This window comes from Flavobacterium sp. AK-301 (genome assembly GCF_058310215.1).
Genome location: NZ_JBZEES010000001.1, coordinates 461371 through 519041, shown reverse-complemented (window position 1 = coordinate 519041; position 57671 = coordinate 461371). Strand labels below are relative to the sequence as shown.

59 protein-coding genes (2 of these 59 only partly in view) are annotated in these 57671 nt (G+C 34.5%); 44 read left to right on the top strand and 15 right to left on the bottom strand.

Annotated features, from left to right (window positions below):
• From AC4FQX_RS02360 to AC4FQX_RS02345, 4 genes are all read left to right on the top strand, one after another.
• Positions 1–31, top strand: the 3' end of a protein-coding gene (locus AC4FQX_RS02360) for a sigma-54-dependent transcriptional regulator (protein ID WP_491166058.1). The gene continues 1133 nt to the left of window position 1, outside the view; only the last 31 of its 1164 coding nucleotides appear in the window; the start codon falls outside the window, past its left edge; the stop codon is at positions 29–31.
• 41 nt (positions 32–72) lie between these two features.
• Complete coding sequence (locus tag AC4FQX_RS02355; protein WP_491166057.1) at positions 73–726, top strand: DEAD/DEAH box helicase; 654 nt, start codon at positions 73–75, stop codon at positions 724–726.
• A gap of 19 nt (positions 727–745) precedes the next feature.
• Positions 746–949, top strand: a complete 204-nt coding sequence (locus AC4FQX_RS02350) for a DUF2007 domain-containing protein (protein ID WP_491166056.1) — start codon at positions 746–748, stop codon at positions 947–949.
• Positions 950–1208: 259 nt separating this feature from the next.
• Complete coding sequence (locus tag AC4FQX_RS02345; protein ID WP_491166055.1) at positions 1209–2846, top strand: ABC-F family ATP-binding cassette domain-containing protein; 1638 nt, start codon at positions 1209–1211, stop codon at positions 2844–2846.
• Between the two features lie 93 nt (positions 2847–2939).
• Here AC4FQX_RS02345 and AC4FQX_RS02340 read toward each other — a convergent pair whose 3' ends face one another.
• Positions 2940–3680 (bottom strand): hypothetical protein, encoded by a 741-nt coding sequence (locus AC4FQX_RS02340; protein ID WP_491166054.1) that lies wholly within the window; start codon positions 3678–3680, stop codon positions 2940–2942.
• 392 nt (positions 3681–4072) lie between these two features.
• Here AC4FQX_RS02340 and AC4FQX_RS02335 point away from each other — a divergent pair, with 392 nt between their 5' ends.
• Positions 4073–5041, top strand: coding sequence for a PorP/SprF family type IX secretion system membrane protein (locus tag AC4FQX_RS02335; RefSeq protein ID WP_491166053.1), 969 nt, complete (start codon positions 4073–4075; stop codon positions 5039–5041).
• Between the two features lie 91 nt (positions 5042–5132).
• On the opposite strand, the gene AC4FQX_RS02330 is transcribed toward AC4FQX_RS02335, so the two are convergent.
• A complete protein-coding gene (locus AC4FQX_RS02330; RefSeq protein WP_491166052.1) occupies positions 5133–5978 on the bottom strand; it encodes a DUF6929 family protein in 846 nt (281 codons plus the stop codon).
• Positions 5979–6103: 125 nt separating this feature from the next.
• Between AC4FQX_RS02330 and AC4FQX_RS02325 the strand changes: the two genes are divergently transcribed.
• The 4 genes from AC4FQX_RS02325 to AC4FQX_RS02310 all read left to right on the top strand — a co-directional run bounded on the left by AC4FQX_RS02325 (position 6104) and on the right by AC4FQX_RS02310 (position 8280).
• Positions 6104–6994: a PPK2 family polyphosphate kinase gene (locus AC4FQX_RS02325; protein ID WP_491166051.1), complete on the top strand. Its 891-nt coding sequence runs from the start codon at positions 6104–6106 to the stop codon at positions 6992–6994.
• A 100-nt stretch (positions 6995–7094) separates the two neighbouring features.
• Positions 7095–7424 (top strand): ArsR/SmtB family transcription factor, encoded by a 330-nt coding sequence (locus AC4FQX_RS02320; RefSeq protein ID WP_491166050.1) that lies wholly within the window; start codon positions 7095–7097, stop codon positions 7422–7424.
• Between the two features lie 8 nt (positions 7425–7432).
• Positions 7433–7897: a DUF6428 family protein gene (locus AC4FQX_RS02315; protein ID WP_491166049.1), complete on the top strand. Its 465-nt coding sequence runs from the start codon at positions 7433–7435 to the stop codon at positions 7895–7897.
• A 155-nt stretch (positions 7898–8052) separates the two neighbouring features.
• Positions 8053–8280, top strand: a complete 228-nt coding sequence (locus tag AC4FQX_RS02310; RefSeq protein ID WP_491166048.1) for a DUF8828 family protein — start codon at positions 8053–8055, stop codon at positions 8278–8280.
• A 73-nt stretch (positions 8281–8353) separates the two neighbouring features.
• Here AC4FQX_RS02310 and meaB read toward each other — a convergent pair whose 3' ends face one another.
• From meaB to AC4FQX_RS02290, 4 genes are all read right to left on the bottom strand, one after another.
• Positions 8354–9439 carry a methylmalonyl Co-A mutase-associated GTPase MeaB gene (meaB, locus tag AC4FQX_RS02305; protein ID WP_491166047.1) on the bottom strand — a complete coding sequence of 362 codons (1086 nt, stop codon included), beginning with the start codon at positions 9437–9439 and terminating at the stop codon, positions 8354–8356.
• Between the two features lie 234 nt (positions 9440–9673).
• Positions 9674–10324: an NAD(P)-dependent oxidoreductase gene (locus AC4FQX_RS02300; RefSeq protein ID WP_491166046.1), complete on the bottom strand. Its 651-nt coding sequence runs from the start codon at positions 10322–10324 to the stop codon at positions 9674–9676.
• A gap of 55 nt (positions 10325–10379) precedes the next feature.
• Positions 10380–10787: an Rrf2 family transcriptional regulator gene (locus tag AC4FQX_RS02295; protein ID WP_491166045.1), complete on the bottom strand. Its 408-nt coding sequence runs from the start codon at positions 10785–10787 to the stop codon at positions 10380–10382.
• A 153-nt stretch (positions 10788–10940) separates the two neighbouring features.
• Entirely contained in the window at positions 10941–11084 is a 144-nt protein-coding gene (locus AC4FQX_RS02290; protein WP_491166044.1) for a hypothetical protein, read from the bottom strand.
• A gap of 12 nt (positions 11085–11096) precedes the next feature.
• Between AC4FQX_RS02290 and AC4FQX_RS02285 the strand changes: the two genes are divergently transcribed.
• The 6 genes from AC4FQX_RS02285 (at position 11097) to AC4FQX_RS02260 (ending at position 17264) form a co-directional block, all read left to right on the top strand.
• Positions 11097–12302: a multidrug effflux MFS transporter gene (locus AC4FQX_RS02285; protein WP_491166043.1), complete on the top strand. Its 1206-nt coding sequence runs from the start codon at positions 11097–11099 to the stop codon at positions 12300–12302.
• 18 nt (positions 12303–12320) lie between these two features.
• Entirely contained in the window at positions 12321–13232 is a 912-nt protein-coding gene (locus tag AC4FQX_RS02280) for an AEC family transporter (RefSeq protein WP_491166042.1), read from the top strand.
• Positions 13233–13363: 131 nt separating this feature from the next.
• The gene (locus AC4FQX_RS02275; protein ID WP_491166041.1) at positions 13364–14575 is read left to right on the top strand and encodes an MFS transporter; all 1212 of its coding nucleotides are present in this window, start codon (positions 13364–13366) and stop codon (positions 14573–14575) included.
• Between the two features lie 135 nt (positions 14576–14710).
• The gene (locus tag AC4FQX_RS02270) at positions 14711–15244 is read left to right on the top strand and encodes a YceI family protein (RefSeq protein ID WP_491166040.1); all 534 of its coding nucleotides are present in this window, start codon (positions 14711–14713) and stop codon (positions 15242–15244) included.
• 11 nt (positions 15245–15255) lie between these two features.
• The gene (locus AC4FQX_RS02265; protein ID WP_491166039.1) at positions 15256–15699 is read left to right on the top strand and encodes a DoxX family protein; all 444 of its coding nucleotides are present in this window, start codon (positions 15256–15258) and stop codon (positions 15697–15699) included.
• A gap of 143 nt (positions 15700–15842) precedes the next feature.
• The gene (locus tag AC4FQX_RS02260; RefSeq protein ID WP_491166038.1) at positions 15843–17264 is read left to right on the top strand and encodes an FAD-binding oxidoreductase; all 1422 of its coding nucleotides are present in this window, start codon (positions 15843–15845) and stop codon (positions 17262–17264) included.
• Between the two features lie 312 nt (positions 17265–17576).
• Here AC4FQX_RS02260 and AC4FQX_RS02255 read toward each other — a convergent pair whose 3' ends face one another.
• The 5 genes from AC4FQX_RS02255 to AC4FQX_RS02235 form a co-directional block, all read right to left on the bottom strand.
• The gene (locus AC4FQX_RS02255; protein WP_491166037.1) at positions 17577–18830 is read right to left on the bottom strand and encodes a cation:proton antiporter; all 1254 of its coding nucleotides are present in this window, start codon (positions 18828–18830) and stop codon (positions 17577–17579) included.
• Positions 18831–19004: 174 nt separating this feature from the next.
• Positions 19005–22358, bottom strand: coding sequence for a preprotein translocase subunit SecA (secA, locus tag AC4FQX_RS02250; protein WP_491166036.1), 3354 nt, complete (start codon positions 22356–22358; stop codon positions 19005–19007).
• A gap of 92 nt (positions 22359–22450) precedes the next feature.
• Entirely contained in the window at positions 22451–22672 is a 222-nt protein-coding gene (locus AC4FQX_RS02245; RefSeq protein ID WP_002986941.1) for a DUF2795 domain-containing protein, read from the bottom strand.
• Between the two features lie 145 nt (positions 22673–22817).
• Positions 22818–23396: a cob(I)yrinic acid a,c-diamide adenosyltransferase gene (locus AC4FQX_RS02240; RefSeq protein ID WP_491166035.1), complete on the bottom strand. Its 579-nt coding sequence runs from the start codon at positions 23394–23396 to the stop codon at positions 22818–22820.
• A 27-nt stretch (positions 23397–23423) separates the two neighbouring features.
• Positions 23424–24128, bottom strand: a complete 705-nt coding sequence (locus AC4FQX_RS02235; protein WP_491166034.1) for an ABC transporter ATP-binding protein — start codon at positions 24126–24128, stop codon at positions 23424–23426.
• 306 nt (positions 24129–24434) lie between these two features.
• On the opposite strand from AC4FQX_RS02235, the gene AC4FQX_RS02230 reads away from it, so the two are divergent.
• Entirely contained in the window at positions 24435–25103 is a 669-nt protein-coding gene (locus AC4FQX_RS02230; protein ID WP_491166033.1) for a hypothetical protein, read from the top strand.
• 566 nt (positions 25104–25669) lie between these two features.
• Complete coding sequence (locus AC4FQX_RS02225) at positions 25670–29089, top strand: M43 family zinc metalloprotease (protein WP_491166032.1); 3420 nt, start codon at positions 25670–25672, stop codon at positions 29087–29089.
• A 107-nt stretch (positions 29090–29196) separates the two neighbouring features.
• Here the strand turns inward: AC4FQX_RS02225 and AC4FQX_RS02220 are convergent, their stop codons facing one another.
• Positions 29197–29808 (bottom strand): hypothetical protein, encoded by a 612-nt coding sequence (locus AC4FQX_RS02220; RefSeq protein ID WP_491166031.1) that lies wholly within the window; start codon positions 29806–29808, stop codon positions 29197–29199.
• Positions 29809–29832: 24 nt separating this feature from the next.
• Complete coding sequence (locus AC4FQX_RS02215) at positions 29833–31698, bottom strand: ABC-F family ATP-binding cassette domain-containing protein (RefSeq protein ID WP_491166030.1); 1866 nt, start codon at positions 31696–31698, stop codon at positions 29833–29835.
• A 395-nt stretch (positions 31699–32093) separates the two neighbouring features.
• Here AC4FQX_RS02215 and AC4FQX_RS02210 point away from each other — a divergent pair, with 395 nt between their 5' ends.
• The 27 genes from AC4FQX_RS02210 (at position 32094) to AC4FQX_RS02080 (ending at position 54486) form a co-directional block, all read left to right on the top strand.
• Positions 32094–33404 carry a DcaP family trimeric outer membrane transporter gene (locus AC4FQX_RS02210; protein ID WP_491166029.1) on the top strand — a complete coding sequence of 437 codons (1311 nt, stop codon included), beginning with the start codon at positions 32094–32096 and terminating at the stop codon, positions 33402–33404.
• A 345-nt stretch (positions 33405–33749) separates the two neighbouring features.
• Complete coding sequence (locus AC4FQX_RS02205; protein ID WP_491166028.1) at positions 33750–35096, top strand: phenylacetate--CoA ligase family protein; 1347 nt, start codon at positions 33750–33752, stop codon at positions 35094–35096.
• A gap of 93 nt (positions 35097–35189) precedes the next feature.
• A complete protein-coding gene (locus AC4FQX_RS02200) occupies positions 35190–35774 on the top strand; it encodes a TetR/AcrR family transcriptional regulator (RefSeq protein ID WP_491166027.1) in 585 nt (194 codons plus the stop codon).
• Between the two features lie 7 nt (positions 35775–35781).
• Positions 35782–36864, top strand: coding sequence for a 1,2-phenylacetyl-CoA epoxidase subunit PaaE (gene paaE / locus AC4FQX_RS02195; RefSeq protein WP_491166026.1), 1083 nt, complete (start codon positions 35782–35784; stop codon positions 36862–36864).
• A gap of 35 nt (positions 36865–36899) precedes the next feature.
• The gene (gene paaA / locus AC4FQX_RS02190; RefSeq protein ID WP_491166025.1) at positions 36900–37862 is read left to right on the top strand and encodes a 1,2-phenylacetyl-CoA epoxidase subunit PaaA; all 963 of its coding nucleotides are present in this window, start codon (positions 36900–36902) and stop codon (positions 37860–37862) included.
• A gap of 1 nt (position 37863) precedes the next feature.
• Entirely contained in the window at positions 37864–38151 is a 288-nt protein-coding gene (gene paaB / locus AC4FQX_RS02185) for a 1,2-phenylacetyl-CoA epoxidase subunit PaaB (protein WP_491166024.1), read from the top strand.
• A 2-nt stretch (positions 38152–38153) separates the two neighbouring features.
• Positions 38154–38930: a 1,2-phenylacetyl-CoA epoxidase subunit PaaC gene (paaC, locus tag AC4FQX_RS02180; RefSeq protein WP_491166023.1), complete on the top strand. Its 777-nt coding sequence runs from the start codon at positions 38154–38156 to the stop codon at positions 38928–38930.
• Positions 38924–39418, top strand: coding sequence for a 1,2-phenylacetyl-CoA epoxidase subunit PaaD (gene paaD, locus AC4FQX_RS02175; RefSeq protein WP_491166022.1), 495 nt, complete (start codon positions 38924–38926; stop codon positions 39416–39418). The genes paaC and paaD overlap by 7 nt, the downstream gene beginning before the upstream one ends.
• A 7-nt stretch (positions 39419–39425) precedes the next feature.
• Positions 39426–40211: an enoyl-CoA hydratase-related protein gene (locus AC4FQX_RS02170; protein ID WP_491166021.1), complete on the top strand. Its 786-nt coding sequence runs from the start codon at positions 39426–39428 to the stop codon at positions 40209–40211.
• Between the two features lie 238 nt (positions 40212–40449).
• Positions 40450–41604, top strand: coding sequence for a 3-hydroxyacyl-CoA dehydrogenase NAD-binding domain-containing protein (locus tag AC4FQX_RS02165; RefSeq protein WP_491166020.1), 1155 nt, complete (start codon positions 40450–40452; stop codon positions 41602–41604).
• 3 nt (positions 41605–41607) lie between these two features.
• Positions 41608–42021 (top strand): hydroxyphenylacetyl-CoA thioesterase PaaI, encoded by a 414-nt coding sequence (gene paaI / locus AC4FQX_RS02160; protein WP_491166019.1) that lies wholly within the window; start codon positions 41608–41610, stop codon positions 42019–42021.
• A 17-nt stretch (positions 42022–42038) separates the two neighbouring features.
• A complete protein-coding gene (pcaF, locus tag AC4FQX_RS02155; RefSeq protein ID WP_491166018.1) occupies positions 42039–43244 on the top strand; it encodes a 3-oxoadipyl-CoA thiolase in 1206 nt (401 codons plus the stop codon).
• Between the two features lie 10 nt (positions 43245–43254).
• Positions 43255–43854: an acyltransferase gene (locus AC4FQX_RS02150; protein ID WP_491166017.1), complete on the top strand. Its 600-nt coding sequence runs from the start codon at positions 43255–43257 to the stop codon at positions 43852–43854.
• A 27-nt stretch (positions 43855–43881) separates the two neighbouring features.
• Positions 43882–45933 carry a phenylacetic acid degradation bifunctional protein PaaZ gene (gene paaZ, locus AC4FQX_RS02145; protein ID WP_491166016.1) on the top strand — a complete coding sequence of 684 codons (2052 nt, stop codon included), beginning with the start codon at positions 43882–43884 and terminating at the stop codon, positions 45931–45933.
• 3 nt (positions 45934–45936) lie between these two features.
• Positions 45937–46719: an enoyl-CoA hydratase/isomerase family protein gene (locus tag AC4FQX_RS02140; protein WP_491166015.1), complete on the top strand. Its 783-nt coding sequence runs from the start codon at positions 45937–45939 to the stop codon at positions 46717–46719.
• A 303-nt stretch (positions 46720–47022) separates the two neighbouring features.
• On the top strand, positions 47023–48486 hold the full coding sequence (locus AC4FQX_RS02135; RefSeq protein ID WP_491166014.1) for a dihydrolipoamide acetyltransferase family protein: 1464 nt from the start codon (positions 47023–47025) through the stop codon (positions 48484–48486).
• A 107-nt stretch (positions 48487–48593) separates the two neighbouring features.
• The gene (locus AC4FQX_RS02130; protein ID WP_491166013.1) at positions 48594–49370 is read left to right on the top strand and encodes an exonuclease domain-containing protein; all 777 of its coding nucleotides are present in this window, start codon (positions 48594–48596) and stop codon (positions 49368–49370) included.
• An 80-nt stretch (positions 49371–49450) separates the two neighbouring features.
• A complete protein-coding gene (locus tag AC4FQX_RS02125) occupies positions 49451–50062 on the top strand; it encodes a fumarylacetoacetate hydrolase family protein (RefSeq protein WP_491166012.1) in 612 nt (203 codons plus the stop codon).
• A 3-nt stretch (positions 50063–50065) separates the two neighbouring features.
• Positions 50066–50410 (top strand): Hpt domain-containing protein, encoded by a 345-nt coding sequence (locus tag AC4FQX_RS02120; RefSeq protein ID WP_491166011.1) that lies wholly within the window; start codon positions 50066–50068, stop codon positions 50408–50410.
• 21 nt (positions 50411–50431) lie between these two features.
• Positions 50432–51679 carry a competence/damage-inducible protein A gene (locus AC4FQX_RS02115; RefSeq protein ID WP_491166010.1) on the top strand — a complete coding sequence of 416 codons (1248 nt, stop codon included), beginning with the start codon at positions 50432–50434 and terminating at the stop codon, positions 51677–51679.
• Positions 51680–51755: 76 nt separating this feature from the next.
• Positions 51756–51992 (top strand): 50S ribosomal protein L28, encoded by a 237-nt coding sequence (gene rpmB / locus AC4FQX_RS02110; RefSeq protein ID WP_056069897.1) that lies wholly within the window; start codon positions 51756–51758, stop codon positions 51990–51992.
• 26 nt (positions 51993–52018) lie between these two features.
• On the top strand, positions 52019–52201 hold the full coding sequence (gene rpmG, locus AC4FQX_RS02105) for a 50S ribosomal protein L33 (protein ID WP_491166009.1): 183 nt from the start codon (positions 52019–52021) through the stop codon (positions 52199–52201).
• A gap of 9 nt (positions 52202–52210) precedes the next feature.
• The gene (locus AC4FQX_RS02100; RefSeq protein ID WP_491166008.1) at positions 52211–52363 is read left to right on the top strand and encodes a DUF4295 domain-containing protein; all 153 of its coding nucleotides are present in this window, start codon (positions 52211–52213) and stop codon (positions 52361–52363) included.
• Between the two features lie 111 nt (positions 52364–52474).
• Positions 52475–53428: a signal recognition particle-docking protein FtsY gene (gene ftsY, locus AC4FQX_RS02095; protein ID WP_491166007.1), complete on the top strand. Its 954-nt coding sequence runs from the start codon at positions 52475–52477 to the stop codon at positions 53426–53428.
• Positions 53428–53757, top strand: coding sequence for a hypothetical protein (locus AC4FQX_RS02090; protein ID WP_491166006.1), 330 nt, complete (start codon positions 53428–53430; stop codon positions 53755–53757). The genes ftsY and AC4FQX_RS02090 overlap by 1 nt, the downstream gene beginning before the upstream one ends.
• Positions 53758–53763: 6 nt before the next feature.
• On the top strand, positions 53764–54183 hold the full coding sequence (locus tag AC4FQX_RS02085; protein ID WP_491166005.1) for a hypothetical protein: 420 nt from the start codon (positions 53764–53766) through the stop codon (positions 54181–54183).
• Between the two features lie 6 nt (positions 54184–54189).
• Positions 54190–54486 carry a DciA family protein gene (locus tag AC4FQX_RS02080; protein WP_491166004.1) on the top strand — a complete coding sequence of 99 codons (297 nt, stop codon included), beginning with the start codon at positions 54190–54192 and terminating at the stop codon, positions 54484–54486.
• A gap of 382 nt (positions 54487–54868) precedes the next feature.
• Here the strand turns inward: AC4FQX_RS02080 and AC4FQX_RS02075 are convergent, their stop codons facing one another.
• Entirely contained in the window at positions 54869–55288 is a 420-nt protein-coding gene (locus AC4FQX_RS02075) for a nucleoside-diphosphate kinase (RefSeq protein ID WP_491166003.1), read from the bottom strand.
• 991 nt (positions 55289–56279) lie between these two features.
• Positions 56280–57671 carry the 3' portion of a bacillithiol biosynthesis cysteine-adding enzyme BshC gene (bshC, locus tag AC4FQX_RS02070; RefSeq protein WP_491166002.1) on the bottom strand. The gene runs 198 nt beyond the window's last position, so the window shows 1392 of its 1590 coding nt (coding positions 199–1590); the start codon falls outside the window, past its right edge; its stop codon occupies positions 56280–56282.

Sequence of the window (57671 nt, the reverse complement as noted above, 5' to 3'; positions counted from 1 at the left end):
AAAAGACGTAAAACTTTTTGCCAGTAAATAAATGCAATCAATAATTAAAAAAGACCAATCAGAATTAGTTTTATGTTTATAAAAAAGATAAATGAAAAGCTTTCATTAGCTTTAAAAGAAGAAGGATTAGACAAAGCGAATGCTTTGCAGAAAGAAACTTTTGGGGCATTAAAAAGCGGTGCTGACTGTGTAATCATTTCACCCGAAGGAAGCGGAAAGACCACAACTATAGTACTATCTGTTATTCAGCAGCTCGGACATGCCGTTGAAGAATCACCACGTGCCCTGATAATGGTTCAGAACAGAGATAAGATGGTTGAAATGAAACAATTGTTTGATAAATTCGGTAATTATACCGATCTGAGAGTATACGGAGTACACGATCAAGGAGATATAGATTATGATAAGAACCATGTTTCTTTAGGTATTGATGTGCTTATCGGAACTCCTAATAAACTGGATAGTATGTTTTCCGGAGCAGGATATAATGTCAACAAGCTGAGAATGTTTATTATAGATGACATAGAGTTAATTTTAAAGAATCGATTTGAAACTAAAATAGCCCGTCTTTCTAATAGTATTGCCAAAACACAACGAGTTTTCTTCTCAGATGTTCTGACAGAGAAAGTCGAGATTTTAGCAGCAAAAATAATGACAGAACCCTTTCTGTTTGAGATAGAAGAAGAACCCGATATTGAAAATGAAAGCGAAAGAACAGAACAATAAAGTATTAAAACACTACTAAATGGGATTGATAAAAATATTTTCAGGAAAAGAAGATTTAGCCGTAGCCTTACAGACTAAAATAGAAACAGCAGGAGTAAAAACAACATTAAAAAACAATAATCAGGCAAGCTCCGGAAAGTTAGCAGCAACAGAATTATTTATAGAAGAAGTTGATTTTGCAAAAGCAAACCCGATAATCGAAGAATTCAGAATGAGTTTATAGAATTCCGCTCTGCAAAGTCTCTGACTTTGCAGCTGTATGAATCGGTCTCTGACCGAAATAATCAAATATTAAAGTTCTCTGCTCTGCAAAGCCTCTGTCTTTGCAGGTGCAAGAATCGGTCTCTGACCGAATTGATTTCTCCTTTTACAAAAACTATCAATCATCAACTACGAACTAATAACTACAAATATCCTGTAATAAAAATAATTTCCAAATAGACGAATTATTCTATCTTTGCCGCTTCAAAAACAGAGAATCAATGATTTCGATAGATGCAATTTCAGTACAGTTTGGAGGCACAACACTTTTCAGTGACGTATCCTTTTCAATAAATGACACAGACAAGATCGCTTTAATGGGTAAAAACGGAGCAGGAAAATCCACTTTACTTAAAATTATAGCAGGAGTCAGTAAACCGTCAACAGGAAGTATTTCTGCCCCAAAAGAAGCTGTAATAGCTTACTTACCACAACATTTATTAACAGAAGACAACAGTACTGTTTTTGAAGAAGCATCAAAAGCATTTGGTGTTATTTTCAAAATGAAAGCAGAAATCGATGAAATCAATGAACAGTTAACCATTCGTACCGATTATGAAAGCGATGAGTATATGAAACTGATCGAACGGGTTTCAGAATTAAGTGAAAAATACTATTCCATTGAAGAAGTGAACTATGAAGCAGAAGTAGAAAAAATATTAATAGGCTTGGGGTTTGTCCGTGAAGATTTTACACGTTCAACATCAGAGTTCAGTGGAGGATGGAGAATGCGTATAGAACTGGCCAAGATTCTTTTACAAAAGCCCGATCTGATTCTTTTAGATGAGCCGACCAACCATATGGATATTGAAAGTATTCAGTGGCTTGAAGATTTTCTTATCAATAATGCCAAAGCCGTTGTAGTGATTTCGCATGATAGAGCTTTTGTAGATACTATCACAAATCGTACAATAGAAGTAACTATGGGACGTATTTATGATTATAAAGCCAACTATTCCCATTATCTGGAATTGCGAAAAGACCGACGTATGCACCAGCAGAAAGCCTATGACGAACAACAGAAAATGATTGCAGACAATATGCAGTTCATTGAACGTTTCAAAGGAACCTATTCAAAAACCTTACAAGTACAATCCAGAGTAAAAATGCTTGAAAAACTGGAATTAGTAGAAGTAGACGAAGTAGATTCATCAGCATTACGATTAAAATTTCCTCCCGCAGCCCGTTCCGGACAGTATCCCGTTGTAGTAAAAGATCTTTCGAAATCCTACGGAGATCATGTAGTTTTCAAAGACGCTAATATTGTGATTGAAAGAGGAGATAAAGTAGCTTTTGTCGGGAAGAATGGAGAAGGAAAATCGACAATGATCAAAGCAATCATGAGTGAAATTGATTTTGGTGGAAGCCTGGAGATCGGACATAATGCCCAGATCGGTTATTTCGCACAAAATCAAGCAGCTTTATTAGATGAAGATAAAACCATATTTGAAACAATCGACCATATTGCAGTAGGAGATATCCGTACAAAAATAAAAGATATTCTGGGCGCCTTTATGTTTGGAGGAGACGATACGACCAAGAAAGTAAAAGTGCTTTCAGGCGGAGAAAAAACACGTCTGGCAATGATTAAATTACTACTGGAACCAGTAAACCTGCTGATTCTCGATGAACCTTCCAATCATCTAGATATGAAAACAAAAGATATTATTAAAGAAGCCCTAAAAGATTTTGACGGAACACTGATTCTCGTATCTCATGACAGAGATTTCTTAGACGGGTTGGCGACTAAGGTCTTTGAGTTTGGTAATAAACGAGTAAAAGAACATTTTGAAGATATTAATGGTTTCTTAGCCCATAAAAAAATTGAGAATCTAAGAGAGATAGAACGTAAAGTATAATCATTTTGTTTTACGTTCAAAATTTCAGCCATTTTGAATTTTATATCTGAAAATTGCTAATCTATAATCGAAGAGTAGCAATATACATTAAGGTCAGTTATTTATGGTAGTAATATAATATTTTTGTTTTCCTTGTATCGAATCCATTTTGGTATTGATCCAGATTTCTCCACTTCCCAGCATGGCTCCCTGATAATTATTGAATAAATTACAAGCACAAGCAGCTTTTATTTTTTCCTTAAATTTTGTGTAAAATATTTTATCAAAGTTTTCAATAAGTTGTTTTTCGTTTTTAATAATAATCGTTTTTTTATTAATTGTGACATTTACAGGATAATGTACATAATTGGCAATCCATTTTTTATCATTAGTAAGAATAGAAGATTTAACCGATCTCATGAAGTTTTCTACTTCATCATTAGTACCGTCAAATTCTGAATACCTGTTTTCATAAGTTCCGTAACAAATAGAAGAGAGTGCCAGTTTTAATTCCAGTGTTTTTGTTCTGTCAGAATTGGTCCATTCCCCTTCAATTCTGTCTCGATCATCAGTAAAGATTTTAGCAGTAAAATAACCATTTTCTATAGAGTTAATTAACTCCGTCAGTTTTATCTTGTTTCCTTTCAGTTGTCCTATAATAGGAATTTTTATCTCATATTTTTTATAACAGTAATTTCCTTTAATATCTCCATTTTCAAAGAGATAAATAGAAAGCTGAATATCTGATTTTCCAAGTTTTCCTTCAAAATCATTCCATTTATTTACTTCCAGAGTAAAGGCATGACAAAAATAAGAGCAGATAATAAATGATAGTGTCAGGATCAATTTATTCATATTGTTATAGGTTTTTTTAATTTGAGACAATAAAATTACAATAAACGATTGATTTGTTAAATAAGACGTTAATAAAGAGAGTGAATTTTAACATTAATGAACAAGAAATAAGCTGAAATAGCACTATTTAGTAAAATCAGGAGACTTTAAATATAAATTATATAATTCAGGAATGTTTTTACTAAGAAATCAAAAAGTAGAATAGATATCAGTTAATTCATACGGAAGACGCATTTTTAAAATAAATTATGTTTTAATAATAGGTTTTTATTTCATTTATATAATTAGTTTAATTGTTGTTTTATTGCCGTTTGTTTATTATTTATTGCGTAATTTTGTTCGGTTATTTTGTTTTTTTTAAGATTATATAGTATATAGTTAAATATTATTTCATGAGAATCATTAGAGGTTGTTACAGTGTCAAATTAAAAAGAATAAACCGATTTATACTAAAGAAGAATTTAGGAATACTGTTCGTTATTTTAAATGTTTCAGGATTATATGCACAACAAGAAGCACAATATACTCAGTATATGCATAATACAATGACTCTTAATCCCGGTTATACAGGAACAAGAGGAGTGATTAGTATATTGGGTTTATACAGAACCCAGTGGATAGGACTGGATGGTGCGCCAAAAACAGCTTCTTTCTCTGCCCATACTCCGATAAATTCCAGAGGAGACGGGTTAGGTATTACAGTAGAAAATGATCAGATTGGTCCCTCAGATGAAACTAGATTTAATGTCAGCTATGCGTACGCATTACCGATCTCTTATAATACAACACTATCTTTAGGAGTAAGAGCAGGAGGAAACGCTATGCGGGTAGATTATAACAAACTTAATCTTGCCGAACCGGATCCGAATCTGGAAGGAGTTTTAAGTAAATTTTCTCCTAATATCGGAGCAGGAGTATATCTTCATTCTGATAAATGGTATACAGGGATTTCCGTACCCAATATTTTGGAAACTAAATTCTACGATGATGTTAAACAGTCAGTAGCTTCCAAAGAAATGCATTTTTATGCAATGGGTGGCTATGTTTTTGATCTGAATGATGATATTAAATTTAAACCGGCAACCCTTATCGGAGTAGTTAGTGGCGCTCCGGTAACAGTAGATTTATCCGCTAATTTTTTATTTAGTGAAAAATTTACGATTGGAGCAGCTTACAGATGGGATGCCGCTGTAAGTGCATTAGCAGGATTTCAGATTACAGAAGGGCTGTATATTGGGTACGGGTATGATTATGACACCCATAATTTAGGGAGATATAATTCAGGATCTCACGAGATATTTCTACGATTTGAACTAATTTCCTCTTCCAAAAGCAGAATGCTGACACCTAGATTTTTCTAAAAATAAGTTTTGCTGTATTCTTTTGAGATTATATTCATAAAGTTGATAATATTCGATTCTTTCAGTAATTAGAATTATGGAAATAATCCATTTATTCTTTTAAAGTCAGTTTGTATATAGTTGATTTCAGCTCCTCATTATCAGCATCCTCACAAAGTAGAAAATCAATAGTTCCATTTTCCTTTTTATATATCGTTAGTCCTTCGAATTTATGAGTATCCGATATTTTTTTAGTATAATCGATTTTCATTTTTTCTATATCAATACGACCAATTATACTTCCCAGAACCTCTCCGTCCTTATACGTCGAATCTGAATTTTCTGCTGCCGCCAGAAAATAGATTTTATCATCTACCTTGACAGCATCCGTAAAGCTTGTGCGAACCCCTTTTATTTTTGGAAGCTTATATTCATTGAACAGAATAGTAAAATCATCCGTAAGATTTGCTCCCTGAATAGTGAATATTGCATTTTTTCCGGACTTTCCGTTTCCACGATTGAACAAGAACCAGATATCTCCCGTATATACAGCTCCTTCAATATTGAAGTCTTCCGGTTTTATTTCACCAAAACTCTGCATAGATTCATACAAATAGCTCAGATCAGTTGTAGCAAGAACCGTATTAGTTTTACTGTCCAGCTCAATCATTGTATTTCTTTTTACCGTAGAACCGGAGCCAAATATATAAAGAGTGTCTTTATAGTGAGTAATAGCCTCAAAATCGAATTTTATATTTTTTGGAATATTTTCAAGAACCATGTGGGTGGTGTTTTCAATAAGCAGTGTTTTATTTAGTGTTTCATTTACCATATTATACTCATACAAATAAGCGCTACTGTCTGAAACAATAAAAAGAGAATGATCCTTGTAGAACAATCCCGAAGCAGAACCGATTCCGACAATCTGCAATATAACATCTAGATAAAATTTACTCATGATCCGAATAGCTTGATTAATTTTTTATTTATGCCTATAAAAATATTATATTTATAGATGCAATCTTTAACGAAGTAAAGATATAAAATTGTCACTAACCATTAAAAAACAATAAATATCTATATATGAAATCGATAAACCCGGAAGATTTTAAAGTAATAAATCCTATAAAACTCCAAGAAATCGCCACTAATCTCGAAATTGAAGCTTCTGAGAAAAAGAAGCAGAAAGCTTTAAATAAGGTTTGTGATAAGTTAAGTTCCCTTCAGGATGTTATGTATGCCCATAACAAATACAGTGTTTTGGTTTGTTTACAAGGAATGGATACCGCCGGAAAGGACAGTCTGATTCGGGAGGTTTTTAAAGAATTCAATGCAAGAGGAGTTGTAGTGTATAGTTTTAAAACACCTACTTCATCAGAATTAGAACATGATTATCTGTGGCGGCACTATATTGCTTTACCTGAGCGGGGAAAGTTTGCGGTATTCAATCGAACCCATTATGAAAATGTTTTGGTAACGAGAGTACATCCGGAATATATACTGAAAGAAAATCTTCCCGGAATTACCACTGTAGAAGATATTCCTGAAAACTTATGGGAAATGCGTTATGAAGAGATTAATAATTTTGAAAAACATATTACCCAAAATGGGATTATTATATTAAAATTTTTTCTGCATTTAAGTAAAGAGGAGCAGAGACAACGACTGATTCGACGATTAGAAGAAGAAAAGCATAACTGGAAATTTTCTCCCGGAGATCTGACAGAACGACAACAGTGGAATACCTATCAGAAATATTACGAAGAGACCATTAATAAAACATCCTCTTCCAAAGCTCCCTGGTATATCGTACCGGCAGATAATAAAGAAACAGCACGATATATCGTTGCAAAAACGATCTATGATGAATTGTCAAAATACACCGATATAAAAAATCCTGAACTTCCCGAAGATATTAAAGAGAACCTAGCTTTTTATAAAGAAGAACTGAAGAAAGAAAAGAATAGTTTTTAATTCTGTTCCACACTTATAGTATTATATTTTTGAAAATAAATTATAAATTATTTTTATTTATAAAAACTATATTGTAATATTGCTATATAAATATATAGCTATGGGAGTTACAAAAACAGAAGGTTTTACAGAAAAACAGAATGAATTAGCTATTTTAGCAAAAGCAATGGGGCATCCTGCCAGAATAGCTATTATTGAGTATTTACTTAAAGTAAATCGTTGTATATGTGGAGATATTGTTAGTGAATTACCATTAGCACAACCAACAATATCACAGCATTTAAAAGAGCTTAAAAACGCAGGTTTAATTAAAGGAGATATTAAAGGGAATACAATTTGCTATTGTATTAATGAAATAGGGTTTGAAAAAATAAAACTTTTTTTTCAGATAATCGCAGATCATATAGATAAAAGAAACGAATGTTATTAAAAAAAAATATGAAACTTTCAGAAATCAAAAACATTTTAAAAACAGTTGAGGTAATAAATTTTATCTTACCAGATGGTACTTATGTGCCAGAGCATTTTCACGTAACAGAAGTAGGCTTAATCTCTAAAAACTTTATTGATTGCGGAGGAACAGTACGCGAAGAAATCGTTGTTAATTTCCAGTTATGGGATGCTAACGATTTTGAGCATCGTTTAAAACCTAAAAAACTGAATCATATAATTGAACTGTCTGAAAGAATACTAGGTATTGAAGATTATGAAATAGAAGTAGAGTATCAGGCTGAAACAATAGGTAAATACAATCTGGATTTTGATGGGAATAATTTTGTTTTAGTCAATAAACAAACCGCTTGTTTAGCGCCAGATCAATGTGGAGTTCCAAAAGAACAACAAAAAATATCCGATACTTTAGATCAGGCTAATAGTTGTACTCCGGGTGGAGGATGTTGTTAATAGTATAGATACAATAATCAGGATTTTATAGAGGGTGAATAAGGAAGAGAGTCTACAACGTAATAAAAACAGCAACCATTAATTTTGTATATTCGCACACTATTTTATCTAAGGATAAAATTCAAACAGCAAATATATAAACGAAAAATAATTATATGGAATTACCGAAATTTTTATTGGGTGATAATACTGATTTTCCCGAAGATATCTTCATTATTCATTTAGACTATCCAAGATTCATTATTAATCTAAAAGACGATGAGGTAGAATTTCTAGAAGAAGCCGATGATCTGGATGAAGGAGAATTAAATGAAGAAATGGAAGGATTAATTGTTCAGGCAAATGAATTCTATGACAGAGAAATAAAACGATATGAGGAATAAAAATATTAATGATGGACGACTGTAGAGATGCACAGCTGTGCATCTCTACAGTCGTCCATCTCTACGGCAACGATTAATATTTAAAATAATTCTTCAATAAAATTTGAGCAGCTGCAAAAGGTGATATTTCATTATTCTGCACTGCTTTTTTATTTTCTTCCAGCAAAGTTTTGATATTTTCGTGATTATAGAAATTCAGTTTTAGTTGTTCATCAATCGTTTCCAGTAACCAGTATTGATTTTGTTCCTTTCTTTTTTCATAAAAAGATTCATTTGATTTTGTCAGAGTAAGAAATTCAGCAATGATTTCCCATATCTCACTGATTCCCTCATGAGTAACAGAGCTACAAGTAGTTGTTTTAGGAATCCAGCCGGATTTTTTGGTAGGAAACAGATGCAGGGTACGATTAAATTCAACTTTGGCAGCTTTAGCTTTCTGAATATTATCCCCGTCCGCTTTATTGATTACGATAGTGTCTGCCATTTCCATAATCCCTCTTTTTATTCCCTGTAATTCATCACCCGCTCCGGTCAGTTTTAATAGCAGGAAAAAATCAACCATACTGTGTACTGCTGTTTCACTCTGACCTACACCTACTGTTTCTATTATGATAGTATCAAAACCACAAGCTTCACAAAGTGTAATTGTTTCCCTTGTTTTCCGGGCTACTCCGCCTAGTGTATCACCCGAAGCAGAAGGACGAATATAAGCATGTTCATCTCTGACCAGTTCCTCCATTCGGGTTTTATCCCCTAGTATACTCCCATGAGAAATACTGCTGCTTGGATCCACTGCCAGTACCGCTACTTTTTTACCCAATCTGGTCAGATATTTTCCGAAAGCCTCAATAAAAGTACTTTTTCCAACTCCCGGAACCCCTGTAATTCCTATTCGGACAGACTGATTTGCATGAGGAAGACAAGCATTAATTACCTGATTTGCTTTTTCAAGATGAGAAGAGTTTGTGCTTTCAATCAATGTAATAGCACGACTCAGAGCGATTTTATCTCCTTTTAATATAGATGCAATCAGTTCCTCTGCCGAAGGCTGTTGACTTCTTCGTTTTTTGATTTGTTCCGCAGATGATAAACTGATAATTTCAGGAGGTGAAATACCATCTTTTTCATTTAAAGTAGAAGGATGCCGTTTTTTATTCATTATTACGGTATAATTTATCCCATAAAAATAGTAATTTATCTGATGATTTGAAAGAAAGACGTATTCAGTTTACAGTACACAGTTCTCAGTAATTATTATGGCTAATAAGTACATAGTTTACAGTACACAGTAATCGTTATGGTTAATAAGTATATATTTTACAGTATTCAGTATCGTTATAGTTATTCAGTATATATTTTACAGTAAACTGTAAAATATATACTGAATACTGAATCAATAAGCCGCTGTAAAACGAACCTGATGATGTTTTGGCTGTTCCGTCTCATCAGCAATTACAACCGCAAGATCCTCCACAGAGATCATACTTTTTTGATTTTCATCAAAAACAGGATTATCCAGACCTAAACGGTATTTCCCGGTTCTTCCCGTTGTGATACCCGGATGCATTTCAAATGCAGGGCTAAAAAAAGCCCAGTCCAGTTCCTTTTCTTTTTTAATTTCATTTAAATAATCTCTTGCAGCCGAAGCTCCAGGATAGTATTCTTTTGGGAAATCAGGAGTATCCACTGCCTGTAAATTCGGAGCCACAAATAAACTACCCCCACCACCGATTACGATAAAACGTTTTACACCGGATTCTTTTACCGCTTCCTGAATTGCTCTTGAACCGGAAATAAAATCATTATACAGATTAGGATTAGTCCATCCTGCATTAAAAGCGCTTATAACAAGATCGTTACCGACTAAAACAGAAGCCAGTTCTTTTACATCTGAAACATCTGCTTTTACCCATTTTACATTCGTTGTATCTGCATCCGTTTTCGGGTTTCTTGAAATAGCAGTAATCTGATGATTACGATTTTTTAATTCCTCTAAAATGTGTGAGCCTACAAAACCTGTAGCTCCGATAATTACGATTTTCATATGATTAAATTTATATGTAATAAAAAATGTTACAGTTTTGGTTAAAAAATAAGGATTAAAATCCGGAACTGAATTTCTCCAGTGTTATTCCCTTTAAATAGTTACTTATATTTTCGTTAATATCCGTGTATATTCTCCCTAGATTAGTGTTAATCTGCTTTCCTACAGTACATTTCGGGTTAGGTTCATTTTTTGAATAACCAAGAGAAGCCTTGTCAAAAGTAATTTTAAAAATAGTATCCAAAGTAATTTTGCTTGCCGATTTCATTAATTTTGTACCGCCATTTTTTCCTTCCTTACTTTCTACCAGATGATATTTTTTCAGGTTAGCAATTTCTTTTCTGACCAATACTGGATGTATGTTCAGGCTTCCGGCGATATAGTCCGAAGCCAAATACTCTTCCGGGTTTAAAGCCAGTAAAGTAAGAATGTGAGTCGATATAGCAAATTTACCTGAAATCATACTGTAATAATATTTATTACAAATGTAAATAAATAAAGTGTTTTAATTCTAAAAATTTAGAATTATTTATGATTTTTTTTAAGAGCAGAAGGATTAATTCCTTCATGCTTTTTAAACTACGTATTAAAATGACTTTTATCCACAAACCCGAATTCATTGTTCAGCATCTGCAAAGAACTTTTGATAACCATAAAGATCATGGAGAATTATGTCAAAAATGAGTAACGGATTATAATAGTCTTTTTGTTTTGCTTTCTTCAGAATCCATTCTAAATTTACACTCTCTAATTTTTTCACCTTATTTATTATATGACGAACAAGCAGAAATATACTATTATTTTTATTCTTGGAGCCTTATCCGCTTTAGGACCTCTTAGTATCGATATGTATTTGCCTGCTTTTCCATCCATCGCAGCAGCATTACATACAGACATATCAAAAGTAGGTCTGTCCCTGACCAGTTATTTTATAGGAATCAGTATCGGACAGCTTTTTTATGGTCCGATAATAGATAAATACGGACGCAAAAAGCCATTATTATTCGGTTTACTGGTCTTTTTAATAGCTTCCATAGGTTGTTCCTTTTCATCTACCATTAATTGGCTCATTATAATGAGAGTTTTTCTTGCATTAGGAGGATGCGTGGGAATGGTTGTAGGAAGAGCAGTAGTAAGAGATTTGTTTCCCGTAACAGAAACAGCCAAGATATTTTCGATGTTAATGTTAATTACCGGAGTAGCCCCGATTCTGGCTCCCTCATTAGGAGGCTGGATACTGGAAGTAGCAACCTGGCAGGCTATTTTTTATGTTCTGACCGGTTTTAGTGCCGTTATGATTATTGCTGTATTTTTCTTTTTACCCGAAAGTAAAGCTCCTGATAAGACCATTTCATTATCAATGGATGTAGTGCTGAAAAATTACAGATCTGTATTTATGGAACCTAGGTTTATTTATTATGCATTAGCAAGTTCTATCGCTCTGGGAGGGTTGTTTGCTTATATTAGTGGAGCTTCCTTTGTATTTATGGAATATTTTGAATTGACCAAAACCCAGTTTGGATGGGTATTCGGAATGAATGCTTTAGGATATATTTCAGGAGGGCAGCTGAATCGGCTTTTACTGAACCGATTTAAAGCCTATCAGGTAATCAATACGATCGTTTATCTTCTTTTAATCGTCTCTTTTATTCTGATAAGTCTTTTTGTAATGGGGTTATTGTATAAAGAAGTTCTGATCGCAATGATCTTTTTATTCCTTTTCTCCTTAGGTCTGTTAGCACCTAATGCAACAGCATTGGCATTATCACCCTTTAAAGAACTGGCAGGGAGTGCTTCCGCTTTAATCGGTTTTATTCAGATGCTTTGCGGAGCAGGTATTTCGATGCTCGTTAGTTTCTTACATAACGGAACGTTATTTCCAATGGTATTCTCAATGTTTCTGTGTGGTATATCCAGTTTCGGTATTATTATGCTGTATAAGATCAAAGTTAAAAGAGAACAGGAGCAGAATGTTTAATTATTTTAAGTAGCAGAAATGGGTAATTTAATATTGGTTTTTTTGTGTTTAGCAGTCGGATTGGCTTTACAGAAAGTAAAATCCTTTCCTGTTAACGGATATCAGGTACTAAATCAGATAGTACTTCGTATCTCGATACCGGCACTTGCCTTATATTATATTCCCGAACTTGAGCTGAACAGCACTCTATTATATCCCTTAGCCGTTGCATGGATTACATTTGCAGTTGCCTTTTTACTATTCAGCATAATCGGTAAAAAACTGGGCTGGTCAAAAAAACTGATCGGCTGTTTAATTCTTACAGCAGGATTGGGAAATACCAGCTTCATCGGTTTTCCTCTTGTAGAAGCAATTTATGGAACAGAAGGATTAAAGACTGCTATTATAATAGATCAACCCGGTACATTCGTTGTACTGTCCACACTGGGGATTTTTGTAGCAGCAATGTATTCAAGAGGAGAAGTTGATTCGAAAACCATAGCAAAAAGAATCTTTACTTTTCCACCCTTCATAGCCTTTGTTGTGGCAATTATACTCAATATACTGAACATTCATTTTTCACAGGATATAAATTTTGTTTTTCAGAGTTTAGGAGCTACCGTAACCCCATTAGCTTTAATTTCTGTAGGACAACAATTAAGATTTGATTTAAAAAGCAGACACTGGCGTTTTTTGCTGTATGGATTAACCTATAAATTAATGATAATCCCCGCCTTTATTTATGTATTATATGTAAAAATAATAGGAGGGCACGGACAAGTAATTCAGATTTCTATTTTTGAAGCCGCAATGGCTCCTATGATCACAGCAGCTATTATTTCAGCCTCTTACGGATTAAAACCCAGGCTGAGTAGTATGATGATTGGTTTTGGTATTCCGGTTTCTTTTATTACTCTGATCTTCTGGTATTTTGTAATACAATATATCTGAATTAGGAATAAAAAATTATAATTTAAGCATAAATTAATAATAAGTAGAATATATTATAAGGTAAGATTAATACCTTTGCCACTTAGTATTAATTTCTTAGAACAAGAGTATATCGTTTCCATTGTTTTATTATGAACTCAACCGCAACCAACCCATCAACAGTAGATTTAGCAAAGAAAACAGCATATCCTATTCTTTTTTCGATTGCCTTTGCTCATTTACTAAATGATTTATTACAATCAATCATTCCTGCTATGTACCCTGTATTTGAGGAAACCTATAAACTGTCGTTTTCAGAAATAGGGATGATTACATTCGCCTATCAAATGGCAGCCTCTCTTTTACAGCCTTTCGTTGGTTTTTATACCGATAAAAAACCACAGCCTTTTTCACAGATTGTAGGAATGTTATTTACCACAGCTGGAATTATTACACTGACGTATGCGACCAGTTATTCCCTGATATTAGTTTCAGTTGTTTTAGTAGGAATAGGCTCCTCTATTTTTCATCCGGAATCGTCAAGAGTTGCTTATTTAGCATCCGGAGGAAAGCGAAGTTTAGCACAGTCTATTTTTCAATTAGGAGGAAATGCCGGTACCGCTATCGGGCCTTTGCTGGTAGCATGGGTAGTTGTGCCTTATGGACAGCGACACATTCTATGGTTTATTATTTTTTCCATATTAGCATTACTAATTTTAAGTAAAGTTGCTTTTTGGTATCAGCACCATTTAAATTTGAAATCTATAAAAAAAGGATTTGAATTGCCCAATCTGTCAAGAAGACAAATTATAGGATCTGTTGTTATACTTCTGGTTTTAATATTTTCAAAATATTTTTACATGGCAAGTATGTCCAGTTATCTTACTTTTTATTTAATAAAAAAATTTAGTTTATCCATACATGAAGCCCAGTATCATTTAGCCTGGTTTTTAGGAGCCGTAGCAGCAGGGACATTAATAGGTGGACCTTTAGGAGATAAATTTGGAAGAAAATATATTATCTGGTTTTCTATTTTAGGAGCTGCACCTTTTACACTGGCGCTTCCTTATGCTAATTTATTCTGGACAGGTGTATTATCTGTTATCATTGGTGTGGTTATAGCCTCTGCTTTTTCAGCTATACTAGTTTATGCCCAAGAATTATTACCGAAAAAAGTAGGAATGGTTTCAGGATTATTTTTTGGATTTGCTTTTGGAATGGGAGGATTAGGTTCCGCCGTATTAGGAGAAATAGCAGATATAAAAGGTATAGAATATGTTTTTTATATATGCTCATTTTTACCTTTAATAGGGATTATTACTGTTTTTCTTCCAAATATACAGTCAAATAAAATTAATCCTTAAAAATAAGACGGAAATTAGAAAAATCTTTTTAATTTTGCCGACTTTCTTTATGATTATATCATTTATTAGCGTAATATTGAGGAGTTGTAGAAGGTAATGCTATATAGAATTAATTAATTATAAGATAAAGAAATTATGATGGATACAAAGTGGATTATTGATCCTGCACATTCAGCTATTCAGTTTAAAGTAAGACATCTGGTTATCTCAACTGTGACAGGTTCCTTCAGGAATTTTAAAGGAACAGCCGAAACAAGAGGAGATAGTTTTGAAAATGCTCAAATAAGTGTTTTTATAGATACGGATAGTATTGATACCAATCAGGGACAGCGTGATGCACATTTAAAGTCATCTGATTTTTTCTATATTGAAAAGTATCCACAGTTAAAATTTGAGTCTGTTTCTGTAAAAAAAGCAGGAGATAATGTTTATGACATTACAGGAAATCTGACAATCAGAGAAACGACAAAATCAGTAGTACTCAAAGCTGAATATGGCGGAATGGCAAAAGACGGAGACAATAGTATTAAAACCGGTTTTGAGATTACCGGAAAGATCAATCGAAAAGATTTTGGATTAACGTGGAATGCGTTAACAGAAACAGGAGGTCTTACAATAGGGGAGGATGTCAAAGTTATCGCTAATATTCAGTTTATTAAACAAATATAATATAGTGCAGAATGAGTAAGTTATTTTATACCACATACAACGAGTTATTTTTCCATATTATTATATTAGTTCTTAGGATCGCAGTAGCGGTATGTATGTTAGTTCACGGACTGGCAAAGCTAAACATTTTACTAACAGAAGGTCCCTCCGTATTTCCGGATCCATTAGGCATTGGTGTTGATAATTCTTTAGCCTTAACTGTTTTCTCAGAAGTAGTCTGTTCTTTCTTTATCTTTTTAGGGCTGGCAACAAGATTAGCAGTAATACCTTTAATAATAACCATGTCTATTGCTGTTTTTGTAATTCATCTTACAGATGGTTTTGCTCAGCAGGAGCTAGGGATATTATATATGGTTATTTATCTTGTACTTTTAGTGACCGGAAGTGGTAAATATTCTATAGATCATCTTATTTCAAAACAGAGCTACCCCGTTTCAAAACAGACTTTCAGATAAATCTGTTTTTATTGTAGAGTTTCCAAAAGAGACAAGTACTTTGCATTATATTATAAAGAATGCTTTTTTATTTATTTTAAGAAAGAATAGGGTTTAGATATATTTTCTTAAATTGGTAGAGTAGTTTATAAAACATATAATAAATGAAGTATTCTGTAATTACCAAAGAGATCATTTCCCAACTTGAAAATATAATAGGAAAATCATTTCTTTTTTTAGATGATGAAACCCGTAAACAATATGGGCACGATGAAACGGAAGATTTTTCCTTTCCACCTTCAGTTGTTTTAAAACCTAATACAGTTGAGCAGATTTCCCGGATATTGATTTTAGCAAATAAATATACTATTCCTGTAACACCTATCGGTGCAAAAACAGGATTGAGTGGAGGAGCATTAAGTCTGTTTGATGGAATTGGTTTATCTATGGAACGTTTTAATTCCATTATTGAAATAGACGAAAAAAATCTACAGGTAACCGTTGAACCCGGAGTGATTACACAAATATTACAAGATACAGTAATCGAGAAAGGACTGTTCTATCCACCAGACCCGAGTAGTAAAGGATCTTGCTTTATCGGTGGAAATGTAGCCGAAAATGCAGGAGGAGCAAGAGCTGTAAAATATGGTGTTACCAAAGATTATGTTTTAAATCTTGAAGTAGTACTGCCCACCGGAGAAGTGATCTGGACAGGAGCCAATACACTTAAAAATTCCACAGGTTATAATCTGACACAGTTAATGGTTGGGAGTGAAGGAACACTCGGTGTTATTACTAAAATCGTAATGAAATTGGAGCCCTATCCAAGACAGAATGTATTAATGTTAGTCCCTTTCTATTCCGCTTATAAAGCTTGTGAGGCTGTTTCTGCTGTATTCAGAGCAGGGCTGATACCTTCCGCTCTAGAATTCATGGAACGAGATGCAATTGACTGGACCCTACGCTTCATTAATGGTATCAGTGTACCGATCAAAGAAGGGATTCAGGCACATTTATTAATAGAAGTTGACGGAAATGATTTAGATCTTCTTTTTTCCGATGCAGAAAAAATAAGTCAGATCATGGAGAAATTTGAATGCGATGAGATTCTGTTTGCCGATACTACTGAACAAAAAGAGGCACTCTGGAAACTACGCAGAAATGTAGCCGAAGCAGTAAAATCAAATTCCGTTTATAAAGAAGAAGACACAGTAGTACCAAGATATGAATTACCTAAACTATTAGAAGGGATAAAATCCATAGGAAATAAATATGGTTTTAAATCCGTTTGCTATGGACATGCAGGAGACGGTAATCTTCATATTAATATTGTAAAAGGAGATATGACAGATGAGCAGTGGAAAACACAAGTACCTTTAGGTATTCGTGAAATATTTAAATTGACCGTTCAGTTAAAAGGCACCCTTTCCGGAGAACACGGAATAGGATATGTACAGAAAAATTATATGGATATTGCTTTCAGTTCAGTTCACTTGCAGTTAATGAAAGGGATTAAAGATTTATTTGATCCGAATTATATATTAAATCCGGGCAAGATTTTCCCCGATGCTATGGAAAGAAAATAGAAATACTACCAGTATTCTTTTAGATAAATATACGTATTCCTGCAAGGTTTTCAAAACCTTGTAGGTTTTGTAATTTTAGCTAGTATTTAGATTATAATTTGATTATTTCCTATAATTATACCTACAAGGTTTTGAAAACCTTGCAGGAAAATAACCTTTTAAATCAGAGGTAAACCTTAAAACATAAAAACACACTATCAATTATTTCTGTGGCAAAAACTAAAAAAAACCTTTTCAAAATTTTGAAAAGGTTTTTTTATAAATATTATATACTGTATACTGTAACTGAGTACTGAAAATGGTATACTAATACTAAGATTCCTCCTCTGCTTTTGAAAGAACTCTGTTTGCTAATTTCCCGATAGACAGCCCTTGAACAACAATAGAAAAGACTACTACAAAATAAGTAATTGCAATAATTAACTGTTTATGCGGACCTTCATCAATAGATAATGCCAAAGCAATGGAGACACCACCTCTCAAACCTCCCCAAACCAGTATTTTTATCGTTCCGGAGTTAAATTTATTTTTAAAAGGAATAAGAATTGTCGGAATTCTGATGGAGAGAAACCGAGAGAATAATACCACAAAAACACAGATTAAACCAATTAACCAATAATCAAGAATATTAGGGATCAACAATAATTCAAATCCTATAAAAAGAAATAATATTGCATTCAGGATTTCGTCTACTAATTCCCAGAATTTTCCCAAATAATCTTTTATAACAGGAGATGCGGTAGATTTTTTCCCGAAATTCCCAATAAATAAACCGGCAGCAACCATGGTTAAAGGACCGGAGATATGCATAGCATGTGCAATCAGATAACCACCCATTACTACAGAAAGCGTGATGAGTACAGATACTTTATAATCGTTAGCTTTATGCATAGCATTAGAAGCTCCGAATCCAATTCCAATACCCAGAATAAAACCACCAATAGCTTCTTTTATAATAAGCCATGTAATATTAGGCAGAGATATATCTGTGCTGCTTCCCTGTGCTAATTGTAATATAACAGCAAATACAACAACAGCCACGCCATCATTAAAAAGTGATTCTCCTGCTATTTTTGTTTCCAGAGATTTAGGGACTTTAGCCTCTTTCAGTATACTTAATACTGCAATAGGATCAGTAGGAGATATTAAAGCTCCAAATAATAAACAATAAATAAAAGGGATTTCCATACCCAGAAAAGGAGTAATATAAAAAAGAATTGTTCCTACGGTAAATGTTGAAATAATAACACTGACACTGGAGAATACAATAATCGGAAACCTTTGTTCTTTCAGATCAGAAAGATTAATATGAATAGCACCTGCAAATAGCAAGAAGTTCAGCATAGCCCCCATTAAAACTTCAGTAAAATCAAAATTAGCAATAAGGTTTGAAAAATGATTTAAAGTACCAGGGAATAAATGACCAAAAATAACAAGTAAAACAGAAACAGTCATTGCGATCAGCATTACACCAATCGTAGAAGGGAGTTTTAAAAAACGAACATTTAAGTAAGCAAAAAAAGATGCTAATACAATTAAAATAGAAAAAGAGTAGTATAACTCCATAAAGTAAATATTAGAAAAAATTATTATTATAATGTTTTAAGTAGAAAAACACTGCGCAAAAATAAATAAAACGCTTTTTAAATACCGATAAAATAAATAAAAGATTATTTTATTTCAAAAAAAAAACCTTAACTATCATTAGTTAAGGTTTTTATAATATACTGAGAATAGAGATTAGTCTATTAATACCCATTCTCCGCTATGAAGAAGAGGCTCTGCTTTTTTAAACTTCATTTCTTCTGTTTTTCCGCTGATCACATGTTTAATAGTAACCGTATCATTACGATTAATTTTCGGAGCATCTCTCGTAACTGTTTCAGTAACCTGTGATTTCTGAGTTTGAGCAGCTTCTCTATTTTTTGCTACAGCTTCATCCGTATTAGGGATTTCGTCTTTACTTGTTTTATAATTTTCTTTTTGACGAATGGTTGTTTTTGCTTCCTGAATGTTATTAGCATTCTGAGCAGGAAGATCCCCTTTGAATAAGAAAGAAATAACTTCTTTATTCACATCATCCAGCATTCCTTTGAATAATTTGAAAGCTTCAAATTTATAAATTAATAAAGGATCCTTTTGTTCGTGTACCGCTAACTGAACAGATTGTTTTAATTCATCCATTCTTCTCAGGTGTTTTTTCCAGGCTTCATCCACAATTGCAAGAGTGATATTTTTTTCAAAATCAGCCACTAATGCTTTTCCGTTAGTAGAATATGCTTTTTCAAGATCAGTTACCACATTCAGTGTCTTGATACCATCTGTAAACGGTACTACAATACGCTCAAACTGACTGCCGTTATTCTCATAAACATTTTTAATGATAGGAAAAGCCTCTTCAGCATTTCTCTCTGTTTTGTCATTGTAATATTCAAGAGCAGCTTTATATATTTTACCTGTAATTTCTAATTCGGAAAATCTAGCAAAATCACTTTCAGAAAAAGGAGAACTTATAGATAAACAACGAATCAGTTCAAATTCAAAGTTCTTAAAGTCATTTGCAGGCTTATTTGCTTCAACAATAACTTCACAAGTGTCATACATCATATTAGCAATATCCACTTTAAGACGTTCTCCAAATAAGGCGTGACGACGACGTTTGTAAACTACTTCACGTTGTGCATTCATAACATCATCATACTCTAATAAACGTTTACGAACACCAAAGTTATTTTCTTCTACTTTTTTCTGAGCACGTTCGATAGATCTGGTCATCATAGAATGTTGAATAACTTCACCTTCTTTCAATCCCATTCTGTCCATTACTTTAGAAACTCTTTCAGAACCAAATAAACGCATTAAGTTATCTTCAAGAGAAACATAGAACTGAGAACTTCCTGGATCTCCCTGACGACCGGCACGACCACGTAACTGTCTGTCAACACGTCTTGAGTCATGTCTTTCCGTACCGATAATTGCTAAACCTCCTGCAGCTTTTACTTCTGCAGATAATTTAATATCCGTACCACGACCCGCCATGTTTGTTGCAATAGTTACAACTCCCGGTTTACCCGCTTCCTCAACGATCTCTGCTTCTTTTTTATGCATTTTAGCATTCAGTACGTTATGAGGAATATTTCTCATTTTCAGCATTCGACTTAGTAATTCAGAGATCTCAACAGATGTTGTACCGATCAGTACTGGTCTTCCTGCTAAAGATAATTGTGTTACATCCTCAATAACAGCATTGAATTTTTCACGAGTTGTTTTATAAATTAAATCTTCTCTGTCATGTCTTAACATAGGTTTATTCGTAGGAATCTCTACAACATCCAGTTTGTAGATTTCCCAAAACTCACCCGCTTCTGTCACAGCAGTACCTGTCATACCTGCCAGTTTGCTGTACATTCTGAAGTAGTTTTGTAATGTGATTGTAGCAAAGGTCTGAGTAGCAGCTTCAATTTTCACATTTTCTTTTGCTTCAATTGCCTGGTGCAATCCGTCAGAATAACGACGACCATCCATAATACGACCAGTTTGCTCATCTACAATCATGATCTTGTTTTCCATGATTACATATTCGATATCTTTTTCGAATAAAGTATAAGCTTTCAGTAATTGTGTCAGTGTATGAATACGCTCACTTTTTATACCAAAATCCTGAAATAACTGATCTTTTAATTCCGCTTCTTCCTCTTTTTGAAGATTTTGTTTTTCAATATTTGCTATTTCAGTTCCGATATCCGGTAATACGAAGAAATCCTCTGTCGTATCCTTAGATAAGTACTGAATACCATTATCAGTTAATTCAACCTGATTGTTTTTTTCTTCAATTACAAAGTACAGAACTTCATCCACTTTAGGCATTTCACGGTTGTTATCCTGCATATAGTGATTTTCCGTTTTTTGGAGTAATTGTCGGTTTCCTTCCTCACTAAGGAATTTAATTAAAGCTTTATTTTTAGGCAAACCTCTGTAAACTCTTAATAATAAGAATCCACCGTCTTTTGTATTTCCTTCTTTAATTAGTTTTTTAGCCTCAGCCAGAACACCATTCAGCATTTGTCTTTGAAGACTTACTAAATTATCGATTTTTGGTTTTAATTCATTGAATTCATGACGATCTCCTTGTGGTACAGGACCAGAGATAATAAGAGGGGTTCTTGCGTCATCGATCAATACTGAATCGACCTCATCCACAATTGCATAATTGTGTTTACGTTGTACTAATTCAGCAGGTGTATGCGCCATATTATCTCTCAGGTAATCAAAACCGAACTCATTGTTTGTTCCGTAAGTGATGTCCGCTTCATAAGCCTGTCTTCTTCCCGGAGAGTTAGGTTGGTGATTATCAATACAGTCTACATTCATTCCGTGAAACTCAAATAAAGGAGCTTTCCAGGTGCTATCTCTTTTTGCAAGATAATCATTCACAGTAACTAAGTGAACGCCATTTCCTGTTAAGGCATTTAAATACAGAGGTAGAGTAGCAACTAATGTTTTTCCTTCCCCCGTTTGCATTTCGGCAATTTTACCTTGATGTAGAACGATACCACCAATTAACTGAACATCATAGTGGATCATATCCCATGTGATTTCCTTACCGGCAGCATTCCATGAGTTAGCCCACACTGCTTTATCTCCGTCCAGAGTTATATATCCTTTAGAACCGGAGAGTTCGCGGTCTTTTGGAGTAGCTGTAACAACAACTTGTGTATTATCTTTAAATCTTCTCGCAGTTTCTTTTATAACAGCAAAAGCTTCCGGAAGGATTTCCATTAAAGTTTTTTCAGATATTTCGTAAGCTTCCTTTTCAAGAGTATCGATTTCAAGATAGATGTCTTCTCTTTTGTCAATATCTTCTGTTTTTTCAACCTCTTCTTTTTTAGAAGCGATGGCAGCGTCTTTTTCAGAACGAGCCTGCTTTATTTTTTCCTTAAATAAGGTCGTTTTTTCTCTCAGCTCATCATTTGATAAAGCTGTAAGGGTGTTTTCAAGAGATTTAATTTTAGCAATAATGGGTTGAGAAGCCTTTACATCTTTTTCAGACTTATTTCCCACAAAAGCTTTAAGTATGCTGTTTATAAAACTCATAACTGGTTTGTGTTTCTATTTTTAAATAAAATGGTTTGCAAAAATAAACAAAAAAAAAGCCTCCATAGAGACTTTTTCCTTGTTTTTATTTTTTAATATTCATCCTCGTTCCAAAGATAGTCTTCGTCTGTGGGATAATCAGGCCATATTTCTTCCATTGATTCGTAAATCTCACCTTCGTCTTCTATAGATTGTAGGTTTTCAACTACTTCTAGAGGAGCTCCAGTTCTGATAGCGTAGTCGATAAGTTCATCTTTGGTAGCAGGCCAAGGTGCATCACTTAAGTAAGACGCCAATTCTAATGTCCAATACATCTTTTATCGATTTAAATTTAATGCAAAAATAAATTTTATACTGAGATAGTCAAGTAAAATTCTGTTTATTTTAGAAAAAGTTAAGAACGTTAATTTATTTTTTCAATAAATAATTTATAATATGCTCGTTTTCAATTAAATAGCTTTATAGGTTGGTTTTTTCCGGAATCCACTTAACCTCTTCCACTTTGAGGTCAAAGCTCAACTTTCGTGCCAACATAAAAAGATAGTCAGAAAGTCGGTTCAGGTATTTCAGAACTATCTCATCTGTAGGTTCAAGTACATTTAAATGTGTAGATAAACGCTCCGCTCTGCGGCAGACACAACGAGCTATGTGACAATATGACACGGTAGTGTGACCTCCCGGAAGTACAAAATGAGTCATTGGCGGAAGTTCTTTGTTCATTTCATCCATTTCGTCTTCCAGTAACTGAATGTCTTCTTCTGTTATTTTGGGAATATTGAGTCGCTCTTTTCCGTTTTTCAAAATTGCTTTTTCCGGATCTGTTGCTAAAATAGCACCCAGAGTAAAAAGCTTATCCTGGATTCTGATTAGTATTTCTTTGTGATTTTGAGCAATGTCCTGATCGCGGATCAGTCCGATATGAGAGTTCAATTCATCTACAGTTCCGTAACTTTCAATACGAATATGATGCTTGGGAACACGAGTACCGCCAAAAAGGGCAGTAGTTCCTTTGTCTCCTGTTTTAGTGTAGATTTTCATTTTTATAAATTAAGATTAAGATTGGGATTATACTTTATGTATAAGTTTGCTTTTCGTATCACTTTCAATGACACCATCTCTGAGGCGCACAATTCGATGTGCATAAGCAGCAATGTCTTCTTCATGTGTTACCAAAATAACAGTATTACCGTTAGCGTGAATTTCATTGAATAAATCCATGATTTCTATAGAGGTTTTGGTATCCAGATTTCCTGTGGGTTCATCAGCCAGAATAATAGCCGGTTTGTTGACTAAAGCTCGGGCAACCGCTACTCTCTGTCTTTGTCCTCCTGATAACTGATTAGGTTCATGATCCATTCTGTCAGCCAGTCCAACCTGTGTCAGTACTTCTTCAGCTCTTTTCGTTCTTTCTGATTTAGAATAACCCGCATAGATCATAGGTAGCGCTACATTATTTAATGCAGTTGTTCTGGGTAAAAGATTAAAAGTCTGAAAAACAAAACCGATCTCTTTGTTTCTTATTTCCGCCAGTTCATCATCTGTCATTTTACTGACATCATTACCATTTAGTATATATTGTCCTGAAGTAGGAGTGTCAAGACAGCCTAATAAGTTCATCAGAGTAGATTTTCCAGAACCGGAAGGTCCCATTAAAGCAACATATTCACCTTTATTAATTTCTATATCTATACCCTTCAGTACTTTTACAATTTCATTTCCCAGAGGGAAATCTCTTTTTATAGCTGTTATTTTAATCAGAGGATTTTCCATAAAATAAATTTGAGTTTAAAAGTAAGGAAAAAAAATGATTGTAGGGTTTTTAGATTATCCGATAGTTAGATTATTCGATAAACACTTTCTCAAAATCTCTGATTTTGAGAAAGTGTTTATCGGCTCTAACTTTGTAGAGCAGCGTAAACGTGTTAATTCTAAATATCAAATAATCCAACCATCGAATAATCGCACTTTAGTTACTTGTATTAAAAAATTGTAATATTTATATTTATTTTAGATTTATATGGTTTAAATATGTATTTTTATGATCTATAAACTATAAATAACCAAATAACTAAAACTATGAGAATTAACAATTTATTATTAGGAGTGGTTCTGCTTGTAGCCGGATTTTCATCCTGCAAAAATGATGCAGAATTAAATGCAAAAGCAACAGTTGCATCTTTTACAAAATATGTAGATTCTGTAAGTAATATAACTGAAGCAGAAGCAAGGGCAGATTGGGCTGTTATTGAGTCTGATTTTAAAAAGAAAACAACAGAAGCAGAAGCTGCTGTTGTAGATATTAAAGAAAAAAATAAAGCCGCTATTGAAGAAAAAATAAATGCCGGTAAAGCAATGTTCGAAATGAACAAAGCCAGACTTATGGAGAAATTAGAAGCTGAAAAGGCTAAGGAGGCAAATAATAAAGATCAGGGTTTAAGAGATTCTTATTTTGGAGTAGGGAAAGTAAAAGAAGATTTGAATTTTAGCTGGGTAAATAAAGAAAATATACTGGCAACTTATAAAGAATTTGTAGAGGTTTTCAAAAAGAATAAACATACCTATTCAGAAGAAGATTTCAAGAAAATAAAAATAATGTACGAAGCTTTGGATACCAGAAAGAATGTGGTAGAAAAAGAAGGGCTTTCATCTAAAGATAATATGGAAATATCAAAACTGAAATTACAGTTCGCTCCGGATTTTCAGTGGCAGAAGTTGAAAGAAACAGTGGAGACGATTACTAAATAGATAATTATTTAATTTTTATTTATCAGATAGTATATATCAAATCAGGATTGGATGTCAAAAATATCCAATCCTTTTTTATATAAAAATAAGATAAATAGAAGACCAAATCTGTTAGGTCTAAACAGAAATCTAGTTATGTTAACAATTGAAGCAGTCTCGTCTGAGCGTTTGAAAGTCATTTTATAATTTCTAATAATAAAAAAAGATTAATATATTTTTGGTGTATAATTAAAAAATACTATATTTGTATTCTCTAACGAAACTAGTCTAACCATATTTGCGTTAGAAAAATTTGTTATAAAAAACAGTTTCTCTATATTTATAATATATAAGAGAGAATATTCTTTCAATTAAGGTGTTTTTAACGGAACAATTCTCATAATTGTTTACGTTGATTATGTTAAAACGCCTTTTATTCAGTTAAAAAAAAATCAATCCCTTATTTTATTTTTTAAAAATTTAAAATTATTAAATATGTGTTGTTATTAATTCATATATGGTAATGATTTAGAGCATATTATGTTAGTTTTGAAGCCGATAAAATAATTCAATTACAACACGGTGGCATGAGAATAACATTACTAGCACTATTGCTAATTTTTACAATAACAAAAATTAATGGACAAGAACTTCCTTGTCGGGCAACAGAAGAAAATGATAAAGTGTATCAGGCTGATCCGGGTTCACTTCAGGAGAAAAAAGATTTTGACGCTTTTAGTAAAAAGTTTGCGCTTCAGCGTAAAATGTCAAGAGTGAAGGATGTTGCCTATGTTATTCCGGTGGTTTTTCATGTTTATGGAGATGTACAAAGTGGTAAAACAGTGACTTATGAAAAAATCGCAAATCATTTGGTTCATTTAAATGATGATTTTAACGGTAGAAATGCGGATTTTCAGACTGTAGAACCTTTTTTTCAGGCAAGAAGAGGAACTATAAAAATTGAATTTAAGTTAGCAAAAATTGATCCTAAAGGAAAGGCTACCTCAGGAGTGGTTTTCCATCCTGCTAAGGGTGGTTATGGAAATGGTACTGGTTATGACAATCAAATTGCAGCAGAAGCATGGGATAACAAGAAGTATATGAACATTTATATTCAGAATGATTTGTATAACGACGGTATTTATACCAGATCCGGAGTAGCTTGGTATCCTAGCTCTAATATGACATCCAGAAATACAGCACGTGTCGTTTATAATGGGGCTTATCTTTATGATAATTCTGTTAATAAAGAATTTGCAGGAACTTTAACTCATGAATTTGGTCACTTTTTGAATTTAATTCACACTTTTGATGGTGGTTGTTCTGGTACCGATCAAGTTGATGATACTCCGCAAGAAGATGGTTTGCATACACTTAGATGTACACCGGGAACAAATTGTAATGGAAGAAAAGTAAATATTGAGAACTATATGGGGTATAACGGCTCAAGTGGTTGTTATAAAATGTATACTCAGGGTCAGATAGATAGAATGCTGGCAGCCTTACAGCATCCTGCAAGAATTACACTTTGGCAACCTCAAAATTTAATAGATACAGGAGTAAGCTCAACAACAACAACAAGTACATTAACAGCAACAGGAACAACTTTTAAAGAAGCTGCTGTTAACGATGGTTCATTTGATGCGGCTTCCGTAATAACGATTAGTGGCGATAAAATATTTGCACTTAATTCAGGAACTATGTTAGCCGGAACACATTTTACACATACTTTTCCGGCAGGAATCACACCGAGAGTTACCATTAATTCAAATAAACAAGTAACAGTTACCCTTTTAGGGAAAGCAACCAATCATGCAGAAGCAAATAATACAACAGCAGGGATTACATTTTTGTCAGCTGCTTTTGTTGGAGGAACGACCGGTTTCACCAGTACATCATTACTTTACAATTTGAAATTTATAGACCCTGTTTCCGTATTAGCTCCTACAGGTTTAACAGCGATAGCTAATAGCACTAATTTAGAAGTACAACTGAAATGGACCAACAAGGCTGTAAATGCTGTAAACGTTATAATTGAAAGAGCTGGAGCCAATGGTGTTTTTGCTGAAATAGCAACATTATCAGGTACAGCATCCACTTATACAAATACAGGTTTGACAGCCGGAACATATAAATACAGAGTTCGTGCAAAAGCCGATACCGTTTATTCAGCATATTCTAATGAAGTTTCCGCTACTGTTATTTCAGTGTTAGCCCCTACAGGTTTAACAGCGATAGTTAACGATGCTAATATGGAGGTAGAATTGAAATGGACCAACGAGGCTATAAATGCTGTAAACGTTGTAGTTGAAAGAGCCGGAGCCAATGGTGTTTTTGCTGAAATAGCAACATTATCAGGTACAGTATCCACTTATACAAATACAGGTTTGACAGCCGGAACATATAAATACAGAGTTCGTGCAAAAGCCGATACCGTTTATTCAGCATATTCTAATGAAGTTTCCGCTATCGTTACTACTACCGCTATTTCAGTGTTAGCCCCTACAGGTTTAACAGCGATAGTTAATGATGCTAATATGGAGATAGAATTGAAATGGACTAATAATGCTGTAAATGCTGTAAATGTTGTAATTGAAAGAGCCGGAATCAATGGTATTTTTACTGAAGTGGTAACATTATCAGGTACAGTATCCACTTATACAAATACAGGTTTAACAGCCGGAACATATAAATACAGAGTTCGTGCAAAAGCCGATACCGTTTATTCAGCATATTCTAATGAAGTTTCCGTTACCGTTACTACTACTGCTATTGTGTTGGCTCCTACAGGTTTAACAGCAACAGCTAATGATGCTGATATGGAGGTAAAATTGAAATGGACTAATAATGCTGCAAATGCTGTAAACGTTGTAATTGAAAGAGCCGGAGCCAATGGTGTTTTTGCTGAAATAGCAACATTATCAGGTACAGTATCCACTTATACAAATACAGGTTTGACAGTCGGAACATATAAATACAGAGTTCGTGCAAAAGCCGATACTGTTTATTCAGTATATTCTAATGAAGTTTCTGCTACTGTTTCTGCTAGTTCAGCTTATTGTACAATACAGGCAGATAATAAAAATGAATATATTAATTCGGTAACTATCGGGAAATTTCACCATACTTCCGGTCAAGACGTAGATGGCTATACAGATTATACCTCTAAAGTGGTAACATTAACGCCAAACAAAAGTGTAAATGTGAGTCTGACAGCCGGTTTTTCAGGTAAATCCTATTTAGAATACTGGGGAGTCTGGATTGATTACAATAAAAATAATATTTTTGAAGCTTCAGAAAAAGTAATAGATGGACTTTCTTCTAAGAGTACTATTACAGGTAGTTTTACCCCCGTTGATTTTACAGGATCAACAAGAATGCGTATTGTAATGAAATATAATACTAATCCAACACCTTGTGGTAATATTGTTGCCGGTGAAGTAGAAGATTATACAGTAGTTTCAAGTACAGTGGTGCCACCAAATCCGGAAGCATTGCTAATACCGGCTAATGTTAGAAGTACAGGTATTTATTCGACAGGATTTTATAGCGCATGGGATTTAGTTGAAGAAGCGACAGATTATGAAGTGCAATTAAATAATTCAGGTGCAGGCTGGACTACTTTTGGTACTTCAGCAACCGTTTCTCTGTGGATTCCGAAACAAGACGAACAAACCATATATGAGTTTAGAGTCAGAGCCAGAAATGATATTGATATGAGTGAATGGAGTGCTCCGTTTACTGTTGATTTACAATTTGCTGATATTGAAGATCTTGAGAAATCATTTACCATGTATCCGAATCCAGCTTCAGATGTAGTTAATTTTGATTTTAACAATCTGGATACATCAAATATAAAAATAACAATTTATAGTATTGCCGGAAGGATAATAGATGTTTTAAAAAGCACAAATTATTATAAAGTAAATCATCTTGTAAAAGGAGTATATGTTGTTATGGTTACAGATGGTAGTTTTACCGAGTATAAAAAATTAATGGTTAAGTAATATACGTTTAATTAAAAAGAAAAGAGAGAAACGATTTATCGTTTCTCTCTTTTTTGTATATACGTCTTGATTTCCACCTATTTCTAATCATCAAAAAATTGAATTTTTTAAACCCGAATGATAAAATGTTCCTTCACTTGTTCTTTTCTGAAAAATAGAAGTCCAAAGTTATAGGTGTCAATAGTAACTGTTACCTTTTGATGTGTTTTTATACTTTCCCAGAGCTGTTCCGTTACAGGTGCTTTATGAATTCCTTCAAAAATAAAAAAACTATCATTATGAGTTTTTAGAAGTAATTTTTCAAAAGTTTGTAATAAAGACCCTTCTGTAAAGCTAAAATAAACCATATCCAGCGTATCAGGAAGACTGTTTTCAGAATCAGTGAGAAATAGTTCTGTTTCCGGATTTCCAGATTGAAGAATAGCAGATAGTAGTTTTGACGAATTGCTCATTTCCAAAATGAGCTTGGGTTGAAAATACCGGACGATGCGAAATAGTAATTTCGCATTGTTATCAGTAATAATCGTTCTGTTTTGTATAGCCGGATCAGATAGAGCTGTCTTTCTTATTTCTTTTAAAGTGATGTACTCAGCTTTTTCCTTTCTGTCATAAAAACATTTAGTAACCAGACGAAACACAAAAGGAGAATGCACCCCATGCTGATTCGTTGATTTCCAAAGAAAACGGATATAAGATTTTAGCTGAAATAAAGTTGTCATAGATCAGATAGGTTCCATGTGTTATTATTCTTCCATTTTAGCGGACAGTTCAAACCAGCGTTCCTCTTTTTCCTCTATTTTATTAATGATATTCTGTAGTTCATCTGCTTTTTTCTGAATGTCTGCCTCTGCGACTTTTCCATCTGAGAATAATTGCTCAATAGCTGTTTTTTCTCTTTCCAGATCTTTGATATCTTTCTCTATTTTTTGATATTCTTTCTGTTCATTAAAAGAAAGTTTAGTTGCAGTAGGGTTATTCTGTTTCCAGGCTTTCTTTTCTGTTTTGTTCTCTTCTTTCTCAACAACATCAGCACTGTCTTCATAAGCTCTGAAATCACTGTAGTTACCCGGAAAATCTTCGATTTCACCATCCCCTCTAAAAACAAAAAGGTGATCTACAATTTTATCCATAAAGTAACGGTCGTGAGAAACCACGAGTAAGCATCCCGGATAATCAAGAAGGAAGCTTTCCAGTACATTTAAAGTTACAATATCCAGATCGTTAGTAGGTTCATCCAGAATAAGGAAGTTTGGGTTCTGGATTAGAACAGTACAAAGGTACAGACGCTTTAATTCGCCACCACTCAGTTTTTCTACAAAATCATATTGTTTTTTTCTGTCAAAAAGAAAACGTTCCAGTAATTGTGCTGCCGAAATAATTCTACCTTTAGATAAAGGAATATATTCCCCATATTCTTTAATAATATCAATAACCTTTTGTCCCGGTTTTGGGTTAATTCCACTCTGAGTATAGTATCCGATTTTAATTGTTTCACCGATTACAACTTTTCCGGAATCAGGTTTTATTGTTTGAGTAAGAATATTAAGAAAAGTAGATTTTCCTGTACCATTTTTTCCAATGATTCCGATACGTTCCCCTCTCTGAAAGTCAAAGCTAAAGTTATCCAGAATAACACGATCACTGAATTTTTTAGAGACATTGTGAAGTTCAATGATCTTACTTCCCATTCGTTCCATGTTGATTTCCAGTTCCACTTTGTTTTCGCGTCGGCGATTTTGTGCCTTTTCTTTAATTACATAAAAATCATCCTGACGTGATTTGGACTTTGTAGTTCTTGCTTTTGGCTGACGGCGCATCCATTCCAGTTCCTTTACAAATAAATTCTGAGCTTTATCAACACTTGCACTTTCAGAAGCGATTCTTTCCTCTTTTTTCTCTAAATAATAAGAGTAATTTCCTTTATACTGATATAGTTTTCCATTGTCCAGTTCTATGATCTCATTACACACGCGTTCCAGGAAAAAACGGTCGTGTGTTACCATGAACAGTGTTATGTTTTCTTTTGCAAAATAACTTTCCAGCCATTCGATCATCTCCAGATCCAGGTGGTTGGTAGGTTCATCCAGAATTAATAAGTCAGGTCTGTTGATCAGGATAATAGCAAGAGATAGTCGTTTTTTCTGTCCACCCGAAAGGTTTTTAACTTTTAGTTTAAAATCCTCTAATTTTAATTTGAATAAGATCTGTTTGTATTGTGTTTCAAAATCCCACGCATTGAGTTGATCCATTTTATCAAAAGCCTTTTGATAAGCTTCTTCCTCTTCCGGATTTTCCAGTGCCTTTTCATATTCTTCAACTACTTTTAGAATCGGGTTGTCAGAAGCAAAAATGCTTTCCTCAATGGTCAGTTCTTCTTGTAAATTATTGTCCTGAGATAAAAATGCCATTTTCACCTCTTTGCGTAAGATTACCTGACCGCTATCCGGTTCATCCTCACCATTAATGATTTTCATAATGCAGGTTTTTCCAGAACCGTTTTTAGCGATAAAAGCTATTTTTTGGTCTTTATTAATACCAAACGAAAGGTTTTCAAAAAGCGTTCTCTCCCCAAAGGATTTTGAGATATTTTCTACAGAAAGGTAATTCACAATATTTTATTTTTCTGCAAAAGTAAGGTTTATTGTTCAAAGTTCTAAAAGAGGAGTAAGAAGAACCGGAAGAATATAATCGTATGAAACAGATGTTGTGAGTATTGTTGTCTTAAATATTAAGAGAAGAATAGCTATTTTTCTTAAATCGGGATATCTAATATATTCCAGACACTGAACGGAATAGAGGATTAATTAATTTTTTATTGTATATTAACTGTTTTTGTTTTTTAAGTGTAATTTTTATATGTATTTTTTAAGCTATATATAAAAATAAACTTTTTTATTTGATAAATGAACTTACAAATGTTTGTTAGTTCAAAAATATTTATAGATTTGTAAACTAGCTATAATTTAACAAAAATCCAAAGTGATTAATCAAATAATAATTAAAAATGAATAAAAAATACACTTTATATATCAGTTGTATTGCTGTTTTGTGTTCGAATGTACTTATTGCTCAGCAGGATTTATCAACAAGAAGGCTTCTGGATTCTCTTTTAGATTTACAATTGTTTAAGAAAAAAGAGAAACTAGTTAAAGTTGATTTTTATGGTTTTATAAGAAATGATATATTCTACGATAGAAGGCAGGTTATAGGTATAGGCGAAGATATTATGCCGTTATATCCTCGGGACAGGCTTTTGGATGTGAACGGAAAAGATATAAATGCCATTGGAAAATTTCATATGCTTTCCATTGCTTCCAGAGCGGGGATTAAAATGGAGGGTCCGGAGGTATTGAATGCAAAAACATCAGGTATTTTAGAAGCAGAGTTTTTTGGAACCTCAGAAAAAAACATTAATCAGCAGTTTAAGTTGCGTCATGCTTATGTCACACTCGATTGGGGGAAGACCCAGCTTGGCGTAGGTCAGTACTGGCACCCTATGGTTGTTGTAGAGTGTTTACCTAATGTGGTTAATAACAATACAGGATCACCTATATATGGTCTTACCAGAAATCCGCAGATTCGATTTATAACAGAAATCAGGCAATTCCTTAAAGCAATAGCAGTAGTAAGTTCACAGGTTGGAGATCCATATCGAAACAGTGGAGCACCTTCCATGCATTTACAATTACAATATAAAACTAAAAATTTTATTACGGGTATTGCAGAACAGTTTGAAACCCTCAGACCACAGTTTTCATGCGGTACACCACCTATAGCATCTGGTGAAAGAATACAGAGTTTTACAACTATGGTATATGCAGGGATAACTACAAAATCCCTGCAGATAAAAGCGGAAGCTGTAATGGCGCAAAATGCGGCAACAATGGGGGTGTTAGGTGGATTTGTGGGGTATTCCGCTCCCGGGGAGGTGGATATTTTTCGTACAATGAATACAAGGAGTGCCTGGATTGATTTTCAGCAGATTACAATAAAGCCGGTTTCTTTTGGTTTTTTTGCAGGTATAGTGAAAAATCGAGGAGTAGATAATCCTGTTAAAGGAAGAGAGGCGAAAACCTATGGAATAATGTCTGCTTTAGGAGTTATATCAGCGACCGAAGGAAAGCGTAGTGTTAATTATCTGTATCGAGTAGCACCGCGGGTAGACTGGGTGCTTCATAAGTCAGTCAAGTTAAGGTTAGAAGCAGAGCATACCGCTGCTAAATGGGGTGATGCACAAAGTGATGCCACCGGTTCAGGGAATGCATTTTTAGCAAAGAATAATCGTTTTCATCTGACTACACTTTTTTACTTTTAATCCGTGTTCGGTATTCAGTTTCCAGTATTCAGTGTTCAGTGTTCAGTGTTCAAAACAACTTTACATCTCTGTTGGCAATTATTAACCGATCCACATATTTTACATTTTACAAATCATCTTTCAAAAAACTATCAACTATCAATTAAAAACTATCAACTATACCTAGTCAGTAAATAAGGTAAATAAAGGGGTTAAGTGAAATTTTAATAACTTATTCTTATAAGAAGTGTAATAAAAAAGTAAAATTATTTAATTATTTAAGCTAACTAACGTTTGTTAGTTTAAAAAAATAATTATATTTGTGATATAGCTAGAGCATCGTAGAACTATAAAAAAATAAAAATTATGATATTTAATCCTGGTCTGGAACAGATGGCTTTGCCCGAATTAAGAAAGCTTCAAAATAGTCGCTTACAGAATATGGTTAGGCGTGTATACGATAATGTGCCTTTTTATCGTCAGAAATTTGATGAACTGAATATAGACTGGACTAGTATTAAATCAGTAGAAGATTTACCAAAATTACCTTTCACAAAAAAAGAAGATTTGAGAGATAATTATCCCTTTGGTTTGTTTACCGTTCCGCAAAACGAAGTAGCCCGCTTGCATTGTTCCAGTGGAACAACCGGAAAGCCAACAGTGGTAGGGTATACAAGAAGAGATATTGATCTTTTTAGTGAAGTAGTAGCAAGATCTCTGGCTGCTTCCGGATGCAGACCGGGAATGAAATTGCAAAACGCCTATGGTTACGGTCTTTTTACCGGAGGTTTAGGGTTACATTATGGTGCAGAAAAACTAGGTATGACCGTTATTCCGATTTCAGGAGGTGGTACTGACAGGCAAATTATGCTCCTTAAAGATTTTCAGGCAGATGCGATCTGCGCAACACCATCCTATGCACAGGCTATGGCAGAAGAAATAAAAAGAAGAGGTATACATACCGATGAATTGAATTTAAAATTTGCCATTTTAGGATCTGAGCCATGGAGTGAAGCTTTAAGAGGAGAAGTTGAATACGGACTTAACCTTAAAGCGACTAATATATATGGACTCAGTGAAATCATAGGTCCCGGAGTGTCTAATGAAGATGTAGATGAAGTAGGTACCGGAAGTTATATCTGGGAGGATCATTTTTATCCTGAAATTGTAGATCAGGATACAGGAGAACCTGTTAAAGAAGGACAAACAGGCGTATTAGTTATTACAACTCTTACAAAAGAAGCCATGCCCTTAGTACGATATTGGACGGGAGATATTACCAATCTGTATTATGATAAATCGTTCAAAAGAACACATGTAAAAATGGGACCTATTATAGGTCGGGCAGACGATATGCTGATTATAAGAGGAGTGAATTTTTTTCATACACAACTAGCAGATATTATTAAAGATATTGATTATGTAACAGCAAATTATCAGATAGTATTGACTAAAGTCGGTAGTATGGATAACGTTGAGGTAAAGATAGAAATAGAATTAGAGTATTGCAGAGGACTTGGTTTAAGTGTTATTACAGAAGAGGTTATTTCCGGGTCAGACCCTTTGAAGCATCTTAAAAAGAAATTAGAAAAAAAGATAAAAGACGGAGTAGGACTTACCATGAAAGTAACTCTTTTAAATACAGGAGATCTTCCCAGAAGTGAAGGCGGTAAGTTGAGTAGGATTATAGACAGCAGAGCTGTTTATTCGTGAAATAAAGTAATTTTTTTGTTTTGTGTATCAATACAAACAAACGTTCGTATTGCGTTGTTTTTGCTTATATTTAAGCTTTAAAAAAAAATAAAAATGGCAAAGAAAAATACACCAAACAAAAAGCGTGAAATTATTTTTACAGAAGCAGCCGAACTCTTTAAAGAAAGAGGTTTTGGAGGTACATCCATGCGGGATTTAGCAGAAAAAGTAGGTATAGAAGCAGCAAGTATGTATAATCATATACGTTCCAAAGATGAAATTCTGGAAGAAATCTGCTTTAAGATTGCACATAAGTACGTTTCCCATATTTCTGAAATTGAAGACACTGACCAGTCCTATACAGAGAAAATAAAAGCGATAATCAGGTTGCATGTACGAATGATAATTAACGATGTTAATGCGGTTTCAGTAGCTAATAATGATTGGAAATACCTGACAGAAACCAAAAAAGCATTGTATAAAGAGATACGGAAAGGGTATGAAAAACGCTTTGCCGATATTATAAGTAAAGGAATTAAAGAAGGAGAGTTTAAAGAAGTTGACGTTTCAGTAGCATTGTTTACAATGCTCTCCTCATTAAGATGGATAGAATACTGGTACAAACCAAATAGGAGTATTTCAGTCGAAAAACTGGAAGAAGACCTAATAATCCTCCTTCTCAACGGATTAAATAAATAAAAAAATAATGCGTACTACTTTTCATAAATTAAAAGTAAAAAATGTAAAAAAAGAAATACCGGATTGTGTTTCTGTTACCCTTGATATACCAGAAAACCTTTTGGAACATTTCTGTTTCAAACAAGGTCAGTATCTTACTTTTCGTCAAAAAACAGCAGATGAAGAATTGCGCCGTTCCTATTCGATATGCGCAAGTCCTCTCGATAACGAATTGAAGGTAGCTGTAAAAAAGATTCCGGAAGGTTTTTTTTCCACCTATATCAATGATACCCTAAAAGCAGGAGATTTTTTAGAAGTAATGTCTCCACAGGGCAGATTTTTTACCGAAACACATTCTGAAAATAAAAAAAGATATGTTGCTTTCGTTGCCGGTAGCGGTATAACACCCGTAATATCTATTATTAAAACCGTTTTAAAAACGGAGCCGGAAAGTCGATTTGTACTGATTTATGGTAATAAAAATAAAGGCTCAATACTATTTAAGTCTGAGATTGAAGCACTCAAAAATCAGTTTATGGAGCGCTTTAGTGTATACCATATATTAAGCCGTGAAAAAGCAGATGCCGAAATACTGAGTGGGCGCATTAATAAAGAAAAAAGCAACTATTTTCTGCAACACCTTATCAAACCGGAAGAGATCGATGAATGTTTTATCTGTGGTCCCGAAGAAATGATACATGAAGTAAAAGACACACTTATCAATGCCGGAGTTGCTGCCGGAAAAATACATTTCGAATTATTTTTCAGTACAGCATCAGCCCTTAAAAAACAACAGCAGGAAAAGAGAGTTGAAACAGGAAACGATACTATGAGCAGAGTAACGATCAAACTGGACGCAACTTCACTGGAAATGGATTTAGGCTACAATGGTCAGACGATATTAGACGCAGCCCTGCAAAATGGTGCCGATTTACCTTTTGCCTGTAAAGGAGGAGTATGTGCCACTTGCCGTGCAAAAGTAGAACAAGGTGAGGTAGAAATGGATATTAACTATGCACTGGAACCAGAAGAAGTAGCAGCTGGTTTTATATTGACCTGTCAGTCCCATCCACGTTCTGAAAATGTAATAGTAAATTTTGATATAAAATAAAAAGTTGTGTTTATTCATTGTAAAATGCCAAAACTATGAGTAGTAAAGAAATAGATTTTGAAAAACATTTTCAGTCAAAGATTGATAATGAGATACGTATAGAGCCTAAAGATTGGATGCCCGAAGCCTACAGGAAAACCCTGATAAGACAAATATCCCAGCACGCACATTCCGAAGTAGTAGGAATGTTGCCGGAGGCAAACTGGATTACCAGAGCACCCTCATTACAAAGAAAAGCAATATTATTAGCTAAAATACAAGACGAAGCAGGACACGGATTATATCTGTATTGCGCTGCCGAAACCTTAGGTGTATCTCGTGTAGAAACCCTAAACGATCTCCATTCTGGAAAAGCAAAATATTCCAGTATATTCAATTACCCTACCCTTACCTGGGCAGACATGGGCGCCATTGGCTGGCTGGTAGACGGAGCCGCAATATTGAATCAAGTACCGTTGTGCAGAGCTTCCTATGGACCCTATGCACGAGCTATGGTACGTATTTGTAAAGAAGAAAGTTTTCATCAGCGCCAGGGATATGAAATCATGATTGCATTAGCACAAGGTACTCCCGAACAAAAACAAATGGCACAAGACGCCGTAAACCGGTGGTGGTGGCCTGTTTTGATGATGTTTGGTCCCAAAGACGAAGATTCCGGTAATACAGAACTGTCTATGAAATGGCGTATTAAGCGTTTTACAAACGATGAGCTTCGCCAGCGTTTTGTAAACGCTACCATTCCACAAGCAGAATATCTGGGGCTTACCGTACCGGATCCTGATTTAAAGAAGAATGAAGAAACCGGACATTATGAATTTGGTGATATTGACTGGGATGAGTTTTGGAGCGTAGTAAAAGGAAATGGACCCTGTAATAAACAGCGTATCGATGCTCGTAAAAAAGCACATGAAGAAGGTGCTTGGGTACGGGATGCCGCTACAGCCTACCACGAAAAAAGAAAAGTAAGAGAAGAAAATAACAATAAAAAAACAGCATAACATGGATAATAAAGATTGGCCGTTATGGGAAGTATTTATACGCAGCAGACAAGGACTCGATCACAAACATGTAGGTAGCCTTCATGCCGCAGATGAAAGAATGGCAATTCAAAACGCACGAGATGTATATACCCGCAGGATGGAAGGAGTCAGTATCTGGGTGGTAGCATCACAAGATATACATGCATCCAATCCGGACGAAGCAGATTCGTTTTTTGATCCCGCCGAAGATAAGATTTACAGGCATCCAACATTTTATCATGTACCCGAAGAAGTTAAAAACATGTAATTATGACAGAAGAAGTAACCAATACAACACAAACAGCATTACTGAATTATGTGCTTCATCTGGCAGACACGAATCTTATTTTAGGACAAAGACTGACAGAGTGGTGCGGACACGGACCCATATTAGAACAGGATATTGCAATGTCCAATATTGCATTAGATATCTTAGGTCAGGCGAGAAACTATTATCAATATGCAGCAGTATTACAAGGAGAAGGTAAAACAGAAGATGATCTTGCTTTCATGCGATTAGAAGGAGAGTTTTATAATCTTTTACTTAGTGAACAGAAAAATGGCAATTTTGCCGATACAGTAGCAAGACAGTTTTTTTATGACGTATACCATTTTTATCTGTTGGAGGAATTAGTTAAAAATGAAGATAATACTATTGCTGCCATAGCCGAAAAATCACTTAAAGAAGTAACCTATCATTTAAAGTGGAGTTCAGAGTGGATGATTCGTCTTGGTGACGGCACCGAAGAAAGCCATACTAAAATACAACAAGCAGTTAATGATATAGCGATGTATACCGGAGAGATGTTTATTCCGTCACCAGTAGAAGCAGAATTGATAGCAGAAGGCACAATTCCCGATCTTGTAGTTATAAAAGTGCTCTGGGAGTCTAAAGTAGCTGAAATTTTAGAAGAAGCAACCTTAAGTTTTCCTGAGAATCAATGGTTTCAAAAAGGAGGTAAAACAGGAATTCATACAGAACTTTTAGGTTTTATACTCGCAGAAATGCAGTATCTACCAAGAATCTATCCGAATTTAAAATGGTAATAGCAGAAGAAGCAATATGGCAGTATCTTGAAGAAATACCTGATCCGGAGATTCCGGTAATCAGTATACTTGATTTGGGAATTGTTCGTAAAGTGTTGCTTAATTCAGATAGTAGCATCAATATAACAATTACACCTACCTATTCCGGTTGTCCCGCAATTAGCGCAATAACAATGAGTATTCGGATGCATTTGCTTTCCAGAGGAATTAAAAAGATAAACATCATCAATCAGATAAGTCCCGCATGGACAACCGATTGGTTAACCGAATCCGGTAAACAAAAACTAAAAAAGTATGGTATTGCACCACCCGTAGACACTGTAACAGACAGCAGTTCTCTTTTTTTTAAAGGAGACGCCGTAAGTTGTCCACAATGTAACTCCGGTAATACAGTACTAGTAAGTCAGTTTGGCTCTACAGCATGCAAGGCATTATACAAATGTAATGATTGCTTTGAGCCGTTTGATTATTTTAAATGTCACCGATAAAAACACTATGAAACAGTCATCAACCATCCATTTTAGTATAAAAGAAAACGTAGGAATTATTGAATTCAGCCGTTCAGCCGTTTTCCATAGTTTTAATAAAGAAATGATACTCGAATTTCAGGACAAACTGAATCTGTGTGCCAACGATAAAACGATTAGAGCGGTTTATATTACAGGTTCAGGAAAAGCATTTTGCGCAGGACAAGACCTTTCCGAAGTACTTCAGGAAGAAAGCCTTGATTTTGAAAAGTACCTGGAAACCTATTATAACCCCCTTATACTTTCTATCCGCAGACTTGAAAAACCCGTTGTAGCAGCTGTAAACGGTATTGCCGCAGGAGCAGGTGCTAATATTGCCCTTGCCTGTGATATTGTTGTAGCAAAGACCTCAGCAAGTTTTGTACAAGCGTTCAGTAAAATAGGTCTAATACCCGATTGTGGCGGAACTTATTTTTTACCAAGATTAATAGGACTTCAAAAAGCAACAGCAGTAATGATGCTGGCAGATAAAATTACAGCCACCGAAGCTGTCGAAATCGGTATGATTTACAAATGTTTTGAAGATGCTGTTTTTGAAGACGAATCATTTCAGTTAGCCGTCAGATTAGCTGGACTTCCCACAAAAGGACTCGCCTATACTAAAATGTTACTGAACCAAACATTTGATAATTCATTAGAAATTCAATTACAACAAGAAGGAAAATACCAGCAGAAAGCAGGAGTCACAGAAGATTATAAAGAAGGAGTCACTGCATTCCTTGAAAAACGCTCCGCAGTTTTTAAAGGAGAATAAAAATCGGAGTTCGATAATTAACTTAAGGCCGATCTGCAAAGTCAGAGACTTTTGCAGAGTAGAAAACACAAAAAAATTATGTCCAGACAGTAGGAATAAGCGTTATTGGGTTTTTCCTGCAAGGTTTTTTTGAACCTTGTAGGGATTCTGAATAAAGATAAAGTTGCTGAAATAGCACTATAGATATTAAAAATGAAAGATTCATTTGATAATTAATTTTAAATAATTTTAAAATACAATGAAAACAGGAATTATAGGAAGTGGTGCAATGGGAACCGGTATAGCACAGGTACTTGCAGCTGCGGGTAACTCTGTTTTAGTATACGATACCCAACCCGAAGCATTACAAAAAGCTGCAACCCATCTTAAAACAGTATATGCTAAACTTATCGAAAAAGGAAAGCTAACAGTTGAAGAAGCAGAACAACAGTTAAAAGCTATTTTGTTTACCGAAAGTCTTGCCACATTTCAGGATACCGAATTGATTATAGAAGCCGTAGTAGAAGATTTAGAAGTTAAGCAGAAAATATTCAGAGATCTTGAAACCATTGTTTCAGAGGACTGTATTTTAGCAAGCAATACATCATCATTATCAATAGCCTCTATAGCCTCAGCCTGCAAAAAAGCAGATCGTGTAATAGGGATTCATTTTTTCAATCCCGCTCCGTTAATGGCATTAGTAGAGATTATTCCTGCCGTTCAGACAAGATCCGGACTTGCAGAAGCAGTTAGTACATGGATACAAAGCTGGGGGAAATTTCCAGTGATTGCAAAAGATACTCCTGGCTTTATTGTAAATCGTGTAGCAAGACCTTTCTACAGCGAAGCCATTCGTATTATGGAAGAAGGCGTAGCAGATTGTGCTACCATCGATTATGCATTAACCAGTATAGGCGGATTTAAAATGGGTCCGTTTACCCTAATGGATTTTATTGGACACGATATAAATTACCGTGTTACCGAAAGTGTTTTTCAGTCCTTTTTTTACGACCCTAAATTTAAACCCTCCTTTAGTCAGAAACGTCTTTTTGAGGCAGGCTATTACGGCAGAAAATCAGGACGTGGTTTCTATGATTATAGTGAAAACGCAATTAAGCAGAAACCTGAACAAAATCAGGAAGTATTGGAGAAAATATTTAAAAGAGTATTAGTAATGCTTATTAACGAAGCCGCCGATGCGCTTTTCCTTACCATTGCTACAAAAGAAAACCTTGATACTGCGATGACAAAAGGCGTAAATTACCCCAAAGGATTATTACAGTGGGCAGATGAATACGGTCTCGAAAATGTACAGAACGAAATAGATGCTCTTTATAATTATTATCATGAAGATCGTTATCGTTGTAGTCCGATCATAAGAAATCTTGTTGCTCAGAATCAAAAATTCTATTAAATTATGAAAGCACAAAAAGTACTAAATGCCATGCTAAAAGCAGATAAATTTAGCGAATGGCTTGATATTAATGTAGTTGAGATTAAACAAGGCTATAGTAAAATAACCTGTGTAATACGACCGGAAATGCTCAATGGAGTAGGAACAGTACATGGAGGAGTCACTTTTTCCATTGCAGACAGTGTTTTTGCCTTTGCCTGTAATTCCGAAAATAATCTTAGTGTAGCCCTTGACGTACATATCTCATTTACAAAAGCAGGCAGAGTAGGAGATGTCTTTACAGCAGAAGCAAAAGAAATAAGTACCGGTAAAAGAATTGGTATTTATGATATAAAAGTAACCAACCAAAACGAAGAATTAATAGCATTATTTAAAGGAACCGCTTTTCGGACAGGAAAACAGGTTATTGAAGAATAATCCGTAAAAAATAAAATATGAAAGAAGCATTTATTATAGACGGTATTCGTACGCCAATAGGTAGTCTGAAAGGCAGTTTAGCATCTATAAGACCCGATGATATGGCAGCATTAGTAATAAGTGAACTGCTACAGCGTAATCCGACAATCGTTCCGTCAGAGATATATGACGTTATTTTAGGCTGTGCAAATCAGGCAGGAGAAGATAATCGAAATGTGGCACGTATGGCAGGCTTACTTTCAGGACTCCCTTATACCGTTCCGGGTGAAACCGTGAACAGATTATGTGCTTCCGGACTTTCCGCCACTATAGCTGCTGCAAGAACCATTATGACAGGAGATGCTCAGCTAATGATATCAGGTGGTGTAGAGAATATGACACGTGGTCCGTTAGTTATAAGTAAAAGCGCTTCCCCCTACGGAGGCGATGCAAAAATATATGATTCTACTTTCGGGTGGCGTTTTATCAATCCCGAAATGAAGCGAATGTACGGAGTAGACGCCATGGGTCAAACCGCAGAAAATCTCGCTAAACGGGATAATATATCAAGAGAAGACCAAGATAAATTTGCATATCATTCACAGCAAAAAACAGCAAAAGCACAAGCAAACGGCCGTCTTGCCGAAGAGATTGTAGCCGTACAGATTCCACAGCGAAAAGACGATCCGATCCGATTTGATACAGATGAGTTTGCGAAGAATACCACTACAATTGAAATCTTAGCAAAACTGAGACCCGCTTTCGATGCCAAAGGAACCGTAACAGCTGGTAATTCATCCGGATTAAATGATGGTGCAGCAGCATTATTGCTAGCTTCCGAAGCAGCTGTCAGACAATATAGACTTACACCCAGAGCAAGAATTGTAAGCAGTGGAGTAGCAGGAGTAGAACCCCGCATTATGGGTATAGGTCCCGTGTTTGCCACAGAAATTGCCCTTAAAAAAGCAGGTCTTACACTTCAGGATATAGATATTATAGAACTAAATGAAGCATTTGCAGCCCAAAGCCTCGCCTGTATCAGAGCATGGGGACTTGAGGACAATGATCCAAGAATAAATCCTAACGGAGGAGCCATTGCATTAGGACATCCATTAGGAATGAGTGGTGCACGTATTTTAAATACCGCAGCAATAGAATTACAAAAACAAAATAAAAGATATGCATTAGTTACCATGTGCGTTGGTTTAGGACAAGGGTATGCTGTCATTCTTGAACGAGTATAAAACAGTATTTATGATTTACGAATTTAATGGACATATACCCGTTGTACACCCTTCCTCTTTTGTACATCCGCAGGCTGCTGTTACCGGAAATGTAGTTATTGGTAAAAATGTCTACATAGGTCCGGGTGCCGCTATCAGAGGAGACTGGGGTAAAATTATTATAGAAGATAACTGTAACGTACAGGAAAATTGTACTATTCATATGTTTCCTGGTACAACAGTACTTTTAAAAGAAAAAGCACATATAGGACATGGCGCAATTATTCACGGTGCAGTCATTGGTAAAAATGTAATGGTAGGAATGAATGCTGTAATTATGGATAATGTAACCATAGGCGACCACAGCATTGTAGGTGCACTTACCTTTATTAAAGCAGAAGAAAAAATCCCTGAACGCAGTATAATAGTAGGTAATCCCGGGCGAATTGTAAAACAGGTTTCAGATGAAATGATAGCCTGGAAAACAGAAGGAACCCAAATGTATATTAATTTGCCCGAAGCCTGTCGTACCACACTAAAAAGTTGCGAATCTCTGACAGAAAAACCAGAAGATGATACAGTTCAATGTAATATAACACATAAAACATGGACAAAAACTAAAAATAATTAGGATAAATATCCTGTAAAAAAATAAATTATGGCAAATCAACTCGAAAATTATGTATTCGGAAAATGGATAAAAGGAGATGGAGAAGGACAACAATTATATAACTCCATTACAGGAGAGCCCTTAACAAGAGCAACATCCAAAGGATTAGAATTTGGTGAGATGATGGAATATGCCCGAAAGGTAGGAGGTCCTGTTCTTCGAAAAATGACCTTTCAGCAGAGAGGACTTATGCTTAAAGAATTAGCATTGCATCTCAATAATAAAAAAGAACTATTTTATAATCTTAGCTGGGCAACCGGAGCTACCCGTGCAGATAGCTGGGTAGATATAGAAGGAGGAATAGGGAATTTATTTGCGAATGCATCCCTGCGACGCCAGTTTCCCGATTTGCCCTACCATGTAGAAGGAGAAGCCGTAAAAAGTTCTAAAAATGGAACCTTTTTAGGACACCATATCTGCGTTCCCAAACAAGGGGTTGCAATTCATATTAATGCTTTTAATTTTCCTGTATGGGGCATGCTCGAAAAAATTGCCGTTAATCTTATGGCAGGCGTTCCTGCAATTGTAAAACCCGCTACCTCAACCAGTTTCCTTACAGAATTGGTTGTTAGAGAAATAGTAAATTCAAACATACTGCCACCTGGTGCATTACAGTTAATTTGCGGATCAGCTAACGGCATTTTAGAACATGTTACCAGTGAAGATATCGTTACCTTTACAGGAAGTGCCTCCACCGGAAAAATGCTTAAATCACATCCCAGAGTTATAGAAGAATCCGTACCCTTTAATCTTGAAGCAGATTCATTAAACGCAATGGTTTTAGGCTCCGATGCCGTTCCCGGTCAACCTGAATTTGATCTGTTTATCAAGGAAGCAGTCAGAGAGATTACCGTTAAAGCAGGTCAGAAATGTACCGCTGTAAGAAGATTATTTGTACCTGAAAACCTTATAGAAGACGTACAAATTGCTATGGGACACCGTCTGGCAGGCGTTGTCATAGGCGATCCGCAGAAAGAAGGCGTTCGTATGGGATCTCTTGCAGACAAAGGACAAGTAGAAGAGATAACAGAAAAAGTAGAAGAACTGTCAAAAACACAAGAAATTATTTTCGGAGATTTGGATAACTTTACCGTTACCGGCGCAGATAAAAATAAAGGATCTTTCGTATCACCTATATTATTTTTAAACCCGGATCCGTTTACCAATACCGATGTACATCATGTAGAAGCTTTCGGTCCCGTAAGTACCATTATGCCCTATTCTACAATTGACGAAGTAATAGAACTCGTACGTATGGGGAAAGGCTCTTTAGTCTGTTCTATTGTTACCGGAGACGATACTATTGCCAGAGATTTTGTACTCGGAGCAGCCTCTATGCACGGAAGAATATTAATATTAAATGCAGATTGTGCCAAAGAAAGTACAGGTCATGGTTCACCTCTTCCGTTATTAGTTCACGGAGGTCCCGGTAGAGCAGGTGGTGGAGAAGAAATGGGAGGAAAACGAGGCGTATTACATTATATGCAACGCACAGCCATACAAGGCTCCCCGACAACCCTTACTAAAATCACGCAGCAATATCAGTACGGTGCTGTACAAACAGAAAATGATATTCATCCGTTTCGTAAGCATTTTGAAGAAATTGAAGTAGGAGAAACCCTTATTACAGCAAAACATACCGTCAACGAAGCTGATATTACCAATTTTGCTAATGTATCAGGTGATAATTTTTATGCTCATATGGATGCCACAGCACTCGAAGGAACTATTTTTACCGAACGAGTTGCCCATGGCTATTTTATATTGAGTAAAGCAGCCGGATTATTTGTAGACGCAAGAAAAGGACCTGTATTATTAAATTACGGTCTTGATGAGTGTCGCTTTATAAAACCCGTTTATCCCGGAAATACTATCGGAGTTCGTTTTACCTGCAAAGAAAAAATTAATCAGGAAAAAAAAGACGAAAACGATATTGCAAAAGGAATTGTAAAATGGCTAGTAGACATCTACGATGAAACCGGTGAAACCGTAGCTATAGCTACTATATTGACAATGGTTAAAAAATTAAATCAGGAATAAAATATGGATGCATTTGTTACATCAGTAATTGAAAATAAAATAGGTTTTATCAATTTTTATCATCCGCAAAGTAATTCTATGCCCGGTACACAATTACGTAGTTTAGCAGAAGAAATTGAAAAATTAGGAAAAGATAAAACCGTAAAAGTTATTGTAATAAAGAGTGAAGGAGACAGGACATTTTGTGCAGGTGCTTCATTCGATGAATTACTTTCCATTAAAGACATTGAAACCGGGAAAGTATTTTTTTCCGGTTTTGCAGCAGTTATTAATGCCATGCGAAAAGTCCCAAAATTTATTATTGCCCGTGTACAAGGTAAAGCAGTGGGAGGCGGAGTAGGTATTGCCAGTGCAGCCGATTATACAATAGCTACCAGTGCAGCCGCTATAAAGTTAAGCGAACTGGCAGTAGGTATAGGACCATTTGTAGTAGGTCCCGCCGTAGAACGAAAAATAGGAACATCAGCCTTTGGACAATTGGCAGTAAATGCAACAGAATTTCAAAGTGCACAATGGGCAAAAGAAAAAGGGCTCTATGCTGAGGTTTTTGAAACCATAGAACAAATGGATACCGCTATAGCCATATTAGCCGGTAAATTAGCAAGTTCTAATCCCGAAGCGATGCAACAGCTTAAAAAAACGTTATGGAAAGGTACAGAATATTGGGATACTTTGTTAATTGAAAGAGCAGAAATAAGCGGTAAATTGGTGCTCTCTGATTTTACAACTAATGCAATTAATCAGTTCCGTAAAGAAGCAGGTTCCATTAGTGATATAAAAAAATAAAAAGAGGTCAATTTTCAAAGAATAGATGGGGTTGAACTACAATTTAAGCCTGAATAATTTTAGAAGAAATAATGAAATAGTAATTTCAAATAAAATTATTTCAAATTTATGTATCTTTGGGGTCAGCTGTTTTTTGAGGATACTAAAAAATATTCTTAGATTGTTTTAATATAGAGAAACGATTCTTTAACAAGTAAACAGAGAGTGAATAGTAGTAATAAAATTATGATATAGTTAAATCAGCTTTGATTTATTTACTAAATTCGCAAGCAGAAAACCGAAAATCACCTTTAGATTAACAATATGGCAAGATTTGAATTAAAACTACCCAAAATGGGCGAAAGTGTTGCAGAAGCAACTATTACAAATTGGTTAAAAGAAGTAGGAGATACTATTGAAGCCGATGAGGCAGTACTTGAAATAGCAACAGATAAAGTAGACTCAGAAGTACCGTCAGAAGTACAAGGCATTCTAGTTGAGAAGCTTTTTGAAAAAGATGATTTAGTTCAGGTAGGGCAGACGATTGCTATTATTGAAACAGAAGAAGGTGGTGAAGTAGCTGCAGAAGAAGCTCCTGTACAGGAAGTCATTCAGGCAGCAGAAACCGTTGAAAAAACAATTGAAGCTGTAAAAGAAACCGTAAAAACACCAGAAAATTTTTCAGACTCCAATCGTTTTTATTCTCCATTAGTAAAGAATATAGCAACAGCAGAAGGAGTTGCCCTTGCAGAACTGGAAATGATTAAAGGTTCCGGGAAAGAAGGCAGAATAACTAAAAATGATATATTAGAATATGTAGCTAATAAAGGAAATCATATCGAATATCAGGTAGTTGAAAGAACAGTGGTTTCGGAAGCAGCACCAATAGCTCAGAAAGAAGAATTTGTTCAGGAAACTCCAAAAACGGCATCAGCACCAGTTCAGAAAGAAACACCAGTTCAGGAAATTCCGAAAACAGTACCAGCACCAGTTCAAAAAGCAGCACCGGTGCAGGAAATTCCAAAAACAGTAACACCAACATCATCAGTAGCTAAAACAGTTCCGGTTTCTGTAAATGGAGCAGATGAGATCATTGAAATGGACAGAATGGGTAAAATGATTTCTCATCATATGGTTCAGTCCGTTCAGACTTCAGCACATGTACAATCATTTATAGAAGTAGATGTTACTAATATCTGGAAATGGAGAGAGAAAAATAAAGATGCTTTCGAGAAAAGAGAAGGAGAAAGACTGACTTTTACACCGATCTTTATGGAAGCAGTTGCAAAAGCAATAAAAGATTTTCCGATGATTAATATCAGTGTTGATGGCGATCATATTATTAAAAAGAAAAATATCAATTTAGGTATGGCAGCAGCTTTACCATCCGGTAATTTAATTGTTCCTGTAATTAAAAATGCAGATCAGCTAAATTTAGTAGGAATGGCAAAAGCAGTTAATGATCTAGCAACAAGAGCCAGAAATAATCAGTTGAAACCAGATGATATTCAGGGAGGAACCTATACAGTAACAAATGTGGGTACCTTTGGAAGTGTATTCGGTACACCAATTATCAATCAGCCACAAGTAGCAATTCTTGCATTAGGAGCTATTAGAAAAGTACCTGCCGTAATTGAAACTCCCGAGGGTGATTTTATAGGAATCCGTCACAAAATGTTCTTATCGCACAGTTATGACCACAGAGTTGTTAATGGCGCTTTGGGTGGTGAGTTTGTGAAACGAATAGCAGAATACCTTGAAGAATTTGATATCAACAGAGATTTTTAGAAATATAGAAGTAGATAAAACAACCTCAGAAGAGGTTGTTTTTTTTTAGAAACGATCCTCTGTTCTTATTCAAAATAGTATATTTGTAATTATTAGAAAAACTGAAAATGGAATTAAAATTAAATAAACCAATTTGTTTTTTTGACCTTGAGACCACAGGGATTGAGGTTGCAAAAGACCGAATTGTAGAAATCGCTATATTTAAAGTATACCCTAACGGAAATAAAGAAAACAAGACCTGGCTGGTAAATCCCGAAATGCCAATCCCGCCTCAGTCTACCGCAATACACGGTATATCTGATGAAAAAGTAGCTAATGAGCCTACCTTTAAAGAATTGTCCTCTCAGGTATATAACATGATAAAAGACTCTGATCTGGCAGGCTTTAATTCAGATCGTTTTGATATTCCTTTATTAGTAGAAGAGCTATTGAGAGCAGGAGTAGATTTTGATATGAAAAACAGAGTTTCTGTAGATGTACAGACCATTTTCCATAAAATGGAACAACGTACGTTAAGTGCAGCCTATAAGTTTTACTGTGATCAGAATTTAGAGAATGCCCATAGTGCAGAAGCAGATACAATGGCAACTTATGAGATTTTGAAAGCGCAGATAGAACGATATGACGAGCTGGAAAATGATGTTAAATTCCTATCCGATTTTACTACCAGAAAAAAATCAGCAGATTTTGCAGGATTTATCGGTTTTGATGAAGAAGGAGATGAGATATTTAGTTTTGGTAAACACAAAGGTGTAAAGGTTAATAAAGTGTTAGACGATGAACCGGGTTATTTCGGATGGATTCAGAATGCTGATTTCCCTCTTTACACTAAAAAGGTTTTAACAGCAATCAAACTAAGAAAACTAAATACAAAACTAAATTAATTTGTAATCGGTTTTGATAAGATCACTAAATCTGTTATTGTAAATAAATAGTGTTTTATCTCTATCCATAAACAGGCGATATGAAAATAATCTGTATTGGCAGAAATTATGCCAGGCATATTGAAGAGCTCGAAAATGAACGACCGGAAGACCCTGTGATTTTTTTAAAACCAGATTCCGCAATATTGATTAAACAAGCTCCTTTCGTTATCCCGGAATTTACAAATGATGTACATCATGAAGTTGAAATTCTGGTGAAGATAAATAAAGTAGGAAAGTATATTGATCAGAAATTTGCCCATAAATATTACGATGAGATTGGATTAGGAATCGATTTTACAGCACGGGATTTACAGAGTAAACTAAAAGAAAAAGGGTTGCCATGGGAGAAGTCAAAAGCATTTGACGGATCGGCAGTTGTAGGAGATTTTATATCTAAAAGTAAGTTAAGTTCATTAGAGAATATCTCTTTCGAATTGAGCAGTAACGGTACAGTTGTTCAGAAAGGAAATACCGCTAATATGCTCTGGAAAATAGATGAGATCATAGCATATGTATCCCGGTTCTTTACTTTAAAAACTGGAGATATTATTTTTACAGGAACTCCTGAAGGAGTAGCAGCAGTGAAGCCGGACGATGTTTTAGAAGGCTTTATAGAAGGACAAAAACTTTTCAGAATACAAGTAAAATAAGATATGGCTTTACATTATAATTTATCAAAAGTATATGTGATCTCAGAAGATGATTCAGATATCATATCACAAAATCTAAAACAGTTTGTTACAGATATTCCACAGGATCTAAAAAAGATAAAAAAAGGGATAAAAGAAAAAGATTATAAACTGGCGTATACCATGGCTGATAAAATACAGCCTGTTCTGGATCTGTTAGGACTGGATTCTGCTTTTGAGGAAGTAGGACAGATAAAAAACTGGGCAGAAGCCAAAGGAAAGAAAAAAGAGATCAAGGAAATTTATAAAAGCCTTAAAGAGCATATTAAAAAAGCTTTAAAAGAGGTTAAAAAAGATTTTAATTTATAAATTTTCACATAGGATTCATTTATGAAAGCAGCAATTGTCACCATTGGGGACGAAATCCTTATTGGTCAGATTATAGATACAAATTCAGGATTTATTGCAAAAGCCTTAGATAAGATTGGAGTGGAGATCTATGAAATGATTTCCATACAGGATAATAAGCAGCATATATTAGATACGTTGTCTAAACTACAGAATAAGGTTGAATTAGTAATAATCACCGGTGGTCTGGGACCAACAAAAGATGATATTACTAAAAAGACACTATGTGATTATTTTGATGATGTTTTAGTCATAGAACCAAATGTTTTAGAACATGTAGTTCAATTGATAGAGAGGGTTTTACATCGATCTGCTTCCCAGATCAATAAAGATCAGGCTTTAGTACCCTCTAAAAGTGAAGTATTGCATAATCGTTTAGGAACTGCTCCCGGAATATGGATGCAGAAAGAAAATACTATTTTTATTTCATTACCCGGAGTTCCTTATGAGATGAAAGCCATCGTAGAAGAAGAGATCATTCCGAGGATTATTACCCGGTTTAAAAGGCCTTATATTCTCCATAAAACGATCCTTACCTATGGTCAGGGTGAAAGTATTGTTGCAGAACGTATAGAAGAATGGGAAAATAATTTACCAGAAGCAATAAAATTAGCCTATCTGCCAAGTCCGGGAAAAGTGCGATTACGACTTTCCACAAAAGGATTTGATAAAGAAGCACTAGAAAAAGCACTTGATGAGAAAACAAGCTCTTTAAAGGCTATTATTGGAGATATTATAGTTGGCTATGAAGAAGACGAAACGATAGAGGTGGTTGTAGGTAAGCTTCTCATAGAACATCATAAAACACTTTCTGTAGCAGAGAGTTGCACGGGAGGTAAAATAGCGGAGACGCTGACATCAGTAGCGGGATCATCCGCTTATTTCAGAGGTGGTGTGGTAACTTACGCTACAGATACTAAAACAGCAGTTCTAGGAGTTTCTGAAAAAGATATTAAAAAATATACAGTGACCAGTGCAGAGGTGGCAGAGCAGATGGCATTGGGAGTACAAAACATAATGAAGACAGATTATGCCATAGCAACAACAGGAAATGCAGGTCCTTCAAAAGGTGATTCAGAAGCTGATTTAGGAACTGTTTTTATTGCCTTGGCAACTCCAAAAAGAGTTTATTCTGAAGAATTTAACTTCGGACAACCTCGTGAAAAAGTAATTGATAGAGCAGTAAATAAGGCTTTAGAGATGTTGCAGAAAGAAATTTCAAAAAACTAGTCCCTTTTTTTGGGAAATAGGTTTCTTTTTTGTTTCTTTGCACCCTGATTTTGAATAACGATAAAAGATAAGCATAATGTCAAGAGTTTGTGACCTTACAGGTAAAAGAGCGATGGTAGGAAATAATGTTTCTCACGCCATGAACAAGACTAAGAGAAAATTTTCTGTTAACTTAGTTAAAAAACGTTTTTATCTTCCAGAAGAAGATAGATGGATTACTCTTAGAGTAGCTGCATCTACTATAAAAACAATTAACAAAAATGGAATTGCTGCAGTTTTGAAAGAAGCTAAAGCTAATGGATTTATTAAATAATCCTCTATTTATAAATATATAGCACGATGGCAAAAAAAGGTAACAGAATCCAGGTAATCTTAGAATGTACTGAGCACAAAGCAACTGGTTTACCAGGTACTTCAAGATATATAACAACTAAGAATAAGAAAAACACTCCGGATAGATTAGAGATTAAGAAATTTAATCCAATCTTGAAAAAGGTGACTATTCATAAAGAAATTAAATAATTATTAGTCATGGCAAAGAAAACGGTAGCATCCTTACAAACAGCTTCAAAGAGATTAACTAAAGCAATAAAAATGGTTAGATCTCCAAAAAGTGGAGCATATACATTCCAAGAGATGGTTACAGCTCCTGAGTTTGTTGATGAATTTCTTAAAAAGAAATAATTAATTCATATAATATATAGAAAAGCTACTTTCAGTTATGAAAGTAGCTTTTTTATTTTCTATATTTACCTTTCTGATATTAATTTAATTTAAGTTTATAAACGATTGACTATGAGTTTCTTTAAAAAAATATTCTCCTCTGAAAAAAAGGAAAGTTTGGATAAAGGATTAGAAAAAACAAAATCTAACTTTTTTTCTAAATTAACCAAAGTAGTTGCAGGGAAGTCAAAAGTAGATGATGAGGTGTTAGACCAGTTGGAAGAGATACTTGTTTCTTCAGATGTAGGGGTAAATACAACACTAAAGATCATCACACGTATTGAAGATCGTGTTTCTAAAGATAAATATGTTGGAACAGATGAACTGAATGTTATTCTTCGAGAGGAGATAGCAGGGCTTTTATCCGAAACAAATGTTGGTGAAGCAGTCGATTTTGAAGTGCCCGTAACGACAAAACCATATGTTATTATGGTAGTAGGAGTAAATGGTGCCGGAAAAACAACAACGATTGGAAAGTTAGCCTATCAGTTTAAAAAAGCAGGTAAAAATGTGGTGCTCGGAGCAGCTGATACTTTCAGAGCGGCAGCAATTGATCAATTACAGGTATGGGCAGACAGAGTAGGAGTTCCAATTATTAAACAGCAAATGGGAAGTGATCCCGCTTCTGTGGCATTTGATACATTACAGTCTGCTGTAAGTCAGAATGCAGACGTGGTGATTATTGATACTGCAGGTCGTCTGCACAATAAAGTTAATCTGATGAATGAGCTTGCTAAAGTAAAACGAGTAATGCAAAAAGTAGTTGGTGACGCTCCTCATGATGTTCTTTTAGTACTGGATGGGTCTACCGGTCAGAATGCTTTTGAACAGGCAAAACAGTTTACAGTAGCTACAGAAGTAACCTGTCTGGCAGTAACGAAATTAGACGGAACTGCAAAAGGTGGCGTTGTAATCGGTATATCAGATCAGTTTAAAATTCCTGTCAAATATATTGGAGTAGGAGAAGGAATTGAAGATTTGCAGGTATTTAACAAGTATGAATTTGTAGACTCCTTTTTTAAATAATGGAAAATAAAAAAACACGTGGACCCATTTTAGTATCGTTTACTAAAATAATAGCCTATTTCAGTTTGTTTTATTCTGTAATGTTATTTTTTATGATACTTATAAATTGGTATCATTCTTTCTCCAGTGATAATGCAGCAGCAGCAACTATTTATCTGAGTAAAAATAATCCGTATTACATTTTGTTATTAGGATCAGTATTGGTAAGCGGGATCAATTTCTATTGTATAAAAAAAGAGAAATACAATTGGATAATCGCAGCAATTTCTATGTTTCTGATTGGTTTTACAAGAATCAATTTTGATGAAATTTATAAATATTTCAGTTAATATATTATGCAGAATCTACTTAAATTAATTCCTCTTTTTTTAGTTTTTACAGCTTGTCAGCAAAAAGTAAATCCTACAGATATAGCTAAATTAAACGGTTATTGGGAGATAGAAAAAGTAATACTACCAGACGATACAGAGAAAGAGTATGGTATTAATCTTACCTATGATTATATTGAGCTAGGAAAAGACAATAAAGGTTTCAGAAAGAAAGTAACCCCTCAGTTAGATGGTAAATTTCTGGTAGACGACTTATCTGAAACTCTGGAAGTTGTTACAGAAAAAGAGAAAGTATATATAAAGTATACAACCCCTTATAACAGTTGGAAAGAAGAGCTGAAATTGGTTTCTGATGAAAAGTTGGAAATTGTAAATGCAGATAATAAGACTTATATTTATAAAAGAGCAACAGCAATTAATCTATAATCTAATATGGCAAAGCGACTGAATGATAATAGTCCTATCGGAGATGTTCTGAAAGAAATTATTCAGATGAATAAACTTCAGCCCGGAATAGATCAGATAGCAGTTAAAGAAGCTTGGGTGAGTTTGATGGGAAATGGAGTGAACAGTTATACCCGGGATATAATGCTTAGAGGAAGTACGCTTTATGTTGAGTTAACCTCGGCAGTATTGAGAGAAGAGCTGAGTTATGGTAAGCAAAAGATTATAACAATGATTAATGAAGAATTAAGACGAGATGTTGTAAAAGAGGTTGTTTTAAGATAATTGTTTTTTTAGAAGAAAGAGTAAAGAGCAAAGGTCAAGAAGAAAGAGACAAGATATTTACGAGATACGATATTTGATATACGGTTTATCCTGCAAGGTTTTTTTTAACCTTGTAGGTATAATTAATTATATGAATTAGATATTAGATTTACGATATGTTGTAGAGGTGCGTTTTAACGTATCTAACGATATACAATAGTTGTTCTGCGAAGGTCTCCTGACCAGCGTTGGTATTAATTCCGGTCAGAGACCGATTACACCGCTGCAAAGTCAGAGGCTTTGCAGAGCAGAGAAACTTTAAAGAAAACAAATAATCGAATAATTCATAAAAAAACCGTTTCAGATGATGAAACGGTTTTTTTATATTCTGAAAATTCTGAATTTAGAATTGTTCTCTTACAGCAAAATGGAAAGCAGACTCTATAGCAGCATTCTCATCACTGTCAGACCCATGAACAGCATTTTCTCCAATAGAAGTAGCAAAAGCTTTTCTGATGGTGCCTTCAGCTGCTTCAGCAGGATTAGTAGCTCCGATAAGAGTTCTGAAATCTTCTACTGCATTGTTTTTTTCCAAAATAGCAGAAACAATTGGACCTCTTGACATAAATTCAACTAATTCTCCGTAGAAAGGTCTTTCACTGTGAACAGCATAAAACGCTTTAGCATCTGTTACAGTTAGTTGTGTTAATTTTAAAGAAACGATTTTAAAACCAGCTTTAGTGATCATTGCTAAAATCTCCCCGATGTGCCCTTTTTCCACAGCATCAGGCTTAATCATTGTAAATGTTCTGTTTGTTGCCATTATAATTTTTTATTTGTGCGAAATTAGTGTTTTTTAATGAGATATTTAAGAGAAATGATTTCAATTTATAATTTAAAAAGAGTCTTGTATTCACTCATTTTTTTTAATTTATTTTGAAGTAAAATGTATAAATAAAAGCGACAACTACAGGATACAATCGGGGAGTTTTTATTTATATAGTTATATCAATTTTTATTTAAAACTACAACCTATTCTTTTATAATCTTCATAGGCATAGAGGGGCACTGTTCTACCTAATGATTTTTTTATAAAGATATGTGATAACCCAAAACCCTAATTTTGTATTATAATTACATACATTTACTTGATATACATTGTGTTTTTTATACTATATTTGTCTCATAATATGATATAAGTTAAAATGAATAATATAGATAAATCTAATATTTATAAAAGTCTCGCATTGCAATACATGTATTCTATAATAGTAATCAGTGTAGTGCTCGTTTCTTTTTACTGGTATATTGAATTACCTTTTTTTATGTTTATATTTTTAGGGAATTTGGCATTCTCTATAGGGATTGTTTTATTCATTTTTAAAAAAAAGTATACTTCCTTTAAAAGTCTGATAACACCTTATTTAATAATAGTATCTTTATTGTGCTATTATATTTTATTATGCTTTAGAGAGCAAACTCCTCTTACTTTCATGTGGTATATTTTATTTCCTGTTATAGCTTACATTTTCTTTTCATTACGGGTAGCTATTTATTGGATAATATATATACTGGTTCTGATTTTGTCAACTTTTATAGTAAAAGAAAGGTTTATTCTGCCAGAATTAATTTTATCTCAAAAAGAATTAATTTCAATAAATATTTTTACACTAATATCTATTATTTATTTACTCTACTTATTTTTATATTATATACATAAATTGTTTGAATTTGATTTGAATACTCTTTCAGTAAGTACTGTTTTAACAGAAGAAAAAGATACCTGAAAGAAGAAAGAAAAGTATATTTTTGTTCTATAGCACTACAATATTGAATTTCTGTTCCAATGGTTTTAATTCCTTTGATAGTCTTGTTATCATATCCTCTCCGTTGATAAGGTAATATTCTGAAAAATTATCTTTACGTTCCTGTAAGCTGTTAAAAGGGAATAATTCATCTTTAAGATCTGTGATGCGTTCCAATTCCATACTAAATTTCCTTTTCTGAGCTTTTAACAGACGTTTTTCTAAATTCTCCAGTCCTTTAATCTGTTTTGCTTCCTGTGCTTTTACAGCTCCTATAAAAGAAGCATCTGTTTGTTTTGAGATCAGGAATAGTGTGTCAAACTGCTTTTTTAAAAAGTTTTTCTGTTCAGAAAGGTCTATTGGGAAATCGGATAATGCTTTTGTTTTCTGAGTGATCAGATCCTGTTTTTTCAGAAACAGGTCTGCCCAGGATAAATTTAGTTTATCTGCTTTTTTTGCCTGTTTTTCAGTTGCCAGAAGAACAGAATTTCGTAATAACAATATTGGAAAAGTAATGTTACTTTTCTCAAAGTAATATTTTAATTCCAGCCAGTAAGCCAGTTCCCCACCTCCACCAATGTAACAGAGATTAGGCAGAATAACTTCCTGATATAAAGGACGCATAATAACATTAGGGCTAAATTTTCCCGGATGTTGTTCTAATAAATTTAGAATTTCAGTCTGAGAAAAACGAATTTCAGTATTATTAACCCGGTACTGATCTTTTTCAAATACGATTCGTTCTCTCATGTTATCTTCTAAATAGAATAGATTGATTTCTCTGGGATTAACTTGAATCGTATAGTTTTTTAATATTTCAGTTGTTTTTGAGACTTCCTGACTGGCACTCTGATGTAATAGCTCTTCTCTTATGTAAGGAATGAATTCATTTTTCAGATCCGTAACATCCGCGTCCAGAATAACCAGACCATAGTTAGCAAATAAAGCATTTGCCAGATGTCGGGTTGCATCTGCTAAATTATCAAAAGACAAATAGCTTTCCTCAAACATTTTTTTGATATCGGCTGCATTATTTCCAATTCCCAGTTCGTTTGAAAAAGCTTCAAAAACATCTTCCAGACCTTTTGTATTTAGCCGACCCACAGGACCGTTACTTTCTTTATTCCAGACAATTTTTTTTCCTTTGAAATTGAAATGATTGATTTCTTCAAAATCATGGTCTTCTGTTGCCATCCAGTAAACAGGAACAAAATTATATTCAGGATAGGTCTCTTTTAATTCCTTAGTCAGATTAATAGTCGATATGATTTTATACAGAAAATAAAGAGGTCCAGTAAACAGATTCAATTGATGTCCCGTAGTAATAGTAAAGGTGTTGTTCTCTAATAACAGATTGATATTCTGTTGTGTTAAGAGAGAAGCGTTTGTTCTTTTATATTG

Bases quoted from the DNA above. Each gene is read 5' to 3' on its own strand.
- AC4FQX_RS02285 (WP_491166043.1), top strand. From the start codon at position 11,097: ATGACGAACAAGCAGAAATATACTATTATTTTTATTCTTGGAGCCTTA.
- ftsY (WP_491166007.1), top strand. From the start codon at position 52,475: ATGAGTTTCTTTAAAAAAATATTCTCCTCTGAAAAAAAGGAAAGTTTG.
- AC4FQX_RS02315 (WP_491166049.1), top strand. From the start codon at position 7,433: ATGAAACTTTCAGAAATCAAAAACATTTTAAAAACAGTTGAGGTAATA.
- AC4FQX_RS02235 (WP_491166034.1), bottom strand. From the start codon at position 24,128: ATGGAAAATCCTCTGATTAAAATAACAGCTATAAAAAGAGATTTCCCT.
- AC4FQX_RS02295 (WP_491166045.1), bottom strand. From the start codon at position 10,787: ATGATTTCAGGTAAATTTGCTATATCGACTCACATTCTTACTTTACTG.
- AC4FQX_RS02340 (WP_491166054.1), bottom strand. From the start codon at position 3,680: ATGAATAAATTGATCCTGACACTATCATTTATTATCTGCTCTTATTTT.
- AC4FQX_RS02280 (WP_491166042.1), top strand. From the start codon at position 12,321: ATGGGTAATTTAATATTGGTTTTTTTGTGTTTAGCAGTCGGATTGGCT.
- AC4FQX_RS02335 (WP_491166053.1), top strand. From the start codon at position 4,073: ATGAGAATCATTAGAGGTTGTTACAGTGTCAAATTAAAAAGAATAAAC.
- AC4FQX_RS02100 (WP_491166008.1), top strand. From the start codon at position 52,211: ATGGCAAAGAAAACGGTAGCATCCTTACAAACAGCTTCAAAGAGATTA.
- AC4FQX_RS02090 (WP_491166006.1), top strand. From the start codon at position 53,428: ATGGAAAATAAAAAAACACGTGGACCCATTTTAGTATCGTTTACTAAA.
- AC4FQX_RS02260 (WP_491166038.1), top strand. From the start codon at position 15,843: ATGAAGTATTCTGTAATTACCAAAGAGATCATTTCCCAACTTGAAAAT.
- meaB (WP_491166047.1), bottom strand. From the start codon at position 9,439: ATGAATAAAAAACGGCATCCTTCTACTTTAAATGAAAAAGATGGTATT.
- paaA (WP_491166025.1), top strand. From the start codon at position 36,900: ATGAGTAGTAAAGAAATAGATTTTGAAAAACATTTTCAGTCAAAGATT.
- paaI (WP_491166019.1), top strand. From the start codon at position 41,608: ATGAAAGCACAAAAAGTACTAAATGCCATGCTAAAAGCAGATAAATTT.
- AC4FQX_RS02265 (WP_491166039.1), top strand. From the start codon at position 15,256: ATGAGTAAGTTATTTTATACCACATACAACGAGTTATTTTTCCATATT.
- AC4FQX_RS02135 (WP_491166014.1), top strand. From the start codon at position 47,023: ATGGCAAGATTTGAATTAAAACTACCCAAAATGGGCGAAAGTGTTGCA.
- paaE (WP_491166026.1), top strand. From the start codon at position 35,782: ATGCGTACTACTTTTCATAAATTAAAAGTAAAAAATGTAAAAAAAGAA.
- AC4FQX_RS02075 (WP_491166003.1), bottom strand. From the start codon at position 55,288: ATGGCAACAAACAGAACATTTACAATGATTAAGCCTGATGCTGTGGAA.
- AC4FQX_RS02140 (WP_491166015.1), top strand. From the start codon at position 45,937: ATGGATGCATTTGTTACATCAGTAATTGAAAATAAAATAGGTTTTATC.
- AC4FQX_RS02205 (WP_491166028.1), top strand. From the start codon at position 33,750: ATGATATTTAATCCTGGTCTGGAACAGATGGCTTTGCCCGAATTAAGA.
- AC4FQX_RS02150 (WP_491166017.1), top strand. From the start codon at position 43,255: ATGATTTACGAATTTAATGGACATATACCCGTTGTACACCCTTCCTCT.
- AC4FQX_RS02320 (WP_491166050.1), top strand. From the start codon at position 7,095: ATGGGAGTTACAAAAACAGAAGGTTTTACAGAAAAACAGAATGAATTA.
- AC4FQX_RS02125 (WP_491166012.1), top strand. From the start codon at position 49,451: ATGAAAATAATCTGTATTGGCAGAAATTATGCCAGGCATATTGAAGAG.
- AC4FQX_RS02330 (WP_491166052.1), bottom strand. From the start codon at position 5,978: ATGAGTAAATTTTATCTAGATGTTATATTGCAGATTGTCGGAATCGGT.
- AC4FQX_RS02200 (WP_491166027.1), top strand. From the start codon at position 35,190: ATGGCAAAGAAAAATACACCAAACAAAAAGCGTGAAATTATTTTTACA.
- AC4FQX_RS02240 (WP_491166035.1), bottom strand. From the start codon at position 23,396: ATGAAAATCTACACTAAAACAGGAGACAAAGGAACTACTGCCCTTTTT.
- AC4FQX_RS02225 (WP_491166032.1), top strand. From the start codon at position 25,670: ATGAGAATAACATTACTAGCACTATTGCTAATTTTTACAATAACAAAA.
- AC4FQX_RS02300 (WP_491166046.1), bottom strand. From the start codon at position 10,324: ATGAAAATCGTAATTATCGGAGCTACAGGTTTTGTAGGCTCACACATT.
- AC4FQX_RS02210 (WP_491166029.1), top strand. From the start codon at position 32,094: ATGAATAAAAAATACACTTTATATATCAGTTGTATTGCTGTTTTGTGT.
- AC4FQX_RS02230 (WP_491166033.1), top strand. From the start codon at position 24,435: ATGAGAATTAACAATTTATTATTAGGAGTGGTTCTGCTTGTAGCCGGA.
- paaD (WP_491166022.1), top strand. From the start codon at position 38,924: ATGGTAATAGCAGAAGAAGCAATATGGCAGTATCTTGAAGAAATACCT.
- AC4FQX_RS02310 (WP_491166048.1), top strand. From the start codon at position 8,053: ATGGAATTACCGAAATTTTTATTGGGTGATAATACTGATTTTCCCGAA.
- AC4FQX_RS02345 (WP_491166055.1), top strand. From the start codon at position 1,209: ATGATTTCGATAGATGCAATTTCAGTACAGTTTGGAGGCACAACACTT.
- AC4FQX_RS02255 (WP_491166037.1), bottom strand. From the start codon at position 18,830: ATGGAGTTATACTACTCTTTTTCTATTTTAATTGTATTAGCATCTTTT.
- AC4FQX_RS02165 (WP_491166020.1), top strand. From the start codon at position 40,450: ATGAAAACAGGAATTATAGGAAGTGGTGCAATGGGAACCGGTATAGCA.
- AC4FQX_RS02220 (WP_491166031.1), bottom strand. From the start codon at position 29,808: ATGACAACTTTATTTCAGCTAAAATCTTATATCCGTTTTCTTTGGAAA.
- AC4FQX_RS02120 (WP_491166011.1), top strand. From the start codon at position 50,066: ATGGCTTTACATTATAATTTATCAAAAGTATATGTGATCTCAGAAGAT.
- paaZ (WP_491166016.1), top strand. From the start codon at position 43,882: ATGGCAAATCAACTCGAAAATTATGTATTCGGAAAATGGATAAAAGGA.
- paaB (WP_491166024.1), top strand. From the start codon at position 37,864: ATGGATAATAAAGATTGGCCGTTATGGGAAGTATTTATACGCAGCAGA.
- AC4FQX_RS02270 (WP_491166040.1), top strand. From the start codon at position 14,711: ATGATGGATACAAAGTGGATTATTGATCCTGCACATTCAGCTATTCAG.
- rpmG (WP_491166009.1), top strand. From the start codon at position 52,019: ATGGCAAAAAAAGGTAACAGAATCCAGGTAATCTTAGAATGTACTGAG.
- paaC (WP_491166023.1), top strand. From the start codon at position 38,154: ATGACAGAAGAAGTAACCAATACAACACAAACAGCATTACTGAATTAT.
- AC4FQX_RS02170 (WP_491166021.1), top strand. From the start codon at position 39,426: ATGAAACAGTCATCAACCATCCATTTTAGTATAAAAGAAAACGTAGGA.
- AC4FQX_RS02355 (WP_491166057.1), top strand. From the start codon at position 73: ATGTTTATAAAAAAGATAAATGAAAAGCTTTCATTAGCTTTAAAAGAA.
- AC4FQX_RS02085 (WP_491166005.1), top strand. From the start codon at position 53,764: ATGCAGAATCTACTTAAATTAATTCCTCTTTTTTTAGTTTTTACAGCT.
- AC4FQX_RS02130 (WP_491166013.1), top strand. From the start codon at position 48,594: ATGGAATTAAAATTAAATAAACCAATTTGTTTTTTTGACCTTGAGACC.
- AC4FQX_RS02275 (WP_491166041.1), top strand. From the start codon at position 13,364: ATGAACTCAACCGCAACCAACCCATCAACAGTAGATTTAGCAAAGAAA.
- secA (WP_491166036.1), bottom strand. From the start codon at position 22,358: ATGAGTTTTATAAACAGCATACTTAAAGCTTTTGTGGGAAATAAGTCT.
- AC4FQX_RS02080 (WP_491166004.1), top strand. From the start codon at position 54,190: ATGGCAAAGCGACTGAATGATAATAGTCCTATCGGAGATGTTCTGAAA.
- rpmB (WP_056069897.1), top strand. From the start codon at position 51,756: ATGTCAAGAGTTTGTGACCTTACAGGTAAAAGAGCGATGGTAGGAAAT.
- pcaF (WP_491166018.1), top strand. From the start codon at position 42,039: ATGAAAGAAGCATTTATTATAGACGGTATTCGTACGCCAATAGGTAGT.
- AC4FQX_RS02245 (WP_002986941.1), bottom strand. From the start codon at position 22,672: ATGTATTGGACATTAGAATTGGCGTCTTACTTAAGTGATGCACCTTGG.
- AC4FQX_RS02325 (WP_491166051.1), top strand. From the start codon at position 6,104: ATGAAATCGATAAACCCGGAAGATTTTAAAGTAATAAATCCTATAAAA.
- AC4FQX_RS02350 (WP_491166056.1), top strand. From the start codon at position 746: ATGGGATTGATAAAAATATTTTCAGGAAAAGAAGATTTAGCCGTAGCC.
- AC4FQX_RS02115 (WP_491166010.1), top strand. From the start codon at position 50,432: ATGAAAGCAGCAATTGTCACCATTGGGGACGAAATCCTTATTGGTCAG.